A 48,166-nucleotide genomic window follows, 5' to 3' on the forward strand; every position below is an offset into this window, starting at 1 on the left:
GCCGGCCCGGAGGACTCCCCACCTCCTCCGGGCCGGCGGCTCGCCGCACGCGCGGGGTGCGTGCAGGGGGCCCGCGCGGCGGTTCACCCGAAAGTTGCTGACTGCTCCACCACCCGCGACGTACAGTGCGGTCACGACGACGGCACCCGCGGGAGGCTCGATGACGACGCGTCAGCACGCAGCAGCCCCCTCGGTACCGCACGCCCCGCGGTGCGCGGCGGTGGTCCACCACCGCGTGCACCACCACCATGTGCGCTCCCACGCCGTCGTCCCTCTCAGAGGCGCCCTCCCCACCGGGGTCGGCGCCTCTCGTCGTGTGTGGAGGTGGATGTGCGCACGCTCGTGCTGAACGCCGGTTACGAACCGCTCGCGGTGGTGTCCTTCCGCAGGGCCCTCGTGCTCGTCCTCGCCGGGAAGGCGTCGGTGGTCCTGGCCGACGCCGATCCCGTCGTCGGCGCCACGGTGAGCCTGGAACGCCCGTCGGTCATCCTGCTCACCCGCTACGTGCGGGTGCCGCGCGGCACGGTCGTCCCCGTCAGCCGGCGCGGGGTGCTGCGCCGCGACCACCAGCGCTGCGCCTACTGCCGCGGGCACGCCACCACCGTCGACCACGTCCTGCCGCGCAGCAGGCGGGGACCGGACAGCTGGGAGAACCTCGTCGCCTGCTGCGTGCGCTGCAACAACGCCAAGGGCGACCGCACGCCGGAGGAGATGGGCTGGACGCTGCCCTTCCGCCCCGCGGCCCCGCGCGGGGCCTCCTGGGCGGTGCGCGGCGCCGAGCAGCCGGACCCCCGCTGGGACTCCTTCCTGGCGGCGGCGGCCTGAGGCGCCCGCCGGGCGCAGCGGACCCGCGGGAAAACGGCAGGACCGCCCGGGGGCGCGCTCGCTAGCGTTCCCGGGTGCGCCGCAGCGAGCCCGCCCCGGCGGCCGACCGCACCCTGACGGTGCGCCGGCTCGCCGGGCCGGCCTCCGTCCTGGCCCTCGTGCTGGGCGTGCTCGCCGCCGTCGGCGAGACCCTGGGCGCCGTCGTCACCGGCCGCATCGCGGCGGGGCCGACGGCCGGGCTGCTGGCCGCCCTGGCGGTGCTGCTGGTGGGCGCGAGCCTGCTGGACACCGCCGGCCGGCTCGCGCTCGCCGGTGCCGTCGGCCGCGCCGAGGGCCGGCTGCGCGCGGACCTGCTGGCCGCCGCCTTCGCCCAGCCCGTGCCCGCCCTGGCCGAGCAGGCCGTCGGCGAGGTCCTCGACCGCGTCGACGACGACCCGCGCCAGCTGGGGCACCTGCTGCGCGAGAGCGTCTGGGAGCTCGGCCGCGGCCTGGTCCGCTCCCTGCTGGGCTGGGTCGTCGCCGGGCTCACCTGGTGGCCGGCCTGGTTCACCTTCCCCCTCGTCGCGCTGCTGGCCTGGCTGCTGGGGCGCCGGCTGACGCGGGAGCTGGCCGCGCGCAAGCTCGCCGAGGAGGTCGCCTGGACCGAGCACGCCGCCCAGCTGGAGGAGGCCGTCGCCGGCCGCGACGACGTGCGCTCCAGCCTCGGGCAGGCGCACGTGGTGCGCCGCTACGCCCAGCTGGCCGCCGAGGTCCTGGCCCGCGTGCTGCGCACCAGCGAGGCGACCGCCGCCGTCGTGCGCCGCACGACCGTGCTGCTGGCGCTGATGTGCTCGGGCCTGGTGCTGGGCGGCGCCCTCCTCGTCGGCGACGGCCGCCTCGGCGTGGCGCAGCTGGTGACGATCTGGCTGCTGTGCGGCGGGTTCGCCGGCGACCTCACCGAGATCAGCGAGCAGCTGCCGTTCGTGCAGGCCGGGCTGGGGGCGCTGCAGCGCGTGCGCGGCCTGCTCGGCGCACCGGCCGAGCCCACCGGCGGGCACCCGCCGCCGGCCGGGCCGCTGGAGGTGCGCGTGGAGCACCTCGACTTCGCCCACCCCGGCGGCTTCCGGCTGCGCGGGGTCGACCTGCGGGTGGCGGCCGGGACGACGTGCGCGCTGGTCGGGCGCAGCGGCTCCGGCAAGTCGACCCTGGCCGCGATGCTCTCGCGGGCCGTCGAGCCGCCGCGCGGGGCGGTCCTGCTCGGCGGCGTCGACGTGCGCGACCTCGACCTGCAGCAGCTGCGCGCCACCGTCGGGGTGGTCACCCAGCGCACCGAGGTCCTCGCGGGGTCGCTGCGCGAGAACATCACCCTCACCGCCGAGGTCGACGACGCCCGCGTGCGGGAGGCGGTCGCAGCCCTGGGGCTGGACGACTGGGTCGCCGGGCTGCCCGACGGCCTGGAGACCCTCCTCGGCCCGGGCGGGACGACCCTGTCCGCGGGGGAGGAGCAACTGGTCGCCTTCGCCCGCCTGCTCGTGCGCGACGTGCGCGTCGTCGTCCTCGACGAGGCGACCGCGCGGATGGACCCCGTCACCGAGCAGCGGGTCGGCGCCGCCGCAGAGCGGCTGCTGGCCGGGCGGACCGGGCTGGTCGTCGCGCACCGGCTGTCGACGACGCGGCGCGCGGCCACCGTCGCCGTCCTCGACGACGGCCGGCTCGTGCAGCACGGCCCGCGCGAGGAGCTCGCCGCCACCCCCGGCCCGTTCGCCGACCTGCTGGCGGCCGCCGGGCACGGGCACCCCGACGAGCACCCCGGCGCGCAGCCGCCGCCCCGGCCCGGTGGGCACGCCCCGCCGCCGCGCCCGCGGCGCGAGCGCCCCCCGGCACCGGCCGGGCCGGTGCACCTGGCGCGCGCCGTGCTGCAGGCCGTCCTCAGCCACCCCCGCTGGGGGGTCCTCGGGGCGCTGATGTTCCTGCTCTCCTCGCTGCTGGGCCCCTACGGCGCGCTCAGCGGCTGGTTGTGGGGCCTGGTGGTGCAGGGGCTCGGCGCACCGGGCGCCTCGGCGGCCGACGTGCGGCTGCCGGCCGCCGGCCTGGTCGCCACGCTGCTGGCCGTGCCGTTCCTGCTGGGCGTGGCGCTGCGGGTCTACCCGGCGTGGTGGAACGCCGTCACCCTCGCCCTGCGCCTGGCGGTGCTGCGCGGGCAGACCGGCCAGCGCCGGCCGGTGCGGGTGCCCGCGGGGGAGGTCACCGCCCGCTCGCTGGACTCCGAGCGGTTCGTCTTCTACGTCGACCGCTGGGTCGACGTCGTCATCGGCGTCCTCGTCGCGCTCGTCACGGCGGCCGTGGCCCGCGACGCCGCGGCGGGCGCGGTCGTGGCGGCGGTGATGCTCGGCTCGGCGCTGGTCTCGGTGGCCGGGGCCGGCGCCTCCGGGCGGCGCGGGCGGGTGGCCGGGGACGCGCGCGCCGCCTTCGGCCGCGCCCTCGGCTCGGCCGTCGACGCGGCCCGCACCGTCAAGCTCGCCGCCGCGGTGCCGGCCGTGCTGGCCTCGCTGGGCCGGGTGGACGCCCGCCGGGTGCGCGCCTCCGTCGTGGAGTTCCGCGTCCGGGCCGTCCTGGAGGGCGTTCCGGGGATCCTCGTGCAGTGCGGCGTGGTGCTCACCTGGGGCCTGCACCTGCTGGGCTGGTGGTCGCTGGCGCAGGCCCTGCTGGTGGCCGCCGCCGTCGCCGGCGCCTCGTACTACGGCACGGTCGCCGGTGCGGTCGTCACCGAGGCGCCGGTCGCGCGCGAGTGGCTGCGGGCGGTCGCGGCGCTGGCGGGCGGGACGGACCTCGTGCGGGTCCCGCCGTCGGTGGACCTCATCGCCGGCACCGCGCCCGCCCCGCCGCCACCGCCCCGCGAGCCGCTGCGCGAGCTCGTCGTGGAGTCGCTGGCGGCCGTCCACGACGACGGGACGGTCGGCGTGCAGGACGTCGACCTGCGGGTGCGGGCCGGTGAGCTGGTGCTGCTGACCGGGCGGGTCGGCGCCGGCAAGTCGAGCCTGCTGGCCGCGCTGGCGGGGCTGGTCGACCACGAGGGCGCGATCCGCTGGAACGGCACCGACGTCGAGGACCCGCAGACCTTCCTGCGCCCGGGCCGGGTCAGCTACGTGGCGCAGGTGCCGCGGGTGCTCTCGGGCAGCTTCGCCGACAACGTCGCCCTCGACCACGCCCACGCCCGCGCGGGCGCCGGACGTGCCGTGCGCGACGCCCGCCTGGAGCGCGACGTCACCGACGCCGGCGGGGACGGCGCCCTGGTCGGCCACCGCGGGGTGCGCCTGTCCGGGGGGCAGGTGCAGCGGCTGGCGCTGGCCCGGGCGCTGGCCACCGGCGCGGAGCTGCTGGTGGCCGACGACGTGTCCTCGGCGCTGGACGCGCGCACCGAGGTGGAGCTGTGGGAGTCGCTGCGCGCGCGGGGCACCACCGTCGTCGGCTCCTCCTCCAAGCGCTCGGCGCTGCTGGCCGCGGACCGCGTGGTGGTCCTGGCCGACGGCCGGGTCGCCGCGGTGGGGCCGTGGCGGGAGCTGCAGGAGCGCTGGGGGCACCTGGCGGGCTGATCCGGGGGCCGGGGGTCCGTCGCCCGGGGGAGGGCCGGGTCCCCCCGGGCGCCGACGCGCCGCCCGCGCGGGGGGTGCGATCCTCCTGGCATGGACGAACGAGGACAGGGCGACTCGATCGACGCGGTGCTGCGCCAGCTGCTGGGGCAGGGGCTGCGCACCGGGCGCATCGACCCGCAGGCGGAGCGGCTGGCCGCGCAGGGCATCGACAAGCTCAAGGCGTTCCTGGGCTCGACGCCGGCCGGCGGCACCCGCACCGGCGGGCCGCAGGTGCCGGCCGAGGACGTCGTCGACGCGGTGGCCGAGGACGCGGTGGCCGAGGACGTGGTGGCCGGGGACGCCGTGAGCGCGGACGTGCTCGACGTGGTGGCGGCGGGCCGGCCGCTGCTGCGGCACACCATCCCGCTCGCCGACGGCACGCGCGTGGAGGTGTCGGTGCCCGAGCGGCTCACCGCGGCCGACGTCGAGCGCATCGCGCGGGTGCTGGCGGCCCTGGTGGTCGAGGAGTGAGCGCACCCGCGCGCGAGGTGGAGGTGACCGGCGTCGTCCGGCTCGGGCAGTTCCTCAAGCTGGCCGGTGCGGTCGACTCCGGCGCCGAGGCCCGGGAGGTGCTGACGGCCGGGGAGGTCACCGTCAACGACGAGGCCGAGGAGCGCCGCGGGCGCCAGCTGGCCGACGGCGACGTCGTGCGGCGCGGCACGCAGTCCTGGCGGGTGCGCGTCACCGGCTGAGGACGGGCGGCGGAGGGCTCCACCCGGGCGGCCGGGGTGCCGATGACCACCTCGTGCCGCGCCGCGGCGCGCCCTCCGACGACCCTCCCTGGAGAACAGCGGTGTCCCAGCGCCTGCGCGACCTCAGCGTCGCCACGAAGATCACCGCGAGCTTCGCGGTCCTGTGCCTGCTGCTCGTGACGATCGCGGGGGTGGGCCTGGTGCAGCTGGCGCAGGCCCAGGAGCGCCTGCGCACCGTCAGCGAGGAGGGCGTGACGGGCCAGCAGACCCTCGGTCAGGTGCGCACGCAGTTCCAGCGCGCCACCAAGGACCTCTTCGCCCTGGCCCTGGTGCCCTCCGCGGACGCGCAGGCCGCCTTCGAGGAGACCCTCGCCGACGTGGAGGGCACGTGGCAGGCCTACCGCGGCTCCGGCCCCGAGGTGCCCGCCGAGCAGCTGGACGCCGTCGACGCGGCGCTGGCGGACTACGCCGCCGGCACCGAGGTGCTGGTGCGGCTGGCCCTGGCCGGTGACCAGGAGGCGTTCATGGCCACCCGCAACGACGAGTCCATCGCGGTCTCCGCCGGCGGCATCGGGCACTCGGTCGTCAACGACTCCCTGCAGGCCGTGCAGGAGACCGCGACGGCCGTCGCGGCCCAGGACGCCGCCGACGGGGCCGCCGCCCACCGCGCCGCCCGCCTGCTCGTGATCGCCGTCACCGCCGGCGCCGTGCTCGCGGCCGTCGCGCTGTCGGTGCTCATCTCCCGCTCGATCGCGGGTCCGCTGGGGCGCACCCGCCGCGTGGCCGAGGCGCTGGCCGCCGGCCGCCTGGACGAGCGCGTGGAGGTCACCGGCCGCGACGAGGTCGGCCTGACCGCGCTGGCGCTGAACACCGCCCTGGACCAGGTCTCGGGCACGATCCGCACCATCGGCCACAGCGTCCAGAGCCTGCAGGGCGCCTCCGGCAGCCTGGCCGACGTCGCCGAGCGCCTGTCCGCGGGGGCGGGGGAGTCCTCCGCGCAGGCCGACGTGGTGCTGCTGGCCTCCGGCGACATCGCCGTCAACGTCAGCACGGTCGCCGCGGCCGGTGACGAGATGAGCGCCGCGATCCGCGAGATCGCCGCCTCCACCGCCGACGCCTCCGCCGTGGCCACGGCCGCGGTCGCCTCCGCCGAGGACGCGCGCACCACCATCGAGCGGCTGTCGGTCTCCTCCCGGGAGATCGGTGACGTCGTCAAGCTCATCACTTCCATCGCCGAGCAGACCAACCTGCTGGCGCTCAACGCCACCATCGAGGCCGCCCGCGCCGGGGAGATGGGCAAGGGCTTCGCGGTGGTGGCCGGGGAGGTCAAGGAGCTGGCCCAGCAGACCGCGCGGGCCACCGAGGAGATCGTCGGCCGGGTGGCGGCCACCCAGACCGACGCGGCCTCGGCGGCGGCGGCGATCACCGAGATCACCGAGGTGATCGCGCGCATCGACGGGTTGCAGGCCACCATCGCGGCGGCGGTGGAGGAGCAGAGCGCGACCACCAGCGAGATGGTGCGCAACGTCACCGAGGTCTCCAACGGCAGCCAGGAGATCACCAACAACATCTCCGGCATCGCCTCGGCGGCCTCGCGCACGACGGCCGACGCCGGTGCGACGCGCGCCGCGGCCGACGAGGTCTCCGGCGCGGCGCAGGAGCTGCGCGCCGCGGTGGGCGCCTTCCGGCTGTGAGCTCCCCGCGCTGAGCCCGCCCGGCTCGCGCGACGGCCGCGGTCCCCGGCAGGGGGCCGCGGCCGTCGTCGTGCGCGCCCGGGTGTGACGTGCGCCGCGCGCGCCCCGTCCGGCTTGAGTTCCCGCGTCCGCGGAACGATGATTGGTGCACGAACCATTGGTGCATGAAGGAGTAGTCGTGCCCGAACGCCACACCGACGCGCTGCCCACCTCGCTGCAGCGGCCCCGGTCCCGCCACAAGCTCGTCGACCTGCTGCTCGACGCCGCCTTCAGCTTCACCGGCCCCGCGCAGGTGGGCACCCACGAGGGCCCGCCGCGCGGCCCGCGCACCCGGGAGGAGGCGAGCGCCGGGTACGGGCAGTGGGAGCGCGTCACCGTCGGCGGCCACAGCTACCTCGTCGAGCGCCGTCCCGACGCCTCCTGAGCGCCGGCCGGGCACCGGTCCGGCGGGCGCGGGGCTCAGGTCGCGGCCGGGCGGGCCGATGGGGACGGGTCCGCCGTCCCCGCCCGTCTGGAGCCCACCGTGCCGCTGACCGGAGCGGAGGTCCGCGGCCTGGCCGCGCCCACCGTCGTGGACTGGCTGCGCGAGATCGCCGGCGTCGTCGGGCCCCAGCAGGCGCTGCTGGCGTGGTCGCGCGCCACCGCGGCCACCGGCCTGCACGGCACCGCGCTGACCCCCGAGCAGCTGCAGCGGGCGGGCCAGTGGCTCCTCGGGGACTCCACCGACCCCCGCCTGCGGATCGCCGTGCGCAGCTGCCTGCTGCGCACGCGGGTGCACCGCGCGCTGCGGAGCACGACCCACGAGGAGCACCAGTGAGCCAGTCCCCGGAGCAGTGGCAGGCCTGGCTGGCCGAGCAGCTCTCCTCCGCCGAGGTCGTCACCGACGACGTCCTCTACGAGCACGAGCGCCTGGAGGCCGTCGCCCGGCTGCGCGCCGACGAGCTCGAGCACGTCGAGCCGCTGGTCGGCGACCTGCTGGCCGCGGGGGCGGCGGGGGTGGGCGCCCCGGTGGCGCTGTTCAACGTCGTGCTCACCGGCGCCCAGCTGATCGCCGGCGAGCACGGCCTCACCGGCTGGATGGCCGAGGCCCGCGCCACGCCCGCCGAGTGGGCGCCGTGCGCGCAGGTCGTCCGCTCCGGCGCCCAGTACGTCGTCCCGGACCTGAGCGCCGACGAGGCCACCCGGCACAGCCCGCTGACGGTCGTCGACGGCTTCCGCGCCTACGCCGGCGTGCCCGTGCGCACCGGCGACGGCGCCGTCGTCGGCTCGGTCTGCGTCCTGGACACCACCCCCCGCACCTTCACGGAGAGCGACCTCGACCGGCTGCGCGCGATCGCCGCGCGGGCCGTCGAGCGGCTCGAGGCGGCTGCCGGGCAGGGGTGAGCCGGCGGTCCCGGCCGCACCGGCCGCGTCGGTGCGGAGGTCAGTGACCGCCGCCCAGGTGGCCGGCCAGGCGCTGGTGCATCGCCGAGCTGGCCTCGTTCAGGCCCGTGATGCGCACCTGCTTGCCGCGGGCGGCGTACCTGGTCTCGACGGCGTCCAGCGCGGCGACGGTGGAGGCGTCCCACACGTGCGCGGCCGTCAGGTCGATGACCACCTGCTGCGGGTCGCCGGCGTAGTCGAACTGCGTCACGAGGTCGTCGGAGGAGGCGAAGAACAGCGCTCCGCTCACCGAGTACACGCGCGCGCCCTCGGGGCTCAGCGCGCTGGTGACCTCCACCAGGTGCGCCACCCGCCGGGCGAAGAGCAGCGCGGCGACCAGCACACCGACGACGACGCCGATGGCCAGGTTCTCGGTGGCGACCACGACGACGACGGTGGCGACCATGACGGTGGTCTCGGACTTGGGCATGCGCCGCAGCGTGGCCGGGCGCACCGAGTGCCAGTCGAAGGTCCCCACCGCCACCACGACCATCACCGCGACCAGGGCGGCCATCGGGATGAGAGCGACGACGTCGCCCAGGCCGACGACGAGGACGAGCAGGAAGACGCCGGCCAGGAAGGTGGAGGCGCGGGTGCGGGCACCGGCCTTCACGTTGATCATGGTCTGGCCGATCATGGCGCAGCCGCCCATGCCGCCGAAGAAGCCGGTGATGACGTTGGCCGCGCCCTGCCCCCACGCCTCGCGGGACTTCGACGAGTGCGTGTCGGTGACGTCGTCGACGAGCTTGGCCGTCATCAGCGACTCCATCAGCCCCACCAGCGCCATGCCGAGCGCGTAGGGGGCGATGACACCCAGGGTGTCCAGGGTCAGCGGCACGTCCGGCAGCAGCGGGAAGGGCAGGCTGTCGGGAAGCTCTCCCTCGTCGCCCACGGTCGGCACCGCCAGGTGCGCGGCCAGCGTGACGACGGTGAGCAGGACGATCGCGACCAGCGGGGCCGGGACGGCCCTGGTCAGGCGGGGGAGGAGCACCATCAGCGCGATGCCCGCGGCGACCATCGGGTAGACGATCCACGGCACGTCGCGCAGGTGCGGCACCTGCGCCCAGAAGATGAGGATCGCCAGGGCGTTGACGAAGCCGACCATGACGCTGCGCGGCACGAAGCGCATCAGCTTGGCCACCCCCAGCACGCCCAGGACGACCTGCAGGACGCCGGCGAGGACGACGGTGGCCAGCAGGTGGTCCAGGCCGTGCTCGCGCACCAGCGGGGCGATGACCAGCGCGACCGCGCCGGTGGCGGCGGAGATCATCGCCGGTCGCCCACCGAGGACGGCGGTGGAGACGGCCATGGTGAAGGAGGCGAACAGCCCGACGCGGGGATCGACGCCGGCGATGACGGAGAAGGAGATGGCCTCCGGGATCAGCGCCAGGGCGACGACGAGGCCGGCGAGGGCCTCGGTGCGCAGCACCCGGGGGTCCAGCCACGGGGGCCGTCGGCGGACCGGTGCCGGCAGGGCGGCGCCTGCGGTGGGCGCGGGAGTGGTCGAGGAGGCCAAGAGCGGTCCGTTCCGGGTCGTCGGGGTCGTCGGGGTCGTCGGGGTCGTCGGGGCGCGGCCGGGAACGCGGCCGACCGGCGCGCAGGTGCGCTGCGGGGTCTGGCGGGGACGGGTTGCGCCGTCCGGGTGCGGCGCCCCGGCCCGTCCCGAACCCTACCCTCACGTAAGGGTAGGGTCCGGGACGAGCCGCCCACCGACCCGCTGGACGACGAGACGAGGACGAGTGAGCACCACGCCCGAGCGCCGGACACCACCGCTGCGGCACCCCGCCGCGGAGCGGGCACCCGTGCCCGCCTCCCGCGGGGCCGGGGACGACCTCGTGGTCCGCCGGCGCGCCCGCCCGACGCTGGCCACGGCCTTCGACCCGCGCAGCAACAGCCTCGACGTGCTGCGCCTGCTGCTGGCCGGCACCGTCGCGGTCGTCCACACGATGCTGCTCGGCTCCGGCCACCAGCCGCAGACCGGTTCCACCGACCTGGGCAGCCTGGCCGTGGACGGCTTCTTCGTCCTCTCCGGCTTCCTCGTCACGGCCAGCTACCTGCGGCTGGGCTCGTTGCGCCGCTACGCCTGGCACCGGGCGCTGCGGATCCTGCCCGGCTTCTGGGCCGGCCTGCTGGGCACCGCCCTGCTCGTCGCCCCGCTGATGGCCGTGCTCACCGGCCGCAGCGCCACCTCGGTCTTCACCGGCCCGGGGTCCGCGCTGAGCTACCTGACCTCCAACGCCGCGCTGCTGATGCGCCAGTTCGGCATCGCCGGGCTGCCCGGCACCGGCGGCGCCCCGGACGTGGTCAACGGCGCCCTGTGGACGCTCTTCTTCGAGGCCGCCTGCTACGGGATCGTCGCCGTCCTCGGCGTGCTGGGCGTCCTGCGCCGCCGGCGCCGGCTCGTCCTGGTCCTGCTGGCGCTCCTGTGGGCGCTGACCATCGCCGCCACCGCCGGCTTCAACCCGCTCGGCTCGACGATCATGCTGCGCTTCGCCTTCGTCTTCCTGCTCGGCGCCGCCGCGCACCTGTTCGCCGACCGCGTCCCGGTCAGCGGGGTCCTGGCCCTGATCGGCGTCGCCCTCGTCGTGACGGGTCTGCACCTGCTGCCCGACCACCGGGCGCTGGCCGGGCCCGCCTTCGCCTACGTCGTCGTCTACGCGGTGGTGCGCCTGCCGCTGCGGTGGCGACCGCGCTGGGACCTGTCCTACGGCGTCTACGTCTGGCACTGGCCGATCGCCCAGCTGCTGGTCGCCGCCGGCGCCACCGCCCTGACGACCGTGCCGTTCATCGCGATCAGCCTGGCGGTCACCGCCGTGGTCGCCGCCCTGTCGTGGAACCTCGTCGAGCACCCGGCGCTGAGCCTCAAGGGCGCCGCCTGGGTCACCCGGTGGGCACCGGGACGGCGTCGTCGCAGCTCGCAGCGGCGCCCCCGGCAGGATTCGAACCTGCGACCATCGGATTAGAAGTCCGGTGCTCTATCCACTGAGCTACGGAGGCCGGTGTGCGCACCCTACCCACGACTGGCGGCGGCGCCCACGGACTCGACTAGCCTGGGGGCGTGGCTGAATTCATCTACGTCATGTCGAAGGCGCGCAAGGCCCACGGGGACAAGGTCATCCTCGACGACGTCTCGATCTCCTTCTACCCGGGGGCGAAGATCGGCATCGTCGGCCCCAACGGCGCCGGCAAGTCCAGCGTCCTCAAGATCATGGCGGGTCTGGACCAGCCCTCCAACGGCGAGGCCCGCCTCTCGCCCGGCTACAGCGTGGGCATCCTCATGCAGGAGCCCGAGCTCGACGAGTCCAAGACGGTCCTGGAGAACGTCCAGGACGGCCTCGGCGAGCTCAAGGTCAAGATGGACCGCTACAACGCGATCGCCGAGGAGATGGCGACCGACTACACCGACGAGCTCATGGCCGAGATGGGTGAGCTGCAGGAGGAGCTGGACCACGCCAACGCGTGGGACATGGACTCCCAGCTGGAGCAGGCGATGGACGCGCTGCGCTGCCCGCCGGGCGACGCCGACGTCTCGGTGCTGTCCGGTGGCGAGAAGCGCCGCGTGGCGCTGTGCAAGCTGCTGCTGGAGGCGCCCGACCTGCTGCTGCTCGACGAGCCCACCAACCACCTCGACGCCGAGAGCGTGACGTGGCTGGAGCAGCACCTGGCCAAGTACGCCGGCGCCGTGCTGGCCGTCACCCACGACCGCTACTTCCTCGACAACGTCGCCCAGTGGATCCTGGAGCTGGACCGCGGCCGCGCCTACCCCTACGAGGGCAACTACTCCACCTACCTGGAGAAGAAGGCCGCCCGCCTGGACGTGCAGGGCAAGAAGGACGCCAAGCTGCAGAAGCGGCTGAAGGACGAGCTGGAGTGGGTCCGCTCCAACGCCAAGGGCCGCCAGACGAAGTCCAAGGCCCGCCTGGCCCGCTACGAGGAGATGGCCGCCGAGGCCGAGCGCACCCGCAAGCTCGACTTCGAGGAGATCCAGATCCCGGCCGGCCCCCGGCTGGGATCGGTGGTCATCGAGGCCAAGGACCTCAAGAAGGGCTTCGGCGACCGCACCCTCATCGACGGCCTGTCCTTCTCGCTCCCGCGCAACGGCATCGTCGGGGTCATCGGCCCCAACGGCGTCGGCAAGACGACGCTGTTCAAGACGATCGTCGGCCTGGAGCCCCTGGACGGCGGCGAGCTGAAGATCGGCGACACCGTCAAGCTGTCCTACGTCGACCAGTCCCGCGGCGGCCTGGACCCCAAGAAGACGCTGTGGGAGGTCGTCTCCGACGGCCTGGACTTCATCCAGGTCGGCAACCAGGAGATGCCCTCGCGCGCCTACGTCTCCGCGTTCGGCTTCAAGGGCCCGGACCAGCAGAAGCCGGCCGGCGTCCTGTCCGGCGGTGAGCGCAACCGGCTCAACCTGGCGCTGACGCTCAAGGAGGGCGGCAACGTCCTGCTGCTCGACGAGCCGACCAACGACCTCGACGTCGAGACCCTCGGCTCGCTGGAGAACGCGCTGCTGGACTTCCCCGGCTGTGCCGTGGTCGTCAGCCACGACCGCTGGTTCCTGGACCGGGTGGCCACCCACATCCTCGCCTACGAGGGCACCGAGGAGGACCCGGCCCGCTGGTACTGGTTCGAGGGCAACTTCGGCGGCTACGAGGCCAACAAGATCGAGCGCCTCGGCCCGGACGCCGCGCGCCCGCACCGGGTGACGTACCGCAAGCTCACCCGCGACTGACGGGAGCGCTCGCCGCGCCGTCGCCGCTCACCGGCGCCGGCGCGGCGGGCACCACCCGGTCGCGCCCGCCCTCCTTGGCGGCGTAGAGGGCCGCGTCGGCCCGCTCGAACAGCTCCGCGGGGCTCTCCAGCCCGCTCCAGCACGCCACCCCGGCGGAGAACGTCTGGCCCGCCGGCGTGCGCGCGCGCAGCCCGTCCACGAGGGCGAGCGCCGCCTGCAGGTCGTGGCCGAGCATCAGCAGGACGAACTCCTCGCCGCCCCAGCGGCCCAGCATCGCCGCGCGGCCCGGGCCCACCCCGGCGTGCGCGGCGTCCAGCCGCCCGGACCAGGCGCCCGCCGCCGCCACGAGCAGGCTGTCGCCGGCCTGGTGGCCGAAGGTGTCGTTGAAGGCCTTGAAGCGGTCCAGGTCGATCACCGCCACGCACAGCGGAGAGCCCTCCGCGCGGGCGCGGGTCTGCATCCGCTCCAGCTCCGCGTCGCTCGTGCGGCGGTTCGGCAGGCCCGTCAGGGCGTCGGTGCGGGCCATGTCCGCCAGCCGGGTCGCCTGCCGCTCCAGGTGGCGCAGCAGCCCGGACATGCGCATCACCACGAGCAGGAAGAGCACCACCGAGGACAGCGCGACGGCCCAGGCCTCCAGCCGCAGCCCGAAGGCCAGCTGCAGCATCAGGGTGCCGGGGGCGATGAGGCTGGCCAGCGTGAGCGCCGCCAGGCGGCGGCGGGTGAAGCGGGTGTCGCCCTCGCCGGCGCCGTCGCTGTCGGTGAACTGGCGCATCGAGGGGTGCAGCGCGGCCGCCGCGAACGAGACGTAGCCCAGCAGCCACAGCACCGTCGTGAGCCCGGGGGTGTACCCGGTGGTCATGACCGCGTACTGGTAGGTGCAGTCGGCGACCAGCAGCAGCGCGTTGGCGGCCATCAGCCAGCGGAAGGCCGCCGTGCGCGCACCCCGGGTGGTCAGCAGCCGCACCAGCATGGCCAGCAGCAGCACGTCGCCCACCGGGTAGGCCGTCGCGAGGACGCGGGCCGCGGTGGAGGTGCCCGCCGACTCCAGCCCCGGGCGCATGAGCAGCACCCACGCCAGGAGCGCGAAGCCGACCGTGAAGATCAGCGAGTCGATGACGCCCTCGCGGTCGCCCTGACCCCGCCGCGCGCGCACGAAGCACCAGAACCCGGCCGCGATGAGCGCGTAGCTCGTCAGGTACAGCGCGTCGGCGGGGGAGGGGAAGGGCGAGATGCCCAGCACCCAGGTGTAGACCGTCCACAGCACGTCCGCGCACGCCCACACGGCGATGCCCGCCGTCGTCAGCCACCAGCCCGCCGCCGCGCGCGGGCGGTGCCGGCGGATGCCGACCGCCATGAGCGCCACGCAGCCGGCGCTGATCGCCGAGTACAGCACGTCGCGGCCGAGCCCCACCGGCAGCAGCACGCACACCACGGACAGCACCCCGCCCACGGCGAGGTGCAGGCGGAGGAGCGTGTCAGCGCGCGAGGAGGCCACGCTGACGCATCGGCCCGCGCCGGTGCGCGGCTGAGCACGACCCACCCGTTCGGCGGTTCAGCCGGCGGGCAGGTACCGCCTCGTCGCCGTGCCGTTGAGCTCGAAGTCGCCGACCGCCCGGCGCCGGTGCAGCGCCGGGTTGTGGGTGGCGATCGTGCGCGCGTTGCGCCAGTGCCGGTCCAGCCCGCGCTCGGCGTCGACGGCCGAGGCCCCGCCCACCTCGAACAGCTGCGCGGTCGCGTCCACCACGAGCGGGAGGACGACCTGCTGCGCCCGGTACACCTCCAGCTGCGCCTCGCGCAGGCCCTGCGCCGCGCCGGGCGAGCCCGCCAGGTGCGCGGTCAGCGCCGCGTCCAGGGTGCGCGCTGCGCCGAGGACGATCGCCCGCGCGGCCGACGCCGCCGACGACAGGGCGCCCACCTCCGCCTGCACGAGGTGGTGCTCGCGCGGCAGCGCCTCCCCGGCGTAGCCGAAGATCCGCCGCCGGCCGCGCACGAACTCCACGGTGTCGTCGAGGGCCGCGTAGCCGATGCCGGCGACGACGGCGAGCAGCACGAGCTGGAAGAAGCCGAGCATGTAGGTCTGCGCGTCGTCGTCGGGGTCGATGGTGCGCACGTGCTCGCGCTCGACGGGGACGTCGGTGAACGTCGTCGTGCCGCTGCCGGTCAGCCGCTGCCCGAAGCCCTTCCAGTCGTCGGCGATCTCGACGCCGGGAGCGCGGGTGGGGACGAAGACCTGGACGCTGACGTCCCCGAAGGAGGCCGAGGTGTCGATCCAGTCCGCGTAGATCGAGCCCGTCGTGTAGAACTTGCGCCCGTCCAGGCGCAGGCCGTCGGGCGTCTCGCGCAGCACCGTCGACAGGTCCGAGGTCGCCGACGCCTCCGAGACGGCGTTGCCGACGAGGTCACCGGCCAGCACCCGCCGCCACCAGCCCTCGCGCACCGCGGCGTCCGGTTCGAAGTACTGCTTCTCCACGAACGCCAGGTGCCCGCGGAAGACGTGCGCGACGTTGCAGTCCGCGCGCGCCAGCCGCACCAGGCGCTCGAAGAGGACCTCCAGGGGGACGCCCTCGCCGCCCACCTCGGCCGGCACGTGCGCGGTGCCGAAGCCGGCGGCCGCGAGCGCGCGCACCAGCTCGGTGGGCAGCTCGCGGGTGCGCTCGCGCTCGGCGGCACCGGCCCGCGCCTGCTGCAGCAGCTCCTCGAAGACGGTCTCGGACAACCCGGCCCGCGTCTGGCTCGTCACGACGCACACCGTGCCACAACGGCCCGCGCGCCTCCGCCCGGCGCCCGCCGCCGCCCCGCCGGCGAGCGCCGGGTGAACGCTCGGCGACGGGTCCGCACCCGGGGCCGCCACCGGCCGGGCGCCCACCGGGAGGGCTGCCAGGATCGGGGTGTGGTGAGGACGGCGAGCGGCCCGGTGCCGTGATCGGCGAGGGGCGCTACCTGGCGCTGGTGTGGTCCACCGGCGGCTACGCGCTCTTCGCCGCGCTCGCGGCCGTGCACCTGCTGACCGCCTCCGACCGCGACGCCGCCGCGTTGTGGGCCGCGCAGTCGCTCGTGTTCGGCGCGGGCGTGGTCTCCGTGGTGCGCAGCCGGCGCCGCGGGCGGCGGCTGCTCGACCACGTCCCGCCGGTGAGCACGCAGGCCGAGGAGCGCGCCTTCCGGGAGCGCTTCGGCGACCCGGCGCCCCGCCCCGAGCGCGGGCCCGGGCTCCCGCGCGGCCCCCGCGCGGCGGCCGGGCGGGTGCTGGCCCCCGTGCCGGTCGCGGCGGCCCGTCGCCCCGCCCCGCCCCGGCCCCCCGCTCGGCCCCCGGTGCGCCGCACCCGCCCCCTGGTGCCCCCGCGGGTCACGACCGGCGCCCTGCTGCTCTCCCTGGCGCTGGGCTCGCTGGTCCCGCTCGCGGCGGTGGTGTCGATCGGCGGGGGACTGGCCTCGGGAGGGCTGACGGGCGGGGAGGCGCTCGTGCTGGCCGCGCTGGCCGCCGTCCTGACGTGGTCGTCCGGCGGCGGGCTCGCCGTCGCGGCCCTGCGGGCCCGCTGCCGCCAGCACCGCGACCTGCGGGCGGCTCCGCGCGTCCCCCGGCAGCGGCGGGCCGGTCCCGACGGCGGGGCCGACGCGGACCTCGACGCGGACGTCGACGCGGACCTCGACCTGGACCTCGACGCGGACTTCGACCTGGACCTCGGCACCGGCTGAGGCTCAGGGCACGCGGAGCATGCCCTCCTGGGCCACGCTGGCCACCAGCCGCCGCTGCCGGTCGTACATCCTGGCCGTCGACAGCCCGCGGGCGCCGGACGCGCTGGGGCTCTCGACGACGTGGAGGACCCACTCGTCGGCGCGGGCCGGGCGGTGCCACCACATGGCGTGGTCCAGGCTCGCCACGCTCGCCCCCGGCGTGGACCACGCCAGCCCGTGGCGGCGCAGCACGGGTTCCAGGACGCTGAGGTCGCTGGCGTAGGCCAGGGCCGCGCGGTGCACGAGGTCGTCGCCGGGCAGCGGGGCGTCCAGCCGGAACCACACCGCCTGCCGCGCGGTGCGCCGCGGGTCCGGCTCCAGGTAGATCGCGGGCTCGACGTGCCGCAGCTCCACGTGCCGGCCCCGGCCCAGCTGGCGGGCCATCGGGTGCTCGACGGCGTCCAGCAGCGCGTAGTCGCTGGGCAGCTCCTCGGGCTCGGGGACCTCGGGGGCGGGTTCGGCGTGGTCGAGGCCGTCGGCGGGCAGCTGGAAGGAGGCGATGCCGGACAGGATCGGCACGCCGTTCTGGGTGGCCTGCACCCGCCGCGCCGAGAACGAGCGGCCGTCGCGCAGCCGCTCGACGGCGAAGGCCACCGGGACCCCCGGCTCGCCGGGGCGCAGGAAGTAGGCGTGCAGCGAGTGCAGGTGCCGGCCGGGGTCGACGGTGCGCCCGGCGGCCACGGCCACCTGGCCGAGGACCTGCCCGCCGAACAGCCGGGCCCGCCAGTGCGGCAGGTTCGGGCCCGTGAAGACGTCCACCGCGTCCGCGGCGGCCGTGACGTCGAGGACCTCGAGCAGGGGGCTGGCGTCGCTCACCCGGGCACGCTACCGGGGCCGCGGACCCGGCAGCGGGGTAGCGTCGCCGCGTGATCGCCGCCCGCGCCGTGCGCTTCTCGCCCGAGGACCCGCTGTCCGCGCTGGAGGTCGCCGACCGCCCCGCCGCCGCCCCGCCGCCGGGCTGGGTGCGGGTGGCGGTGCGGGCGGCCGCCCTCAACCGGCACGACCTGTGGAGCCTGCGCGGGGTCGGCCTGAGCGCCGACCGGCTGCCGATGGTGCTCGGCTGCGACGCGGCCGGGGTCACCGACGACGGCACCGAGGTCGTCGTCCACGCCGTCGTCTCCGACGAGGACTTCCGCGGCGACGAGACCCTCGACCCGCGGCGCACCCTGCTCTCCGAGCTGCACCCGGGGACCCTCGCCGAGCACGTGTGGGTCCCGCGGCGCAACGTGCTGCCCGCGCCCGCCGGCTGGAGCCCGGAGCGGGCCGCCGCGCTGGGCACCGCGTGGCTGACCGCCTACCGCATGCTCTTCACCCAGGCGCGCGCCGTCCCCGGGCAGACGGTGCTCGTGCAGGGCGCCGCCGGCGGGGTCTCCAACGCGCTCGTCGCGCTGGGGTCGGCGGCCGGGCTGCGGGTGTGGGTGACCGGCCGCGACGAGCAGCGCCTGGCCGAGGCCGCCGCCTGGGGCGCGGCCGCGACCTTCGCCGCGGGCGAGCGGCTGCCCGAGCGCGTCGACGCCGTGCTGGAGACCGTCGGGAAGGCGACGTGGCAGCACTCGGTGCGCGCGCTCAAGCCCGGCGGCACGCTCGTCGTCTCCGGGGCCACCACCGGCGGGGACCCCTCGGCGATGCTGGAGAACGTCTTCTTCCGCCAGCTGCGGGTGCTCGGCTCGACGATGGGCACCCGCGAGGAGTTCGAGCGGCTGCTGCGCTTCTGCGAGCTGGCCGACCTCGCGCCCGAGGTCGACTCCGTGCACGCCCTCGTCGACGCCCGCGACGCCTTCGCGCGGCTGGAGTCCGGGCAGGCCGTCGGCAAGGTCCTCCTCCGCCCCTGAACCCGCCGCCCTGGACCCCGCCGCCCCGGACCCCGCCGCTCAGGCGGGCAGCGCGAACCAGGCGGCGGTGTCGGTCGGCACCGCCGCGCCGGGCAGCTCCCCGCTGGCGACGAGCGGGCGCGCGCCCGCCGGCACCGCGACGGGGTCCGCGCCGAGGTTGGCCACGACGAGGACCTCGCCGTTGCGGAAGGCCAGCACGTCCGGGCCCGCTGCGGGCAGGTCGACCCAGCGCAGGGTGCCCAGGCCGAGGCCGTGCTCGCGGCGCACCGCGAGCAGGCGGCGGTACAGCTCCAGCGTCGAGCCCTCGACACCGGTCTGCGCCGCCACCGACAGCTCCCGCCACGACGGCGGTTGCGGCAGCCAGGACGCCGGGCCGGGCCCGAAGCCGTAGGAGGGGGCCTCGCCGGACCACGGGATCGGCACCCGGCAGCCGTCGCGGCCGCGGTCGGCGCCGCCGGTGCGGGCGAAGGAGGGGTCCTGGCGCACCTCGGCCGGCAGGGTCGTCACCTCCGGCAGGCCGAGCTCCTCGCCCTGGTAGACGTAGGCGCCGCCGGGCAGCGCGAGCATGAACGTGGTGGCGGCGCGGGCGCGGCGCAGGCCCAGCGCCGCGTCCGGCTGCGGGTCCTGCGGGCCGACGCCGGTGACCGGTTCGCTGCCGGCGGGGTAGCCCAGGCGGCTGGCGTGCCGGACGACGTCGTGGTTGGAGAGCACCCACGTCGAGGGGGCGCCGACGACCTCGTGCGCGGCCAGGGTGGCGTCGATCACCCGGCGCAGGTCGCCCGCCCGCCACGGGGCGCGCAGGTAGTCGAAGTTGAACGCCTGGTGCATCTCGTCGCTGCGCAGGTAGCGCGTCAGCCGTTCCGGCGGGCTGACCCACGCCTCGGCGACGAGGATCCGCTCGCCCGGGTGCTCCTCCAGCACGCGCCGCCAGCCGCGGTAGATCTCGTGCACGCCCTCCTGGTCCCACATCGGCGGCCGCTGCCCGGAGCCGTCCGCCCCGTCGAGCAGCGCCTGCTCGTGGTCCCACTCCGGCAGCCCCTCGGCCTTCACCAGCCCGTGGGCGACGTCGATGCGGAACCCGTCGACGCCGCGCTCCAGCCAGAAGCGCAGCACGTCGCGGAACTCCGCGTCGACCTCGGGGTTGGTCCAGTCCAGGTCCGGCTGGCTGGAGTCGAACAGGTGCAGGTACCAGGAGCCGTCCGCCACGCGCGTCCACGCCGGCCCGCCGAAGACCGAGCGCCAGGAGTTCGGCGGCAGCTCGCCGTGCTCGCCGCGGCCCTCGCGGAAGACGTAGCGGGAGCGCTCGGGCGAGCCCGGCCCGGCGGCCAGCGCCGCCCGGAACCAGGCGTGCTCGGTGGAGGTGTGGTTGGGCACGATGTCCACGACGACGCGCAGGCCGAGGGCGTGGGCGCGCGCCGCCAGCGCGTCGAAGTCGGCGAGCGTGCCGAAGACCGGCTCGACGTCGCGGTAGTCGGCGACGTCGTAGCCGGCGTCCTTCTGCGGCGAGGGGTAGACCGGTGACAGCCACAGCGCGTCGACCCCCAGCCCGGCCAGGTGCTCCAGCCGGCTCGTGATGCCCGGCAGGTCGCCCAGGCCGTCGCCGTCGGCGTCGGCGAAGGAGCGCGGGTAGACCTGGTAGATGACGGCGTCGCGCCACCAGGGCGCGTCCCGGCCGGGCGGGGTCGCTGCGCTGCTCGTCTGGCTCACCCGCCCATCCTGCCGCCGCGGCGCGGGTGGTGCACCGAGGGGTGGGATCGAGGGGCCGGATCGGGGAGCTCAGGCGGGAGCGGGGGCCGCGGGCCGGGCCACCAGCGGGGACAGCCGCCAGCGCAGCAGCTCCAGGTGGCCCTCGATGTCGGCGGGCAGCCGGCTGCCGAAGCGGGCGAACCACTCCTGCAGCGCGTCGGCCTCGGCCAGCCACGCGGCCGGGTCGACCGCGAACAGCTCCTCCAGGTCGGCCGGGGAGACCTCCAGGCCCGCCACGTCCAGCTCGCCGGGGGCGGGCACCCAGCCCACGGGGGTGTGGCGGGCGCCGGCGCTGCCCTCCAGGCGCCGGCAGATCCACTCCAGGACGCGGGAGTTCTCCCCGAACCCCGGCCACAGGAACCGCCCGTCCGCGCCCCGGCGGAACCAGTTCACGCTGTAGACGCGGGGCAGGTGCTCCACGCGCTCGCGCATCGACAGCCAGTGCGCGAAGTAGTCGGCCATGTCGTAGCCGGTGAAGGGCAGCATCGCGAACGGGTCGTGGCGCAGCCGCCCGACCGTCCCCTCGGCGGCCGCGGTCTGCTCGCTGGAGATCGAGGCGCCCATGAAGACGCCGTGGCTCCAGTCGCCGGCCTCGGCGACCAGCGGCACGTTGCTGCGCCGGCGCCCGCCGAAGAGGACCGCGTCGATCGGCACGCCCTCGGGGTCCTCGAGCTCGGCGGCGATCGAGGGGCACCGGGCCGCCGAGACGGTGAAGCGGGCGTTGGGGTGCGCCGCGGGGGTCGGGCTGTCGGGGGTCCACGAGCGCCCCCGCCAGTCGGTCAGGTGCGCGGGGGGCTGCTCGGTCATGCCCTCCCACCACACGTCGCCGTCGTCGGTGAGGGCGGTGTTGGTGAAGACGACGTCGCGCTCCAGCATCCGCATCGCCGTCGGGTTGGTCGACCAGCCGGTGCCGGGGGCGACGCCGAAGAACCCCGCCTCGGGGTTGACGGCCCGCAGCCTGCCGTCGGGGCCGGGGCGCATCCAGGCGATGTCGTCGCCGATCGTCTCCACCCGCCAGCCGGGCAGCGTGGGCCGCAGCATCGCCAGGTTCGTCTTGCCGCAGGCGGAGGGGAAGGCCGCGGCCAGGTGGAACGCCCGGCCCTCGGGGGAGGTCACCTTCAGGACGAGCATGTGCTCGGCCAGCCAGCCCTCCTCGCGGGCCAGCACCGAGGCGATGCGCAGCGCGAAGCACTTCTTGCCCAGCAGGGCGTTGCCGCCGTAGCCGGAGCCGAAGGAGAAGATCTCCCTGCTCTCGGGGAAGTGCGCGACGTACTTGAGGTCGTTGCACGGCCACGGCACGTCCTCGCGGCGGCGGCCGACGGCGTCCACCAGCGGGTACCCGACGCTGTGCAGGGCCGGCACGAAGGTGGTGCCGGGAGCCAGGGCGGCCAGCGCCTGCTCGCCCATCCGCGTCATCGTCCGCATGCCGACCACGACGTAGGGGGAGTCGGTGATCTGCACGCCGAGCCGGGAGATCGGCCCGCCGACGGGTCCCATGGAGAACGGGACGACGTACATCGTGCGCCCGCGCATGCACCCGGAGAACACCCCGGCCAGCTCCTCGCGCAGCGCCTCGGGCTCGCGCCAGTTGTTCGTCGGCCCGGCGTCCTCGCGGCGGCGGGAGGCGATGAACGTGCGGGACTCCACGCGGGCGACGTCGCCGGGGTCGGTGCGGGCCAGGAAGCTGCCCGGACGCTTGTCGGGGTTCAGCGGGAGCAGGGTGCCGGCGGCGACCATCTGCGCGGTGAGCCGGTCGAACTCGGCCTGCGAGCCGTCGCACCAGACGACCTCGTCGGGCTGGGTGAGCAGCGCGGTGCGGCGGACCCAGTCGAGCAGCCCGCGGTGGTCGGTGGGGGTGCTGGACAGCTGCGGTGCGTCGTCCTGCGCGGTCGTCGGGCGGATCGGTGCGGTCGTCACGTCGGCGTGCCTCCTCGGAGTCGGTGAGCCTGTCGTCCTCGCGGTGTTCCGACCCTCACGCCTGCCCGCACCCACCACAACGACCCCGAGCGGGGAAGAACGGCTGTTCTTCACGTACGGTGAATCCCGTGCCCCGGTTGCGCATCGCCGCGCTCGAACCGCTGACCGACCCCGCCGGCGCCCCGCCCGCCCCGCCGCCGGAGCTGGACGCCCTCACCGTCGGCCGCCGGGTCCGCCACCACCGGCGGGCGCGGGGGCTGACGCTCGCCCGGCTGGGCGAGGCGGTCGGGGTGGCGCCCAGCCACCTGTCGCAGGTGGAGAACGGCAAGCGCGAGCCGCGGCTGTCGCTGGTCGCCGCGCTGGCGCAGGCGCTGGGGACCACCGCGGCCGACCTGCTGGACGCCGCGCCGCCGCCCAGCCGGCGCGCCGCCCTGGAGATCGAGCTGGACCGCGCCCAGCGCGGGCCGCTGGCGCGCTCGCTGGGCCTGGCCCAGGTGCGCGCCGGCCGCTCGCTGCCGATGGACGCCCTGGAGGCCCTGGTGCAGCTGCACCGCGAGCTCGCCCGCCGCCACGACGCCGCGAACGCCACGCCGGAGGAGGCGCGCCGCGCGAACACCGAGCTGCGGCTGCTGCTGCGCGCGGCCGACAACCACCTGCCGGAGATCGAGGAGGTCGCCGAGGACCTCGTGCGCGCGGCCGGGTACACCGTCGGTGCGCTCACCCACCGGCAGGTGGCGCGGATGGCCGCCGACCTGGGGTTCTCGATCATCCACGTCGACGACCTGCCGCACTCCACCCGCACCGTCACCGACCTCGCCCACGGGCGGATCTACCTGCCGCCGGCCTCCATCCCCGGTGGGCACGGGCTGCGCTCGCTGGCGCTGCAGGCCATCGCGCACCGGGTGCTGGGCCACGAGCGCCCGGCCAGCTACGCGCAGTTCCTGCGCCAGCGGCTGGAGATCAACTACTTCGCCGCGTGCTGCCTGCTGCCGCGCAGCGCCGCGGTGCAGTTCCTCTCCGCCGCCAAGGCCGACAAGGACCTGGCCGTGGAGGACTTCCGGGACGCCTTCGGCGTGACCCACGAGGCCGCGGCGCACCGGCTGACGAACCTGCTCACCTCGCACCTGGGGATCCCGCTGCACTTCCTGCGCGTCGGTGACGACGGGGCCCTCTACCGCGGCTACGAGAACGACGGGGTGCCCTTCCCGCAGGACGCCTCCGGCGCCATCGAGGGCCGGCCGGTGTGCCGGCGGTGGACGGCGCGCAGGGTCTTCGGCGTCCGCAACCGCACCACCGAGAACTACCAGTACACCGACACCCCGGCGGGCACGTTCTGGTGCTCCAGCCAGACGGGTTCCAGCGCCGACGGCGGCTTCTCGATCACCGTCGGCGTGCCGTACGCGCACGCGAAGTGGTTCCGCGGCCGCGACACCCGCGTGCGCGCGCGCAGCGACTGCCCCGACGTCGCGTGCTGCCGCCGCCCACCCGCCGACCTCGTCGAGCGCTGGGCGGAGGCGGCCTGGCCCAGCGCCCGGCTGCACGCGCAGACGCTGGCGCCGCTGCCGGCGGGCAGCTTCCCCGGCGTGGACGACCTGGAGGTCTACGCCTTCCTGGCCTCGCACGCCCCCCGCGACGCCGGCTGACCCCCGCCGCCCCGCTCGCCCACCCGCTCCGTTCGCGATCCTCCTCCAGCGCAGCACGCTGGAGGAAGATCACGATCGGGGACCCGGGGCGGGCTCAGGCGAAGCGGACGACGTCCTCGTGGGCCAGGCGCGGCAGGCGGGGGCGGAAGGCGCCCTCGCCGGGGTAGCCGATGTTGACGACCAGGTGCGAGCGCCACGAGGTGCCGGCGAAGAACTCCGCGTCGACGCCGGCCTTGTCGAAACCGCCCATCGGGCCGGCCGCCAGGCCGAGCGCGCGCACGGCGAGCACGAAGTAGCCGGCCTGCAGCGCGGCGCTGTAGCCGCCCATCGCGGAGCGCAGGGCCTCGTCCTGCTCGAGCACCGGCTGCATGCCCGCCATGAACGGGGCGACGGTGGGCAGGGTCTCGTGGAAGCGGTCGTCGACGGCCAGGACGGCGGTGACGGGCGCGCTCGCCGCGCGGTCGCGGTTGGTGTCGTTCAGGTGCGGGATCAACCGGGCCTTGGCCTCGGGGGTGCGCACGTAGAGCACGCGCATCGGCTGGGTGTTGGCGGCGGTGGGCGCCCAGCGGGCCAGCTCCCACACCTGCACCAGCTGCTCGTCGGTGACGGGCGTGGCGGCGAAGGTGTTGGCGGTGTGGGCGTCGGTGAACAGGGCGGCGCGGGCCGCCTCGTCCAGTCCGGCGGGGCGCTCGTCCAGCGTGGTCATCGCTCTTCTCCTCGAGTCAGCTAGCTGTGGGCTGGCAGCTTTGAAAAAGAGAGTACCCAGCTTCCTTGAAGTGTCAAGGGGTAGAGTGGGGGCGTGAGCGAGCACGTGGAGCACAACCCCCGGGCGTGCGACGCGGCTCTCGCACGCGCCTTCGGCTTCCTCGGCAAGCGCTGGAACGGCATCCTGCTGGCCACGCTGGGGTCCGGCCCCGCCGGCTTCTCCGAGCTGCGCCGCGCCGTCGCGGGCATCAGCGACTCGGTGCTCTCCGACCGGCTGGGGGAGCTGTGCCGCGCCGGCCTCGTGCACCGCACCGTCCACGAGGGCCCGCCCGTCGCGGTCGTCTACGAGCTCAGCGACTCCGGCCGTGCGCTCATCCCGGCCCTGCGCGAGCTGACGGCCTGGGCGCAGGAGAACCTGCCCGCCGACCGCTCCGCCTGCGAGGGTGCTCGATCGCCGCAGTGATCGAGCGCTGCGGGGTCAGTCCTCGAAGGTGTTGAGCATGCTGTGCGCGGCGCGGTCCAGGTAGTCCCACAGGACGCCCTCCTGCGCCGGCGGCAGCCCCAGCGCCTCGACGGCCGCGCGCATGTGCGTCAGCCACCGGTCCCGGGCGTCCGGGTTGACCTTGAACGGTGCGTGCCGCATCCGCAGCCGCGGGTGCCCGCGCTGCTGCGAGTACGTCGTCGGCCCGCCCCAGTACTGCTCCAGGAACAGCAGCAGCCGCTCCTTGGCCGGGCCCAGGTCGGCCTCGGGGTACATCGGCCGCAGCACCTCGTCGGCCGCGACGCCGTCGTAGAAGGCGTCGACCAGCCGCACGAAGGTCTCGTGCCCGCCCACCTCGTCGTAGAAGGAGCGGGTGCCGCCGTCGGGACCGGCGGGCTTGCGGCCGATGAGGTTCTGCGGGCGCACCAGGGGCATCTCGGGGCTCACGCCACCAGTGTCTCCCCTGCCGGACGGGCCTGCGCACGAGCCCGCTCCTCCGCCGCCCGCCGCACGTTGCGCTGCATCCCGCCGAAGACGACGTCGTGGAACGGGCTGATCGCCGCCCAGTACGCCTGCCCGGCCAGCCCCCGCGGGTGGAACAGCGCCCGCTGGCGGAACAGCGTGCGCCCGACGGGGTCGGTCTGCACCTGCAGGTCCAGCCACGCCAGCCCCGGCAGCCGCATCTCCGCGCGCAGCCGCAGCAGCCGGTCCTCCTCGCGCTCCTCCACCCGCCACCAGTCGACGGCGTCGCCGACCACGAGGTGGTGCGGGTCGCGCCGGCCGCGCACCAGCCCCGGCCCGCCGGAGAAGCGGTCCATCACCCCGCGCACCGCCCACGCCATCGGCCACGAGTACCAGCCGCTGTCCCCGCCGATGCCCTCCAGCACCCGCCACAGCACGTGCGGGGGAGCGTCCACCACGGTCGTGCGGTCGTCGACGTAGAGGTTGCCGCCGGCCCAGTCGGGGTCCGAGGGCAGCGGGTCGCTGGGTGCGCCCGGCACCGACGCCGAGCTCCACCGGGTCGCCACGTTGGCCTCCCGCACGCGCTGCAGCGCCAGCTCCACCGCCTCCCGGAAGCCGATCAGCCCCTCCGGCGGGTCGGGCACGAACCGCGCGATGTCGTGCTCCTCGCAGACGACCTCGTGCACCATGCTCTCCACGAGCGGGCGGGCGATCTCCTTGGGCACCGGCGTCACCACGCCCACCCAGTGGCTGGACAGGCTCGGGGACATCACCTTCACCGGCAGCACCCGCCGCTTGGGCAGCCCGGCGACCTCGGCGTAGCCGCGCATCATCTCCAGGTAGGTCAGCACGTCCGGGCCGCCGATGTCGAAGGCGCGGTCGACCTCGGGCGGCATGTCGGCCGAGCCGACGAGGTAGCGCAGCACGTCGCGCACCGCGATCGGCTGGATGCGGTTGCTCACCCACGCCGGGCAGACCATCGCCGGCAGCCGCTCGGTGAGGTGGCGCATCATCTCGAAGCTCGCCGAGCCCGAGCCCAGGATCACCGCGGCGCGCAGCACGGTCGTCGGCACGGGGGAGTCCAGCAGGATCTCCCCGACCTCCCGGCGCGACTCCATGTGCGTCGACAGCTCCTCGCCGTCGGGGAACAGCCCGCCGAGGTAGACGATGCGCCCCACGCGCTGGGCCGTCGCGGCCCGCGCGAACGTGCGCGCGGTGCGGCGGTCCACCGCCGAGAACGACCCGCCGCCGCTCATGGCGTGGATGAGGTAGTAGGCGACGTCCACGCCCTCCAGCGCCCGCGCCACCGCCTGCGGGTCGGTGGCGTCGGCGCGCACCACCTCCACCTGCCCGGCCCACGGCCGGTCGCGCAGGACCTCCGGGCGGCGGGCCATCGCCCGCACCCGGAAGCCCACCGCCAGCAGCTCGGGCACCAGGCGGCCGCCGATGTAGCCGCTGACCCCCGTGACGAGAGCCAGCCGGCCCCCGCCCGAGGGCGTGCCGGGCAGCTGCGCGGTGGGGGTGGTGTCGCTCACCCGGTCAGTGTGCGAGCGGGCGGGCACCCCCGCGAGCCGGCGGCCTCACAGCCCCCGGTGGGGGTTGTGCGCGTCGGCGGCCGCGGCGTCGGCGGCGGCCACGTCGGCCTCGCTGCGCGGCGGCGGCTGCGGGGTCACCCCCGCCGCGGGGGCGCCGGCCGGGCGCTGCTGCGGGCGCCGCTCGTCGTCGTTGCGCAGCCACACGGTGCGCTGGGGGAAGGGGAACTCGATGCCCTCGGCGTCGAAGGCGCCCTTGATGCGGCGGTTCAGCTCCCGCTGCACCGCCCACTGCTGCAGCGGCGCGGTCTTGACGACCACCCGCAGCACGATCCCGTCCGCGGCCATCTGCTCCACGCCCCACACCTCGGGGGCGTCGATGACCAGCTCGGACCACTCCTCCTCGCCCGCCAGCTGCTCGGCCACCCGCAGCAGGACCTCCTGGGCGCGGGTGAGGTCCTCGCCGTAGGCGACGGCCACGTCGACGACGGCCCGCGCCCAGCCCTGGCTCTGGTTGCCCACGCGCAGGATCTCGCCGTTGCGCACGTACCAGACGGTGCCCTTGACGTCGCGCAGCCGCGTCACCCGCAGCCCGACGGCCTCCACGGTGCCCGAGGCGTCCCCGAGGTCGACGACGTCGCCGACGCCGTACTGGTCCTCGGCGAGCATGAAGAAGCCGGACAGGAAGTCCTTCACCAGCGCCTGCGCCCCGAAGCCCAGGGCGACGCCCGCGATCCCCGCCGAGGCCAGGAACGGGCCGATGGAGATGCCGATCGTGTCCAGCACCACCAGCACCGCGAGGACGCCGATGACGAAGGTGACGGTGCTCTTGAGCACCGAGGCGAGCGTCTCGGCGCGCTGCTGGCGGCGCTCGGACAGCAGCGGCGAGCTCTCCAGCAGCCCGTTGCGGCGCCCACCGCCCAGCTTGCCCGCCCCCGTCGCGATGCCCGTGGCCACCCGGCCGATGAGCCGCATGAGCAGGAAGCGGGCGACGAAGCAGACGAGCAGGACGACGACGACCTTCAGCGGCTTGTCGAGCAGGAACCGCAGCACGGCGCCGGCGCCGTCGGTCGCGTCGCCGGTGGTGACACCGGACAGGGCGTCGGTGATGGGGTCCAGCACGGGGGGAGCGGCTCCTTCGGGATCGGGTCGAGGTCGGGGCGGGCGCGGTCAGAGCAGGGGCAGGCCGGTGGCCCAGGCGGCGAAGGCCAGCGTGTCGCGGACCAGCCCCGCGCTGCGCGAGACCGAACGGGCACCGTGCCCCACGTCCTCCTCCCGGCGCAACAGCACCGGCCGCCGTCCGGGGTCGGAGGAGGTGGCGTGCTGCAGGGCGGCGCACATCTTGCGCGCGTGCAGCGGGTCCACCCGGCTGTCGGCGTCGAAGACGGTGAACAGCACCGCCGGGTAGGCGGTGCCCTCCACCACGTGGTGGTACGGCGAGTACGACAGCAGCCAGCCGAGCTCGGTGGGGTCGGCGGCCGTGCCGTACTCGTCGCTCCACGTCGCGCCCAGCCCGTGCAGCTCGTAGCGGACCATGTCCAGCAGCGGCGCGGAGCACACGACCGCCGCGTACAGCTGCGGCTGCTGGGTCAGCGCCGCCCCCACCAGCAGCCCGCCGTTGGAGCCGCCGTGCACGGCCAGCTGCTCGTGGGTGGTGAAGCCCTCGGCCACCAGGGAGCGGGCCGCGGCGTGGAAGTCGTCGAAGACGTTCTGCTTGTGCTCGCGCATGCCGGCGCGGTGCCAGTCCTCGCCCTCCTCGCCGCCGCCGCGCAGGTTGGCCACCGCGTACACCCCGCCCGCCTCCACCCACGCCAGCGCGTCGGGGGCGTAGTGCGGGGACAGGCTGATGCCGAAGCCGCCGTAGCCGTACAGGACCGTCGGCGCCGGGGCGAGCGGCCGGCCGTCGGCGTCGAGCAGGTCGCGGCGCGCGGTCACCTGCAGGCGCACCGTCGTGCCGTCGGCGCTGGGGTACTCCAGCAGCCGGCTGACCACCGCGGGCACCTCGACGGCCCCCGGCGGGCGCGCGTCCAGCACGACGTCGTGCGTGCGGGCGTCGAAGCGCCACACGTGCGTCGGCGTCGTGGTGTCGGTGTAGCCGAACCACAGCTCGTGCCCGCCCTCCGGGCGCGTGACCAGACCGCCGATCGACCCCGTCCCCGGCAGCTCCAGCCGCCCGCGCGCACCCTCCAGCCGCGCGCCCGAGGCCAGGTCGTGCAGGCTCACCGAGCTGATCGCGTGCTCGGTCCAGCCCACCACCAGCAGCGGCCGCTCCAGCTGCGGGCCGTCGAGGACCGCGACGTCGTCGAGCAGGGCCTCGCCCTGCGGCACGAGGTCGCGCCAGTGCTCGACGCCCGGGGCGGCCGGGTCGGCCACCGCCAGCCGCCCGCGCGGGGCGTCCAGGTCGGTGAGCACGTACAGCCGCCCGTCGCGGCCCACCCACGCGCTGGTCTGCGCGTCCAGGCCGGTGACGACCGGGGTGAACCGCGGTGCCGCCGCACCGCCGCCGGCGGGGTCGGTGAGGTCGGCGATCCACACGTCGTTGCGCGGCGCCGTCCCGTCGGAGGCGCTGACGACCAGCCAGCGGCCGTCGCGGGAGGTCCACGCGCCGTAGTAGTTGGTCTTCGACATGCCGGCGCCGAACACCTCGACGTCGGTGGCGGGGTCGGTGCCCAGCCGGTGCAGGTAGACGCGCCGGTGGTACTGGCGCTCGTCCTCGGGCAGCTGCTCGGGCGGCAGCCGGCGCACGTAGTAGAACTCGCGGTGCTCCACGCCCTCGCGCGCCGGCAGCCACGCCACGGGGGAGTAGCGCGCCCGGTCCACCGGGCCGTCGACGACCTCGCCGCTGGTCACGTCCAGCACCCGCAGGACGCTCTCCTCGCTGCCGCCCTCGGAGAGCTGGTAGGCCAGCAGGTCGCCCTCCACGCTGGGCCGCCAGGCGTCCAGGGTCGTCGTCCCGCCGGGGTCCAGCGCGGCCGGGTCCACGAGCACGCGCACCGGTCCGTCGCCGTCGCGCACCTGCACCACCGCGTGCTCGGCGGCGGGGTCGCGCCGGCCGCGGAAGACCCGCTCGCCGCGGTGCACGGGCGCACCCACCGACCCCGTCGACATCAGCTCGCGCACCCGCTCCTCCAGGCGCGCCGCGCCCGGGTGCCCGCCCGCCCACCGCGACCACGCCTCGTCCTGCCAGCGCGACCACGCCCGCGTGCGCGGGTCGTCGCGGTCCTCCAGCCACCGGTAGGGGTCGGCGACCGGGGTGCCGTGCAGGTCGTCGACCACGTCGAGCCGGGGGGCCAGCTCCGGTCCGGGACCCGCGCTGCGGGAGGGCTGGGCGTCCATGCCCGCCACCCTAGGGAGGGCCGGGCGCCCGTGCCCGCCGCCCCGGGCCGCCGGGTGCCGACCGGCCGCACCTCTGGCAGAGTCGCCGGGTGTCCTCCGACGAGCGCGTCGAGCAGCCCCGGCTGGCTCCGCAGCTGACCGACCTGGCCGCAGCCTGCGGCGTCGCCACCACCTTCACGGACTGGCAGGGGGAGACGACGACCGTGCCCCGCAGCACGGTCGAGGCGGTCCTGACCGCCATGGGCCTGGACGTCTCCACGCCCGCCTCCGTCGAGGCCTCCCTCGCCGAGGTGCGCCAGCGGGCCTGGCGGCGGGTGCTGCCCCCCGTGGTGGTCACCCGCGAGGGGCGCGCGCACCACGTGCCCGTGCACGTCCCGCACGGCGACCCCGTCGAGGTCGTCGTCGAGCTCGAGGGCGGCGACGGCTGGGCGCCGCTGCGGCAGGTCGACCGCTGGGTCGACCCGCTGCGCGTGGACGGCCGGCTCACCGGCCGGGCCACGTTCGAGGTGCCCGACGACCTGCCGCTGGGCTGGCACGTGCTGCGCGCGCGCACCCCCGGCGGCGAGGCCGAGTGCCCCGTCGTGGTCACCCCGGACGTGCTGGAGCTGCCGCCGGCCCTGCAGAGCGGGCGCAGCTGGGGCTACCAGGCGCAGCTGTACTCGGTGCGCTCCTCGCGCTCGTGGGGCGTCGGCGACCTGGCCGACCTGGCCGAGCTGTCCGCGCTCGCCGCCGGGCAGGGCGCCGGCTGGCTGCTGGTCAACCCGCTCGCCGCCGCGCAACCGGTGCCGCCCATGGAGCCCTCCCCGTACCTGCCGACGACGCGGCGCTTCGTCAACCCGCTGTACCTGCGCGTGGAGGACGTCCGGGAGGTCGCCTACCTGCCGGCGGCCGAGCGCGCCCGCCTCGAGCGCCTGGCCGAGCGCGTGCGCCCCGCCGACACCGACCCCGGCGAGATCGACCGCGACGCCGCCTGGGCCGCCAAGCGCGAGGCGCTGGAGCTCGTCCACGCCGCCGGCCGCACGCCCGCCCGCGAGGCGGCCTTCCGCCGCTACGCGGCCGCCGAGGAGCCGGGCCTGACCGGCTTCGCGGCCTGGTGCGCGCTCGCCGAGCGCCACGGCCTGCCCACCGCCGAGTGGCCCGAGCAGGTGCGCGACCTCGAGGCCGCCCGCGCCAGCGGCGCGCTCGACGAGCTCGCCGAGCGCATCGACTTCCACCGCTGGCTGCAGTGGCAGTGCGACGAGCAGCTGCGCGAGGCCCAGGACGCCGCCACCGCCCCGGGCACCGGGCCGGGCATCGTCCACGACCTCGCCGTGGGCGTGCACCCCGACGGCGCCGACGTGTGGTCGCTGGGCGACGCCCTCGCCCACGGCGTCACGGTGGGCGCCCCGCCGGACGCCTTCAACCAGCAGGGCCAGGACTGGAGCCAGCCGCCGTGGCGGCCCGACCGCCTGGCCGACCTGGCCTACCGGCCCTTCCGCGACATGGTCCGCACGATCCTGCGCCACGCCGGCGGCCTGCGCGTCGACCACGTCCTGGGCCTGTTCCGCCTGTGGTGGATCCCGCAGGGCGCCCCGCCCTCGCAGGGCACCTACGTCACCTTCGACCACGAGGCGCTCATCGGGATCCTGGCCCTGGAGGCGCAGCGCGCCGGCGCCGTGCTCGTCGGCGAGGACCTCGGCACCGTGGAGCCGTGGGTGCGCGACTACCTCGCCGAGCGCGGCATCCTCGGCAGCGCGGTCCTGTGGTTCGAGTACGACGGCTCCTCCCCCCGCGCGCCCGAGGACTACCGCGAGCTCGCGCTGGCCAGCGTCACGGTGCACGACCTGCCCCCGACGGCGGGCTACCTCGCCCAGGAGCACGTCGCGCTGCGCGACCGGCTGGGCCTGCTGACCCAGCCCGTGGAGACCGAGCGCGCCCGCGACCGCGCCGAGCAGGAGCGCATCCTCGGCCTGGTCCGCGAGCGCGGCCTGCTGGCCGAGGACGCCGGTGAGCAGGAGACCGTGGAGGCGCTGCACCGCTACCTCGCGCTGTCGCCCTCGCTGATGGTCGGGGTCTCCCTGGTCGACGCCGTGGGCGACCGGCGCACCCAGAACCAGCCGGGCACCTCCGACGAGTACCCGAACTGGCGGATGCCGCTCACCGGGCCCGACGGGCAGGTGGTCCTGCTGGACGAGCTGCCGGCGAACCCGCGCGCGCAGTCGCTGGCGCGGGCGGTCGACGAGGCCGTGCGCACGGGCGTGCCCGCGGCCGGCGACCCCCCGCCGCCGGCCGGCTGAGCGCTCGTGCCGGGACCCGCCTCCCCCCGGAGCGGGTCCCGGCGCTCCCCCCTGGAGCACGACCACCGTGACAGGCGCGCCTTGCAGCGGGCTTGCGAGCCCCTGTGCGCCGACTGGCCGTGCGCGCGCCGCCCGGTCGCTACGGTGTGCCCGTGCGCTCCGGTGTGGCGGTGCGGGTGCTGGGCGCCCTCGAGGTGGGTTCCTCCGCGGCGGCGGCGGTGCTGTCGCCGACGCTGCGCACCGTGCTGGCCGCGCTCGTCGTCGACGCCGGGCGCGTCGTGCCCGCCTCCGTGCTCGCCGAGCGGGTCTGGGAGGACGCCGGGATGCGGCCGGCCACCTCCACCCTGCACAGCTCGGTCTCCCGGCTGCGCCGGCTGCTGGAGCCGGGCGCCGGCCCCTGGCAGGTGCTGCTCACCCGCGCCCCCGGCTACCAGCTCGCGCTGGCGCCGGAGTCCCTGGACGTCGCCCGCTTCGAGCAGCTGCTGCGCCGCGCGCTGGCCGCCGCGGGCAGCGACCCGGCCGGGGCCCGCGGCGACGTCGCCGAAGCGCTGCGGCTGTGGCGCGGGCCGGCCTACGCCGACGTGGAGGCCGAGTTCGCCCGCCAGGAGGCCCGCCGCCTGGAGAACCTGCGGCTGGAGGGCGTGGAGCTGGCCGCCCGCCTGGACCTCGTGCTCGGCCGGCACCACGAGGTCGTGCCCGACCTGCAGGAGCTGGTGCTGGCGCACCCGCTGCGCGAGGAGCTGCGCGCAGCCCTCGTGCTCGCGCTCTACCGGTGCGGGCGCCAGGCCGACGCCCTGCAGGCCTTCGAGGACGGCCGGCGGCTGCTCGCCGAGGAGCTGGGCATCGACCCCGGCCCGCAGCTGCGCAGGCTGCACGAGGCGGTGCTGCGCCAGGACCCCGCGCTGGAGGCCCCCGCCGCGCCCGGCTCCACGGCCGGTGCCGAGCCGGCCCCCGCGACCGGTGCCGAGCCGGCCCTCGCGACCGGTGCCGAGCCGGCTCCCGCGACCGGTCCCGCAGCGGGTCCCGCGGTGGGGTCCGAGCCGGGTCCGGCCGGCGCGGGGACCGCCCGCCCGGCGGTGGTGCCGGACGCGCTGCCGCTGGCGACGACGCCGCTGCTGGGCCGTTCCGAGGACCTGGAGCGCCTGCTCGACGTGCTGGAGCGGGAACGGCTGGTGACCCTCACCGGCACCGGCGGGGTCGGCAAGACCCGGCTGGCCGTCGCCGCGGCGCTGGCCGCCGCCGACCGCTTCCCCGACGGGACGGTGTTCGTGCCGCTGGCCGTCCTCGACGACGCGGCAGCCGTGCTGCCGGCCGTCGTGCGGGCCCTCGGGCTGCCCGCCGCGGAGGGTCCGCACGCCCTCGCCGCCGTCGTCGCGCAGCTGGGCGCCGGCCGGGCGCTGCTCGTGCTGGACAACTGCGAGCACCTGCTCGACGCGGCGGTCGACATCGCGGCGCTGGTGCGCCGCTGCCCGCAGGTGGTCGTGCTGGCCACCTCCCGCGCCCCCCTGCGCGTCAGCGGGGAGGTGGAGCACCGCGTCGCACCGCTGCGGGTGCCCGCCGGCACCGGGGTCGAGGACGTGCTGGGGGCCCCGGCGGTCCAGCTGTTCGCCGAGCGGGCCCGTGCGGTCGCCCCCGGCTTCGTCGTCGACGAGCGCAACGCCGCCGTCGTCGCGGACATCTGCCGCGCGCTCGGCGGGATCCCGCTGGCCATCGAGCTGGCGGCCCCGCGCATCCGCGTCCTGGGCCCCGCCGAGCTGCTCAGCCGGCTCGACCAGGCCCTGACCTCCGGCCCGCGCGACCTGCCCGCCCGCCAGCGCACCATGCGCGCCACCCTGGACTGGAGCTACGGGCTGCTCGACGAGCCCACCCGGCGCCTGTACCGCCGGCTGTCCGTCTTCACCGGCGGCTGGACGCTGCCCGTCCTGGAGGACGTCGAGGGACCCGGCGTCCTCGAGCAGCTCGAGGCGCTGGTCGAGACCTCCCTGGTGACGGTCGGCTTCCCCGACGGCGAGCCCCGCTACGCGATGCTCGTGCCGACGCAGCAGCACGCCCGCCGCCTGCTGGGCGACGACGAGCTCGAGGAGGTCTCCCGCGCGCACGCCGAGGCCCACGTGCGGCTGCTGGAGCGGGCGGCTCCGCAGTACCGGGGTCCCGGGCAGGTCGACTGGCTGCAGCGCACCGAGCTCGAGCACGCCAACGTGCTCGCGGCCTTCGAGTGGGCGATGGCGGCCGGGGAGCACGCCACCGCGGCCCGGCTGACGTGGGCGGCCTGGTTGTTCTGGTGGCTGCGCGGTCACGTGCTCGTCGGCCGCCGCTGCGCGCAGGCCGTCGTGGACGCCAGCGCCGGCAGCCCGCTGGAGGGCCCGTCGGCGCTCGTGCCGGTCCGGGCCCGGATCGCGCTGGGCGCGATGACCTTCGCCCAGGGCGACTTCCCCGCGGCGACCGGGAGCTGGGCGCGGGCGCTCGCCGACGCCGAGCGCGCCGTCGGCGTCGACCCGGTCGAGCGGGAGGAGGCGCGCGCGAACTGCATCGCCGGCATCGGCATCTGCGCACAGGTCGGCGGGGACCTGGCGGGCGCCGCCGAGGCGCACCAGCGGGCGATCGAGCTGGCGCGCGACCTGCCGCAGGACACCTACGGGCCGTGGATCGTCCGGCTCAACAGGGTGTGGCTGGGCACCGTGCACCTGCGCGCCGGGGACGCCGACGCGGCCCGGCGCCAGGTCGAGAGCGGTCTGGCGCTGGCGCGCCGCGACGGTGACCGCCTGGCCACCTTCCTGGCCCTCTACAACCTCGCGCAGGTCGAGGCGGGCACCGACCCGGCCCGGGCGCTGCGCCACCTGCAGGAGGGCATCGAGCTGTCCGAGCAGATGGGCGACCTGGCCAACCTGGCCTACTTCCTGGAGGCGCTGGTGGTGCTGCGCGCCTCCGGCGCAGGCGGCGGGGAGGACGCCGCGGCGCTGGTGCGCCTGCTGGGGGCGGCGAGCGCGGCCCGCGAGACCGTCGGCTTCGAGGTCCACAACTACTACCTCAGCGACGGCGTGGGCCGCGACGCCGCCGAGAGGCGCCTGTGCGACGAGCTGGGCGAGCAGCGCTACGCGCAGGAGCTGGCGGCCGGCCGCCGGGCCCCGGTGGCCGAGTCCGTGCGCACCGCCGGCCTCGTGCGGCCCGTCACGGCAGCCGGGCCCAGTCCCGCCAGCTGAGGTCCAGCCCCACGAAGCGGGGCCGGGTGAACGGCCAGCAGCGGCGCACCCAGGTCACCACGGCCGCGCCCAGCAGGTCGTCGACCGCCCCGCCGCGCAGCGCGTCGACCACCCACCAGGTGACGTCCACGTCCGCCTCGCCGGTGCCGCCGCGGGGCGGGTCCAGGTAGACGCAGCCCAGCAGCTCGCTCTCGGCCTCGTCGAAGAGGGCGTAGGAGAACGAGAGGCGCTCGGCCATCTCGCGCTCCTGGCGCTGCAGGTCGCACAGGTCGTCGGCCGCGGCCAGCTCCGCCGGCGGCCAGCCCCAGGCCTCGCCGAAGCAGGACCACAGGTGCTCGCGGGAGCCGCGCACGGCGGGCAGGTCGAGGTCGAGGTCGAGGGCGCGCAACGGGCGCAGGTGGTGACCGCTGCCCAGCTCGAGCCGGGTGGGGTGCCGGAACCAGGACGGCAGCCAGGGGTCGGCGGGGGTCGTGGGGTGCGCCATGCCACCACCCTCGGGCCCGCGCCTTGCCGTGGCCTTGCACCCCGCTGGCCGGTGCCGGCGGGTGCGCGGAGGCCGCTCGCAGCCGGGGTGCAAGCCCGGCCCTCCACGCTGCTGCCGTGGTCGAGATCACCGAGAACGTCCCGTGCACGCTGACGCCGCCGGAGGTCTTCTTCGTCGAGCGCCCCGACCAGGTCGCGGTGGCCAAGGCGCTGTGCGCCGACTGCCCCGTGCGCGCCGCCTGCCTGGCGGGCGCCACCGAGCGCCGCGAACCCGTCGGCGTCTGGGGCGGTGAGCTGTTCGTCGACGGCGTGGCCGTCCCGTTCAAGCGCGGCCGCGGCCGCCCGCGCAAGGTGCCCGTCGCCGTCTGAGCGGCCACGGGGACCCCGCGCGGGCGGTGGGCCGGGCGCTCCCGGAGCCGGGTGCTCCGGGAGCGGGGTGCCTCAGGAGGCGTCGCGCTCCTGGGCGCGCAGCGCGCGCGCCACGCCGTCGCGGTTCTCCAGCACCAGCCGGCGCAGCGCCGGGGGAGCGTCGCCCTCCTCGGCCAGCCACCGGTCGGTGCGCTCGAGCAGCGCGGCGTCGGCGAGGTCGAGCGGGTACAGGCCCGTGACCACCTGCTGCGCCATCTCGTTGGTGCGCTCGGCCCACACCGTGCGCAGCGCGGCGAAGTACGGCTCCACGAAGGGGCGCAGCAGCGACTCCTCGTGCGCCCGGCCGAAACCGGCGATCACCGAGGCCTGGACGGCGTTGGGCAGGTCGCCCTCGTCCACGACGGCGCGCCACGCCTGCTGCTTGGCCTCGGGCGCGGGGATCGCCGCCCGGGCCGCCGCCGCCGAGCGCTGGCCCGTGGCGGTGCGGTCGCGCTCGAGCTCGACCTCGACCTCGGCCGCGCCGGCGCGGCCGCCGGCCACCAGCGAGGTGAGCAGCACCCAGCGCATGTCGGCGTCCACCTCCAGGCCCTCGATGGCCTGCGAGCCGTCGTAGAGCCCGGCGATGACCGCCAGGTGCTCCTCGCTGCGCGCGAAGCCGGCGAAGGAGCGCGCGAACTGCAGCTGCACGTCGCTGCCGGGCGCCGCCGCCCGCAGCAGCTGCAGCAGCGTGCCGGCCGTGCGGGCGCGCACCTGCTCGCGGTGCGCCGGCGCGGTGTAGAGCTCCACCGTCGTGCTCAGCTGGCGCAGCAGCACCAGCGCCACGGTGGAGTCGGCGGTGGCCGCCCGGCCCGGCAGCAGCGTGCTCAGCAGCAGGTCGACGTACTCGCGCGCGGGCAGCTCCCCGTCGCGGGTCATGTCCCACAGCGCCGCCGCCACCAGCGAGCGCGGCAGCGACTCGTCGAAGGCGTCCAGGTGCTGCAGCGCGGTGGCCAGCGAGACCTCGTCGAGCCGGATCTTGGCGTAGGCGAGGTCGTCGTCGTTGACCAGCAGCAGGTCCGGGCGCGGGCGGCCCACCAGCTGCGGCAGGTCGGTGGCGGCCCCCGCCGCGTCCAGCTCGAAGCGCGCGGTGCGCGTCAGCACCCCGTCGACGAGGTCGTAGCAGCCGATCGCCAGCCGGTGCGCGCGCAGGTGCGGGTGCTCGGCGGGGGCCTCCTGCCGCAGCGAGGCCGCGGTGATCGTGCCGTCCTCGGCCGTCTGCAGCACCGGGCGCAGCGTCGCCACGCCCGCGGTCTCCAGCCACTCGCGCGACCAGGCGCCGAGGTCGCGCCCGGAGGTGGCCTCCAGCTCGCGCAGCAGGTCGACGAGCTCGGTGTTGCCGAAGGCGTGCCGGCGGAAGTAGGCCCGCACCCCGGCCAGGAACTCCTCGCGGCCCACGTAGGCGACCAGCTGCTTGAGGACGCTGGCGCCCTTGGCGTAGGTGATGCCGTCGAAGTTGACCTCGACGTCCTCGAGGTCGTTGATCTCGGCGACGATCGGGTGCGTGGTCGGCAGCTGGTCCTGGCGGTAGGCCCAGGACTTCTCCAGGGAGTTGAAGGTCGTCCACGAGCCCTTCCACTCCGTCGCCTCCGCGGCGGCCAGCGTGGAGGCGAACTCGGCGAACGACTCGTTGAGCCACAGGTCGTTCCACCAGCGCATCGTCACCAGGTCGCCGAACCACATGTGCGCCAGCTCGTGCAGGACCGTCACGACGCGGCGCTCGACGGTGGCCTGGGGGACCTTGGAGCGGAAGACGTAGGACTCCACGAAGGTCACCGCGCCGGCGTTCTCCATGGCGCCCGCGTTGAACTCGGGAACGAAGACCTGGTCGTACTTGGCGAAGGGGTACGGGCGGTCGAACTCGCGCTCGAAGAACTCGAAGCCGGCCTTCGTGGTGGCCACGACGTTGTGCGCGTCGAGGTGCTGCACGAGCGACTTGCGGCAGTACACCCCCAGCGGGACCGTCCGGCCGTCGGCGCTGACCAGGGAGTCCTCGGAGCCCTCGTAGGGACCGGCGACGACCGCGGTGACGTAGGACGACAGCCGCGGCGTGCGCTCGAAGGTCCACCGCTTGCCGGCCTCGACCGGGTGCGTGGCGGCGACGGGGGCGTTGGAGATCACCCGCCAGTGCTCGGGCGCGGTGACGGTGAAGGTGAACTCGGCCTTGAGGTCGGGCTGCTCGAAGACCGCGTAGACCCGCCGGGAGTCGGCGACCTCGAACTGCGAGTAGAGGTAGACCTCGTCGTCGACCGGGTCCACGAAGCGGTGCAGGCCCTCGCCGGTGTTCATGTAGCGGCAGTCGGCCACGACGAGCAGCTCGTTGTCGGCGGCGAGGTCGTCCAGCTGCACCCGCACGCCGTCGCTGACGGCCGCCGGGTCCAGCGCGCGGCCGTTGAGCACGACCTCGTGCACGGCCGCGCTGATGAGGTCGATGAACGTCGAGGCGCCGGCCGTCGCGGTGAAGCGCACCGCGGTGGTCGAGCGGAACGTCTCCGGTCCGGTCGTCAGGTCCAGGTCGACGTCGTAGTGGTCGACCCGCACGAGCGCGGCGCGGGTCCGCGCCTCCTCGCGCGTCAGGTTCTCGCCGGGCACCGCACGTCCTTCCAGTCGTGGCCGCTGCGCGCGGACGGCGTCCGGCGCGGTGCCGAGCACTCTGCCACGAGGCGCCGACGCGGGGGCGGCGGACCCGGGCGGCCCTCGCCCTCGCCGGGCCCGGCGGCCGGGGGCAGGATGAGCCGCATGACGACGAGCGCCGCCGCGACCGCCACCGCCGACTTCTGGTTCGACCCGATGTGCCCCTGGGCCTGGATGACCTCGCGCTGGATGCTCGAGGTCGAGCGCGTGCGCGAGGTGCGCGTGCGCTGGCACGTGATGAGCCTGTCGGTGCTCAACGAGGGCCGCGACCTGCCGCCGGAGTACCAGGAGCTCATGGCCAGGGGCTGGGGGCCGGTGCGCGTGGTGACCGCCGCGCGGCTGCTGCACGGCGAGGACGTCGTCCTGCCGCTCTACACGGCCATGGGCACCCGCATCCACCCCGGCGGGGAGAAGGACTTCGACGTCGTGGTCGAGCAGGCGCTGGCCGAGGTGGGCCTGCCCGCCGACCTCGCCGCGGCGGCGCGCAGCGACACCTACGACACCGAGCTGCGCGCCTCCCACCGCGAGGGCATCGAGCGCGTGGGCGAGGACGTGGGCACCCCCGTCGTGGCCTTCGGCGACGTGGCCTTCTTCGGGCCCGTCGTCACCCCCGCGCCCAAGGGCGAGGAGGCCGGCCGGCTGTGGGACGGCTGCCTGCTCGTGGCCGGCGTCCCCGGCTTCTTCGAGCTCAAGCGCACCCGCACCCAGGGCCCCGTCTTCGACTGAGCCCACCCCGCGCGCCGCCCCCGCGCGCCGCCCCCGCGCGCCGCCCGCGCGCGGGCCTGCCAAGCTTGCGCCCATGCGCGTGCACATCGGGACCGACCACGCCGGCTTCGAGCTCAAGGAGCACCTCGTGGCGCACCTGCGCGAGCAGGGCCACGACGTGGTCGACCACGGGGCCCACGCCTACGACGCGAGCGACGACTACCCGCCGTTCGTGCTGCGCGCGGCCGTCGCGGTCTCGCAGGAGCCGGGCAGCCTGGGCATCGTCATCGGCGGCTCCGGCAACGGCGAGCAGATCGCCGCCAACGTCGTGCCGGGCATCCGCTGCGCCCTGGCCTGGTCGGAGGACACCGCCCGGCTGGCGCGCGAGCACAACGACGCCCAGGTCGTCGGCATCGGCGCGCGCATGCACTCGCCCGAGGAGGCCACCCGCCTGGCGGACGTCTTCCTGGCGACGCCGTTCTCGAACGACCCCCGCCACGTGCGCCGCATCGAGATGCTCACCGCCTACGCGCGGACCGGCGAGCTGCCCGCGCTGCCGGACGGGGAGCGCTCCGGCGACGGGGCCTGATGCCGGAGGGGCACACCGTCCACCGCGACGCCCGCCGGGTGCGCGAGCGCTTCGGCGGGCGCGAGGTCCGCGCCAGCAGCCCGCAGGGCCGCTTCGCCGACGGCGCCGCCCTGCTGGACGGGCGGCGGCTGGAGGGCGCCGAGGCGCACGGCAAGCACCTGCTCGCCGACTTCGGCGGCGGGCGCGTGCTGCACGTCCACCTCGGCCTCTACGGGGCGTGGACGGTCGGGGACGGGCAGCCGCCGCCCCCGCGCGGCGCCGTCCGCGTGCGGCTGCAGGGCGAGGGCGGCTGGTCGGACCTGCGCGGCCCCACGGCCTGCGAGGTCCTCGACCCCGCCGGCGTCGCGGCCCTGCACGCCCGCCTCGGCGCCGACCCGCTGCGCGCCGACGCCGACCCGGCCCGCGCCTACGAGCGCATCGCGCGCTCGCGCACCAGCATCGGCGCCCTGCTCATGCAGCAGGAGGTCGTGGCCGGCGTCGGGGCGATCTACCGCGCCGAGGTGCTCTTCCGCACCGGCATCAACCCCTACCGGCCCGGCCGCGAGGTGGACCCGGCGGACTGGCAGGCGCTGTGGGGGGACCTCCTCGTCCTGCTGCGCGCCGGGCTGCGCGCCGGCCGGATCGTCACCACGCGCCCCGAGCACCGCACCCGCCCGCGCGGGAGGCCGACGGTGGACGACGTCTTCTACGTCTACCGCCGCGCGGGGCTGCCGTGCCGCGTCTGCGGGACGCCGGTGGCGTACGCGCAGATGGTCAGCCGGCACCTGGCCTGGTGCCCCACCTGCCAGCCGCGCTGAGCTCGGCCGCGACCTCGGCGCCGAGCCCGCGCGCCAGCCGCTCCAGCAGCGCCCCGGCGTGCGCGATGCACGTGGCGGGATCGGGCTCCAGGTCGGTGAGGGCGCGCGCGTCGGTGAACCCGGCCGCCCGCCAGCGCTGCTGCGCCAGCGCCCGCCGCCCGCTGAGGACGACGACGGGTGCGCCGAGCCGGGCGGCCGCCGCGGCCACCCCCACCGGGGTCTTGCCGCCCAGCGACTGCTCGTCGAAGCTGCCCTCCCCGGTGATCACGAGGTCGGCGCCGGCCGTGCGGTGCGCCCAGCCGGCCAGCTCCAGGACGACCTCGACACCGGGGCGCCGCCGGGCGCCGAGCAGCCCGAGCGCCACCAGCCCCGTGCCGCCCGCGGCGCCGGCCCCCGCGAGCTCGCGCGCGTCCTGCGCGCCGGCGGCGGCCAGCGCGTCCGCGAAGCGGGTCAGCGCGGCCTCCAGGACGGCGACGTCGGCCGCGCTCGCGCCCTTCTGCGGTCCGAAGACGGCGGCGGCGCCGCGCTCGCCCAGCAGCGGGTTGTCCACGTCCGCCGCCAGCGTCCAGCGCGCCCGGCGCGCCCGCGGGTCCAGGCCGTCGAGCTCGACGCGCGCCAGCCGGGCCAGGCCCGCCCCGCCGTCGGGGACCGGGGCCCCCTCGGCGTCCAGCAGCCGGGCACCCAGCGCGGCGAGCAGCCCCGCCCCGCCGTCGGTGGAGGCGCTGCCGCCGACGGCGAGCACGAGCTCGCGGGCGCCGTCGTCCAGCGCCGCGCGCACCAGCTCGCCGGTGCCGCGGGTGCTCGCCGCCAGCGGTGCGCGCCGGCCGCCGGGCAGCCGGTCCAGCCCGGAGGCCTGCGCCATCTCCACGAGGGCGACGTCGCCGTCGCGGGCCAGCACGGCGGGCACCCGCTGGCCGGTGGGGCCGGCCACCTGCACCCGCAGGGGCCGCCAGCCGGCGGCCAGCGCCGCCTCGACGGTGCCCTCGCCGCCGTCGGCGACGGGCAGGGCGGTGGTGCGCAGCACGGGCTCGGGGCGGGCGGGCGCGCCGGGCGCCAGGGCGGCCGCGAAGCCCGCGCCGAAGCCGGTGCCGATCCGCTCGGCCACCTCGAGCGCGGTCAGCGACCCCTTGAACTTGTCGGGCGCGACGACGACGTGCAGCGGGAGCCCGGCCCGGGGCGTCAGCAGCGGTGCCACGCCCGCAGCCTGCCAGCCGGCGGCGCGCGCGGGACGCCCGGTGCCCGCACCGGCGCGTCCGCGCGCCACCATGGGGCGGTGGCGACGGGACGGGCGACGGGACGGGCGACGGGACGGACGACGGGGCGGGCGACACCGCGGCTGACGCCGCACGACGTGGGGTGCTGGGTGCTGAAGTCCGCCGCGCCGGTGCCGCTGCCCGTCGCGGGAGCGCTCGTGCGCCGGTGCGTGCGCCCGTCCTACCGCCTGGGGCTGATGGCCGCGGGGCAGCCGTGCCTGCTGTGGCGCAGCGGGCCGGAGGCGGGCGTGCACGCGGTGGGGGAGCTGGCGGGGGAGCCCGGCCCGGACGCGGCGGTCGACGTGCGCTGGCGCCCGCTGCCCGTGCCGCTGCCGCGCGCGCTGCTGCGCGCGGACCCGCTGCTGGCGGGTGCGGAGGTGCTGCGGATGCCGGCGGGCTCCAACCCCTCGTACCTGGCGCCGGGGCAGTGGCGCCGGCTGCTGGAGGTGCTGGAGGACGAGCTCGGGCCGGCCCTCCTGGAGGACCGGCCCGGCCGGGGAGCGGGCGACGGGAATCGAACCCGCGTAGCTAGTTTGGAAGACTAGGGCTCTACCATTGAGCTACGCCCGCGTGAAGCACCCACCGGCAGCCCGCAGGACCGGCCGACGCCTCGCGGCACAGCTTAACGGGTCGTGAGCGGTAGCCTGCTGCAGTACCGCCGGCAGCGCGGCGGTGCGCGGGGTGTGGCGCAGCTTGGTAGCGCGTCCGCTTTGGGAGCGGAAGGCCCCCGGTTCGAATCCGGGTACCCCGACGGACCACGCGACCGGTCGCTGGCAGCAGCGAGCCGGTCGGGCAGGGGAGGCCCCGCCGCGGACGGCTAGCATTCCGCGGTGCGCCGGGGCAGCCCCGGCACCCCCGCACGCCTGACCACGACCTCCGCCCCGGCGGAGAGACCCCAGGAGATCCCTGCTGTGAAGAGCGACGTCGAGACCCTCAACCCGACCCGGGTGAAGCTGACCGTCGAGGTCGGCTACGACGAGCTGAAGCCCAGTCTCGACAAGGCCTACAAGACGATCGCCGGTCAGGTGCAGGTGCCGGGCTTCCGCCGGGGCAAGGTGCCGCCGCGCGTCATCGACCAGCGCTTCGGGCGCGCCGCGGTGCTGGAGGAGGCCGTCAACGACGCCCTGCCGAAGTTTTACCAGCAGGCCGTCGAGGCCTCGGACCTGCGCCCGCTGGGCCAGCCGACCGTCGACGTCTCTCAGGCGCCGGACCCCAAGGACGGCGGTGACCTGAAGTTCTCCGTCGAGGTGGACGTCCGCCCGACGCTGGAGCTGCCGGACCTGTCGACCCTGGCCGTCACCGTCGACGACCTGCAGGTGCCCGAGGAGGAGGTGCAGACGCGCCTGGACGCGCTGCGCGAGCGCTTCGGCACCCTCACCGGCGTCGACCGCGCCGCCGCCGACGGCGACTTCGTCTCCATCGACCTGCGCGCCGAGATCGACGGCGAGGAGATCGAGACGGCCAAGGGCATCAGCTACCGCATCGGCCAGGGCAACATGATCGAGGGCCTGGACGAGGCGCTCACCGGGCTGTCGGCCGAGGACTCGACGACCTTCGCCGCGCCGCTGGCCGGCGGGGAGCGCAAGGGCGAGGACGCGCAGATCACCGTGACCGTGCAGTCGGTCAAGGAGCGCGTGCTGCCCGAGGCCGACGACGACTTCGCCCAGCTGGCCAGCGAGTTCGACACCCTGGAGGAGCTGCGGGCCGACCTGCTCAAGCAGGTCGAGCAGTCCAAGCGCTTCGAGCAGGGCCTGCAGGCGCGCGACAAGGTCCTCGACAAGCTGCTCGAGGTCGTCGAGGTGCCGGTGCCCGAGTCGCTGGTGGAGGCGGAGATCCACGCCCACCTGGAGCGCGAGAACCGCCTCGAGGACGCCGAGCACCGCGCGGAGATCGAGGAGAGCACCCGCCAGGCCATCCGCAGCCAGCTGCTGCTGGACGCCCTCGCCGAGCGCGAGGAGATCGGCGTGGAGCAGGGCGAGCTCATCGAGTACCTGGTCGGCCAGGCCCAGCAGTACGGCATGGACCCCAACCAGTTCGTGCAGATGGTGGACGGCGCCGGCCAGGTGCCCTCGATGGTCTCCGAGGTCCGCCGCCGCAAGGCGCTGGCCGTGGCGATGGAGCAGGCGACGGTCACCGACGCCTCCGGCAACGCCGTGGACCTCGAGGAGCTCGTGGGCGAGGACGAGGGCGAGACCGCCGCGGTGACCTCCGACGTGGTCGCCGAGGGCCCGGTGCCCTCCGGGCAGGACGAGACCGGCCAGACGGTCGACCCGACCGGCGAGGACGAGCAGGCCGCGGCCGAGCAGGTCGCCGACCAGGCCTCCGCCGGCGGCGGCACCGAGGCCGGCGTCGAGGGCGCCACCGAGGGCGACAAGAGCTGAACCCGTCGCTGTGGGCGCACCCGCCGCGGTGCGCCCACAGCGAAAAGGGCCTGGTCCCGACATGGCCGTCGGGGGCTGCGCGTTAGGGTCGATCGAGATCGGCGGACGGTTCCGCCGACCCTCGCCGGCTCGTCCGGCCGGGGGTGGTCGACGCCAGGAGAGGGCCAGGGAACAGCGTGAGCGAGATCTTGAGCGCACCGGGACTGGTGGTGCCGCAGCAGGCCCGGGGCAACCAGCCGGGCATGGGCCTGGACGACAACGTCTACCAGCGGCTGCTGCAGCAGCGGATCATCTGGCTCGGTTCCGAGGTCCGGGACGAGATGGCCAACGCCATCTGCGCGCAGCTGCTGCTGCTCGCGGCCGAGGACCCGGACGCGGACATCTTCATGTACATCAACTCGCCCGGCGGCTCGGTCTCCGCGGGCATGTCGATCTACGACACGATGCAGTACATCAAGCCGGACGTGGCGACGATCGCCACCGGGCTGGCGGCCTCGATGGGCCAGTTCCTGCTGTGCGCGGGTGCCCCGGGCAAGCGCTCGGCCCTGCCGCACGCCAAGATCATGATGCACCAGCCCCTGGGCGGGCTCGGCGGCTCCGCGAGCGACATCAAGATCCTCGCCGAGCAGATCATCATGACCAAGCGGCAGATGGCCGAGCTGATCGCGCAGCACTCCGGTCAGACCTTCGAGAAGATCACCGCCGACTCCGACCGCGACCGCTGGTTCACCGCGGAGGAGGCCCGTGCGTACGGCCTCATCGACCACGTCGTGGGCCACACCAGCGAGGTCGAGGGCGGGGGCGGCACCGGTGCGTGACCCCTTCCGCCTCCAGCACCCCGACCAGATGGGAGACCGCCCCGTGAACCCGCAGTCCGGTCGCTTCGACCCGGCGTACGGCCCGTCCGCCCGCTACGTGCTGCCGCAGTTCGAGGAGCGCACGTCCTACGGGATGAAGCGCTCCGACCCGTACACCAAGCTCTTCGAGGACCGGATCATCTTCCTCGGCGTGCAGGTGGACGACGCGTCGGCGGACGACATCATCGCCCAGCTCATCGTCCTGGAGTCCCAGGACACCGAGCGCGACATCATCATGTACATCAACTCGCCGGGCGGCTCCTTCACCGCGCTGACGGCGATCTACGACACGATGCAGTACATCCGCCCGGACATCCAGACGTACTGCATGGGCCAGGCGGCCTCGGCCGCGGCCGTGCTGCTGGGCGCGGGCACGCCGGGCAAGCGCTTCGCGCTGCCCAACTCGCGCATCCTCATCCACCAGCCGGCGATGGCCGGCGGCGACTACGGGCAGGCCTCCGACCTGGAGATCCAGGCCAACGAGATCCTGCGCATGCGCACGTGGCTGGAGGAGACCCTGGCCCACCACTCCAACCGCAGCGTGGAGCAGGTGCGCGAGGACATCGAGCGCGACAAGTTCCTCACCTCCGCCGAGGCCGTCGAGTACGGGCTCATCGACGAGGTCCTCACCAGCCGCAAGGCGTCCGCGGCTCCGCAGCTGCGCTGAGCACGTAGCGTCACTCATCTGTAGCAGTGCGTGAGCACGAGGCGCGCGCCCGGGGGGCCGGTCTGGCACCGTGTCCCCCGGGGGCGTGTAATGGGTCGGGCGCGAGGTGTCCGGCAGGTAGCGTGACAGCACGCGACGCGACCGGGCGGTGCGCCCGTCGGCCCCCGGGTCGCGGTCCAGCAGCACGAGGAGAGGAATCCGTCGGTGGCACGCATCGGTGACGGTGGCGACCTGCTGAAGTGCTCCTTCTGCGGCAAGAGCCAGAAGCAGGTCAAGAAGCTCATCGCGGGCCCCGGCGTCTACATCTGCGACGAGTGCATCGACCTCTGCAACGAGATCATCGAGGAGGAGCTCGCCGAGGCCAACGACCTGGGCCTGGTGGAGCTGCCGAAGCCGAAGGAGATCTTCGACTTCCTCGACCAGTACGTCATCGGCCAGTCGTCGGCCAAGAAGTCGCTGGCGGTGGCCGTCTACAACCACTACAAGCGCATCCAGATCGGTGAGCCGACGGCCAAGAACCGCGACGACGCGGTCGAGATCGCCAAGTCGAACATCCTGCTCATCGGTCCCACCGGCTGCGGCAAGACCTACCTCGCGCAGACGCTGGCCAAGATGCTCAACGTCCCCTTCGCGATCGCCGACGCCACGGCGCTCACCGAGGCCGGCTACGTCGGCGAGGACGTCGAGAACATCCTGCTCAAGCTCATCCAGGCCGCCGACTACGACGTCAAGAAGGCCGAGACGGGCATCATCTACATCGACGAGGTCGACAAGATCGCCCGCAAGTCGGAGAACCCGTCGATCACCCGCGACGTGTCCGGCGAGGGCGTGCAGCAGGCCCTGCTGAAGATCCTCGAGGGGACCACCGCCAGCGTGCCGCCGCAGGGCGGGCGCAAGCACCCCCACCAGGAGTTCATCCAGATCGACACGACGAACGTGCTGTTCATCGTGGGCGGGGCCTTCGCCGGCCTGGACCGCATCATCGAGTCCCGCTCCGGCAAGCAGGGCCTCGGCTTCGGCGCCCAGCTGCGCCCGACGTCGGCCGCGGCGGCCGAGCCGACCTTCGCCGACGTCATGCCCGAGGACCTCATGAAGTTCGGGCTCATCCCCGAGTTCATCGGTCGCCTGCCGGTCATCACCTCGGTGGAGAACCTCGACCGCGAGGCCCTCGTGCGCATCCTCACCGAGCCCCGCAACGCCCTGGCCAAGCAGTACCAGCGGATGTTCGAGCTGGACGGGGTGGAGCTGGAGTTCACCGACGACGCGCTGGAGGCCGTGGCCGACCAGGCGATCCTGCGGGGGACCGGTGCCCGCGGTCTGCGCGCCATCATCGAGGAGGTCCTGCTCCCCGTGATGTTCGACGTCCCCAGCCGCGACGACATCGCCCGCGTGGTGGTGACCCGCGAGGTCGTGCTGAAGAACGTCAACCCGACGCTCGTGCCGCGCGAGGCGCCGCAGCGCAAGCCGCGCGAGCGCCGCGAGAAGTCCGCCTGACCCAGCGGTCCACCCGGCCGGGAGCGCACGAGCGAGGGCCCCGCACCAGCTGGTGCGGGG

General features: G+C 75.8%; 38 protein-coding genes and 3 tRNA genes. 25 read left to right on the plus strand and 16 right to left on the minus strand.

Going from position 1 to position 48,166, the window contains the following annotated elements; translation table 11 throughout:
• Positions 1-330: 330 nt before the first annotated feature.
• From ACRYM2_RS10335 to ACRYM2_RS10370, 8 genes are all read left to right on the plus strand, one after another.
• A complete protein-coding gene (locus ACRYM2_RS10335) occupies positions 331-825 on the plus strand; it encodes an HNH endonuclease (protein ID WP_166617572.1) in 495 nt (164 codons plus the stop codon).
• A 74-nt stretch (positions 826-899) separates the two neighbouring features.
• Entirely contained in the window at positions 900-4,397 is a 3,498-nt protein-coding gene (locus tag ACRYM2_RS10340) for an ATP-binding cassette domain-containing protein (RefSeq protein WP_432522033.1), read from the plus strand.
• Between the two features lie 90 nt (positions 4,398-4,487).
• On the plus strand, positions 4,488-4,907 hold the full coding sequence (locus ACRYM2_RS10345; protein WP_432522035.1) for a hypothetical protein: 420 nt from the start codon (positions 4,488-4,490) through the stop codon (positions 4,905-4,907).
• The gene (locus ACRYM2_RS10350) at positions 4,904-5,128 is read left to right on the plus strand and encodes an RNA-binding S4 domain-containing protein (protein ID WP_432522037.1); all 225 of its coding nucleotides are present in this window, start codon (positions 4,904-4,906) and stop codon (positions 5,126-5,128) included. The genes ACRYM2_RS10345 and ACRYM2_RS10350 overlap by 4 nt, the downstream gene beginning before the upstream one ends.
• Positions 5,129-5,229: 101 nt before the next feature.
• Positions 5,230-6,822 carry a methyl-accepting chemotaxis protein gene (locus ACRYM2_RS10355; RefSeq protein ID WP_432522039.1) on the plus strand — a complete coding sequence of 531 codons (1,593 nt, stop codon included), beginning with the start codon at positions 5,230-5,232 and terminating at the stop codon, positions 6,820-6,822.
• Positions 6,823-7,000: 178 nt separating this feature from the next.
• Positions 7,001-7,246, plus strand: coding sequence for a hypothetical protein (locus tag ACRYM2_RS10360; protein WP_432522041.1), 246 nt, complete (start codon positions 7,001-7,003; stop codon positions 7,244-7,246).
• A 99-nt stretch (positions 7,247-7,345) separates the two neighbouring features.
• Positions 7,346-7,639, plus strand: coding sequence for a hypothetical protein (locus ACRYM2_RS10365; protein ID WP_432522046.1), 294 nt, complete (start codon positions 7,346-7,348; stop codon positions 7,637-7,639).
• Entirely contained in the window at positions 7,636-8,205 is a 570-nt protein-coding gene (locus tag ACRYM2_RS10370) for a GAF domain-containing protein (RefSeq protein WP_432522048.1), read from the plus strand. Before ACRYM2_RS10365 ends, ACRYM2_RS10370 begins: the two co-directional genes overlap by 4 nt.
• A gap of 40 nt (positions 8,206-8,245) precedes the next feature.
• On the opposite strand, the gene ACRYM2_RS10375 is transcribed toward ACRYM2_RS10370, so the two are convergent.
• Positions 8,246-9,718: a SulP family inorganic anion transporter gene (locus tag ACRYM2_RS10375; protein ID WP_432522096.1), complete on the minus strand. Its 1,473-nt coding sequence runs from the start codon at positions 9,716-9,718 to the stop codon at positions 8,246-8,248.
• Between ACRYM2_RS10375 and ACRYM2_RS10380 the strand changes: the two genes are divergently transcribed.
• Complete coding sequence (locus ACRYM2_RS10380; RefSeq protein ID WP_432522098.1) at positions 9,612-11,207, plus strand: acyltransferase family protein; 1,596 nt, start codon at positions 9,612-9,614, stop codon at positions 11,205-11,207. The two genes, ACRYM2_RS10375 and ACRYM2_RS10380, sit on opposite strands and share 107 nt — an antisense overlap.
• Here the strand turns inward: ACRYM2_RS10380 and ACRYM2_RS10385 are convergent.
• A tRNA-Arg gene (locus ACRYM2_RS10385) sits at positions 11,169-11,241 on the minus strand. The two genes, ACRYM2_RS10380 and ACRYM2_RS10385, sit on opposite strands and share 39 nt — an antisense overlap.
• Before the next feature lie 61 nt (positions 11,242-11,302).
• On the opposite strand from ACRYM2_RS10385, the gene ettA reads away from it, so the two are divergent.
• Entirely contained in the window at positions 11,303-12,979 is a 1,677-nt protein-coding gene (gene ettA / locus ACRYM2_RS10390; RefSeq protein WP_432522050.1) for an energy-dependent translational throttle protein EttA, read from the plus strand.
• Here the strand turns inward: ettA and ACRYM2_RS10395 are convergent.
• Positions 12,966-14,420 carry a GGDEF domain-containing protein gene (locus ACRYM2_RS10395; RefSeq protein ID WP_432522052.1) on the minus strand — a complete coding sequence of 485 codons (1,455 nt, stop codon included), beginning with the start codon at positions 14,418-14,420 and terminating at the stop codon, positions 12,966-12,968. The two genes, ettA and ACRYM2_RS10395, sit on opposite strands and share 14 nt — an antisense overlap.
• Before the next feature lie 111 nt (positions 14,421-14,531).
• The gene (locus ACRYM2_RS10400) at positions 14,532-15,719 is read right to left on the minus strand and encodes an acyl-CoA dehydrogenase family protein (RefSeq protein ID WP_432522054.1); all 1,188 of its coding nucleotides are present in this window, start codon (positions 15,717-15,719) and stop codon (positions 14,532-14,534) included.
• 179 nt (positions 15,720-15,898) lie between these two features.
• Here ACRYM2_RS10400 and ACRYM2_RS10405 point away from each other — a divergent pair, with 179 nt between their 5' ends.
• Positions 15,899-16,672 (plus strand): hypothetical protein, encoded by a 774-nt coding sequence (locus ACRYM2_RS10405; RefSeq protein ID WP_432522056.1) that lies wholly within the window; start codon positions 15,899-15,901, stop codon positions 16,670-16,672.
• Positions 16,673-16,675: 3 nt separating this feature from the next.
• Here ACRYM2_RS10405 and ACRYM2_RS10410 read toward each other — a convergent pair whose 3' ends face one another.
• A complete protein-coding gene (locus tag ACRYM2_RS10410; protein WP_432522058.1) occupies positions 16,676-17,527 on the minus strand; it encodes an acyl-CoA thioesterase in 852 nt (283 codons plus the stop codon).
• A gap of 50 nt (positions 17,528-17,577) precedes the next feature.
• On the opposite strand from ACRYM2_RS10410, the gene ACRYM2_RS10415 reads away from it, so the two are divergent.
• Positions 17,578-18,543, plus strand: a complete 966-nt coding sequence (locus ACRYM2_RS10415) for a zinc-binding dehydrogenase (protein ID WP_432522060.1) — start codon at positions 17,578-17,580, stop codon at positions 18,541-18,543.
• A gap of 39 nt (positions 18,544-18,582) precedes the next feature.
• On the opposite strand, the gene ACRYM2_RS10420 is transcribed toward ACRYM2_RS10415, so the two are convergent.
• Together ACRYM2_RS10420 and ACRYM2_RS10425 are read right to left on the minus strand one after the other, a co-directional pair.
• Positions 18,583-20,250 carry a glycoside hydrolase family 13 protein gene (locus ACRYM2_RS10420; protein WP_432522062.1) on the minus strand — a complete coding sequence of 556 codons (1,668 nt, stop codon included), beginning with the start codon at positions 20,248-20,250 and terminating at the stop codon, positions 18,583-18,585.
• 69 nt (positions 20,251-20,319) lie between these two features.
• A complete protein-coding gene (locus tag ACRYM2_RS10425; protein WP_432522063.1) occupies positions 20,320-22,206 on the minus strand; it encodes a phosphoenolpyruvate carboxykinase (GTP) in 1,887 nt (628 codons plus the stop codon).
• Between the two features lie 161 nt (positions 22,207-22,367).
• Here ACRYM2_RS10425 and ACRYM2_RS10430 point away from each other — a divergent pair, with 161 nt between their 5' ends.
• Entirely contained in the window at positions 22,368-23,849 is a 1,482-nt protein-coding gene (locus ACRYM2_RS10430) for a helix-turn-helix domain-containing protein (RefSeq protein ID WP_432522100.1), read from the plus strand.
• A gap of 94 nt (positions 23,850-23,943) precedes the next feature.
• Here the strand turns inward: ACRYM2_RS10430 and ACRYM2_RS10435 are convergent, their stop codons facing one another.
• A complete protein-coding gene (locus ACRYM2_RS10435; protein WP_432522065.1) occupies positions 23,944-24,555 on the minus strand; it encodes a malonic semialdehyde reductase in 612 nt (203 codons plus the stop codon).
• A 93-nt stretch (positions 24,556-24,648) separates the two neighbouring features.
• Between ACRYM2_RS10435 and ACRYM2_RS10440 the strand changes: the two genes are divergently transcribed.
• Entirely contained in the window at positions 24,649-25,017 is a 369-nt protein-coding gene (locus tag ACRYM2_RS10440) for a winged helix-turn-helix transcriptional regulator (RefSeq protein WP_432522067.1), read from the plus strand.
• Between the two features lie 15 nt (positions 25,018-25,032).
• On the opposite strand, the gene ACRYM2_RS10445 is transcribed toward ACRYM2_RS10440, so the two are convergent.
• Genes ACRYM2_RS10445 through ACRYM2_RS10460 form a run of 4 tightly spaced genes read right to left on the minus strand, consistent with a single transcriptional unit; the run spans position 25,033 to position 30,365 of the window.
• Positions 25,033-25,470, minus strand: coding sequence for a globin (locus ACRYM2_RS10445; RefSeq protein WP_432522102.1), 438 nt, complete (start codon positions 25,468-25,470; stop codon positions 25,033-25,035).
• A gap of 8 nt (positions 25,471-25,478) precedes the next feature.
• Entirely contained in the window at positions 25,479-27,032 is a 1,554-nt protein-coding gene (locus ACRYM2_RS10450) for an SDR family oxidoreductase (protein WP_432522069.1), read from the minus strand.
• Positions 27,033-27,077: 45 nt separating this feature from the next.
• Positions 27,078-28,151, minus strand: a complete 1,074-nt coding sequence (locus ACRYM2_RS10455) for a mechanosensitive ion channel family protein (protein ID WP_432522071.1) — start codon at positions 28,149-28,151, stop codon at positions 27,078-27,080.
• 48 nt (positions 28,152-28,199) lie between these two features.
• Entirely contained in the window at positions 28,200-30,365 is a 2,166-nt protein-coding gene (locus tag ACRYM2_RS10460; RefSeq protein ID WP_432522073.1) for a prolyl oligopeptidase family serine peptidase, read from the minus strand.
• A gap of 89 nt (positions 30,366-30,454) precedes the next feature.
• Between ACRYM2_RS10460 and malQ the strand changes: the two genes are divergently transcribed.
• Together malQ and ACRYM2_RS10470 are read left to right on the plus strand one after the other, a co-directional pair.
• Positions 30,455-32,641: a 4-alpha-glucanotransferase gene (gene malQ, locus ACRYM2_RS10465; protein ID WP_432522075.1), complete on the plus strand. Its 2,187-nt coding sequence runs from the start codon at positions 30,455-30,457 to the stop codon at positions 32,639-32,641.
• Positions 32,642-32,793: 152 nt separating this feature from the next.
• Positions 32,794-35,841 carry an AfsR/SARP family transcriptional regulator gene (locus ACRYM2_RS10470; RefSeq protein WP_432522077.1) on the plus strand — a complete coding sequence of 1,016 codons (3,048 nt, stop codon included), beginning with the start codon at positions 32,794-32,796 and terminating at the stop codon, positions 35,839-35,841.
• Here the strand turns inward: ACRYM2_RS10470 and ACRYM2_RS10475 are convergent.
• The gene (locus ACRYM2_RS10475) at positions 35,810-36,325 is read right to left on the minus strand and encodes an N-acetyltransferase (protein ID WP_432522079.1); all 516 of its coding nucleotides are present in this window, start codon (positions 36,323-36,325) and stop codon (positions 35,810-35,812) included. The genes ACRYM2_RS10470 and ACRYM2_RS10475 overlap by 32 nt on opposite strands.
• 44 nt (positions 36,326-36,369) lie before the next feature.
• Here ACRYM2_RS10475 and ACRYM2_RS10480 point away from each other — a divergent pair, with 44 nt between their 5' ends.
• Entirely contained in the window at positions 36,370-36,693 is a 324-nt protein-coding gene (locus ACRYM2_RS10480; protein WP_432522104.1) for a WhiB family transcriptional regulator, read from the plus strand.
• A gap of 72 nt (positions 36,694-36,765) precedes the next feature.
• Here ACRYM2_RS10480 and pepN read toward each other — a convergent pair whose 3' ends face one another.
• Positions 36,766-39,321 carry an aminopeptidase N gene (pepN, locus tag ACRYM2_RS10485; RefSeq protein ID WP_432522081.1) on the minus strand — a complete coding sequence of 852 codons (2,556 nt, stop codon included), beginning with the start codon at positions 39,319-39,321 and terminating at the stop codon, positions 36,766-36,768.
• Positions 39,322-39,468: 147 nt separating this feature from the next.
• Here pepN and ACRYM2_RS10490 point away from each other — a divergent pair, with 147 nt between their 5' ends.
• The 3 genes from ACRYM2_RS10490 to ACRYM2_RS10500 all read left to right on the plus strand — a co-directional run bounded on the left by ACRYM2_RS10490 (position 39,469) and on the right by ACRYM2_RS10500 (position 41,454).
• Complete coding sequence (locus tag ACRYM2_RS10490; RefSeq protein ID WP_432522083.1) at positions 39,469-40,089, plus strand: mycothiol-dependent nitroreductase Rv2466c family protein; 621 nt, start codon at positions 39,469-39,471, stop codon at positions 40,087-40,089.
• Between the two features lie 73 nt (positions 40,090-40,162).
• Positions 40,163-40,657, plus strand: a complete 495-nt coding sequence (locus ACRYM2_RS10495) for a ribose-5-phosphate isomerase (RefSeq protein WP_432522085.1) — start codon at positions 40,163-40,165, stop codon at positions 40,655-40,657.
• Complete coding sequence (locus ACRYM2_RS10500; protein WP_432522087.1) at positions 40,657-41,454, plus strand: Fpg/Nei family DNA glycosylase; 798 nt, start codon at positions 40,657-40,659, stop codon at positions 41,452-41,454. The genes ACRYM2_RS10495 and ACRYM2_RS10500 overlap by 1 nt, the downstream gene beginning before the upstream one ends.
• On the opposite strand, the gene ACRYM2_RS10505 is transcribed toward ACRYM2_RS10500, so the two are convergent.
• Together ACRYM2_RS10505 and ACRYM2_RS10510 are read right to left on the minus strand one after the other, a co-directional pair.
• On the minus strand, positions 41,411-42,640 hold the full coding sequence (locus ACRYM2_RS10505) for a glycerate kinase (protein ID WP_432522106.1): 1,230 nt from the start codon (positions 42,638-42,640) through the stop codon (positions 41,411-41,413). The genes ACRYM2_RS10500 and ACRYM2_RS10505 overlap by 44 nt on opposite strands.
• A 566-nt stretch (positions 42,641-43,206) precedes the next feature.
• Positions 43,207-43,277: transfer RNA gene (locus ACRYM2_RS10510), tRNA-Gly, on the minus strand.
• A 107-nt stretch (positions 43,278-43,384) separates the two neighbouring features.
• Here ACRYM2_RS10510 and ACRYM2_RS10515 point away from each other — a divergent pair.
• The 5 genes from ACRYM2_RS10515 to clpX all read left to right on the plus strand — a co-directional run bounded on the left by ACRYM2_RS10515 (position 43,385) and on the right by clpX (position 48,106).
• Positions 43,385-43,458, plus strand: a tRNA-Pro gene (locus ACRYM2_RS10515).
• A gap of 160 nt (positions 43,459-43,618) precedes the next feature.
• Positions 43,619-45,088 (plus strand): trigger factor, encoded by a 1,470-nt coding sequence (gene tig / locus ACRYM2_RS10520; protein WP_432522090.1) that lies wholly within the window; start codon positions 43,619-43,621, stop codon positions 45,086-45,088.
• A 242-nt stretch (positions 45,089-45,330) separates the two neighbouring features.
• Positions 45,331-45,906 carry a ClpP family protease gene (locus ACRYM2_RS10525; protein ID WP_166614346.1) on the plus strand — a complete coding sequence of 192 codons (576 nt, stop codon included), beginning with the start codon at positions 45,331-45,333 and terminating at the stop codon, positions 45,904-45,906.
• Between the two features lie 28 nt (positions 45,907-45,934).
• Positions 45,935-46,612, plus strand: a complete 678-nt coding sequence (locus ACRYM2_RS10530; protein ID WP_432522092.1) for an ATP-dependent Clp protease proteolytic subunit — start codon at positions 45,935-45,937, stop codon at positions 46,610-46,612.
• Between the two features lie 204 nt (positions 46,613-46,816).
• On the plus strand, positions 46,817-48,106 hold the full coding sequence (gene clpX / locus ACRYM2_RS10535; protein ID WP_432522094.1) for an ATP-dependent Clp protease ATP-binding subunit ClpX: 1,290 nt from the start codon (positions 46,817-46,819) through the stop codon (positions 48,104-48,106).
• The last annotated feature ends 60 nt before the right edge of the window (positions 48,107-48,166 follow it).

This window comes from Kineococcus aridisoli (genome assembly GCF_050871885.1).
In the GTDB taxonomy this organism is placed as follows: domain Bacteria; phylum Actinomycetota; class Actinomycetes; order Actinomycetales; family Kineococcaceae; genus Kineococcus.

What these genes read in the sequence shown, in the direction of transcription:
- ACRYM2_RS10475 (WP_432522079.1), bottom strand. Translation starts at nt 36,325, where the DNA reads ATGGCGCACCCCACGACCCCCGCCGACCCCTGGCTGCCGTCCTGGTTC.
- ACRYM2_RS10525 (WP_166614346.1), top strand. Translation starts at nt 45,331, where the DNA reads ATGGGCCTGGACGACAACGTCTACCAGCGGCTGCTGCAGCAGCGGATC.
- ACRYM2_RS10500 (WP_432522087.1), top strand. Translation starts at nt 40,657, where the DNA reads ATGCCGGAGGGGCACACCGTCCACCGCGACGCCCGCCGGGTGCGCGAG.
- ACRYM2_RS10445 (WP_432522102.1), bottom strand. Translation starts at nt 25,470, where the DNA reads ATGCCCCTGGTGCGCCCGCAGAACCTCATCGGCCGCAAGCCCGCCGGT.
- ACRYM2_RS10530 (WP_432522092.1), top strand. Translation starts at nt 45,935, where the DNA reads ATGGGAGACCGCCCCGTGAACCCGCAGTCCGGTCGCTTCGACCCGGCG.
- ACRYM2_RS10490 (WP_432522083.1), top strand. Translation starts at nt 39,469, where the DNA reads ATGACGACGAGCGCCGCCGCGACCGCCACCGCCGACTTCTGGTTCGAC.
- ACRYM2_RS10460 (WP_432522073.1), bottom strand. Translation starts at nt 30,365, where the DNA reads ATGGACGCCCAGCCCTCCCGCAGCGCGGGTCCCGGACCGGAGCTGGCC.
- ACRYM2_RS10495 (WP_432522085.1), top strand. Translation starts at nt 40,163, where the DNA reads ATGCGCGTGCACATCGGGACCGACCACGCCGGCTTCGAGCTCAAGGAG.
- ACRYM2_RS10435 (WP_432522065.1), bottom strand. Translation starts at nt 24,555, where the DNA reads ATGACCACGCTGGACGAGCGCCCCGCCGGACTGGACGAGGCGGCCCGC.
- ACRYM2_RS10380 (WP_432522098.1), top strand. Translation starts at nt 9,612, where the DNA reads ATGGCCTCCGGGATCAGCGCCAGGGCGACGACGAGGCCGGCGAGGGCC.
- ACRYM2_RS10345 (WP_432522035.1), top strand. Translation starts at nt 4,488, where the DNA reads ATGGACGAACGAGGACAGGGCGACTCGATCGACGCGGTGCTGCGCCAG.